Raw genomic sequence first — 57,671 nt, forward strand, 5'->3', positions numbered from 1 at the left:
GGTACTAATAGGTCGAGGGCTTGACCAAAACAGGTTTTATATTAGAGTAGGTCTTTTAAAGTCTTTATGAATCCTCTTCCATCATATTACTTACATTATCTAGTTTTGAAGGTACAAAAAAGTACCTGAAAAAGTTAATAAAATCGTCAGAAGCGAGTAATGCAAGGAAGACGACTGCCGAGGAATGGAGTTTATGAAATATAAATGAGTACCGGAGGACAGGAAGTCTGACGCAGCAGTACGAAGCTTATTACGATTTGAACTTTCTGGTGGTTATTACGAGAAGGTCACACCCGTTCCCATACCGAACACGGCAGTTAAGCTTCTCAGTGCCAATGATACTTGGGTGGAAGCGCCCCGGGAAAGTAGGTCTCTGCCAGATTTATAACGCGGGATGGAGCAGTCCGGTAGCTCGTCGGGCTCATAACCCGAAGGTCGTCAGTTCAAATCTGGCTTCCGCAACCATGAAAGCAGCTTTCAGGAATTTACCTGAAAGCTGCTTTGTTTATTAAACGAAATTAATGATAAATAATCATCTGCGAAAAAAGCAGGCTTCAAGAGTCTTAAGACTTTTGAAACCTGCTTTTTCATTTATTTTCTGTATTTTGCTACTAAGACAAGGAGTTTAAAAGTTTCTATAATTACAAAGACTAAATATATAAGTCAAACCTGGATAATGAATTGAGATATCGGTTTGAGTAGGCGGAAAAAAAGAGTAACCAGTAAAAACGATTATGGAGGTAAGTATATGAGCCTGGTTTTAGGAAAGATTCATTACTGGCTATATAATAAAATTCAGTGGTTTGAAGCCATAGAGGAGGATATTATCCTATGGGCAGGAGAAAACGGACTGCCTGTAAGAGAATGGACTGAAGAAATAAATGACAGATTTGGGCATCCGACATACGGTAAACCCCTGGAGAATGAAATAGACACTTCCAATATTCATGGATGGCTCCAGCAAAAAATTCAGAGTGCCGAGCTTAGGCAGGCTGATCTGATTACCAGAATACTGAACCATGATAAAAGTCACATGGATGAGCTTATCAAAATCTACTCCGACCAGGGGGGGAAAGCAGCCAGTGAATATGGTGTATGTGTTGATTCTGCTGAAGATATATTCCAGGCGCTAAATAATTATCTTCTGGAAGGAATGCCCTGCGACAGGGTAATGGAGGTAGTAAGCAGCAATATAAACGAAGTAGTATGGCAAAGGTCCGCATGCTTGCATAAACCATACTGGGATAGGGTGAGGGGAGATGTAAAATACTTTTATTCTCTGAGAGAAGCATGGATAAGTTCTTTTGTTGAAATGTTGAACCATGATTTCAGGTATAAGAGAAATCAGGATGGGACTTGCAGCATATTTAAGATATGAGGGAGATTGAGTGATGAATTGTATAGAACTTATGGTTGAAGAACACAAGAGCATCAAGAGGATGTTGGCAGTAATCCGCAGATATTGCTACAAAATACTAAAAAATGAGGCTGTTCAATTTGAGGATTTTTACAGGATAATTGATTTTGTCAGGAATTATGCAGATAAACATCATCATGGAAAAGAAGAAAATATGCTGTTCAACAGGATGATGCATGAACTCGGTTCCCCTGCGGAAAAGCTTGTGAGGCATGGAATGCTGGTTGAACATGATCTTGGAAGGCTATATATCCAGGAGCTTGAGCTGGCTGTAAGGAAAGTTATTGATGGTGAAGATGAATCAAGGCTTGATGTGATATCGAACGCAATGTCATATACTTATTTACTGCACAGGCATATCGACAAGGAGGATAATGTGGTTTTTAAATATGCAAGCAACAACTTGTCTTCTGCCGTAATAGAGGAACTTAACCGTGAATGTGAAAAGTTTGAACAGGACAGAACTTCGACTGAAGTATGTCAGAAATACTCTGATATGGTACGTGAGCTGGAAGCTAAAGTTCTGACTAAATGAGCCATTTAGAGTATTTTTCACACATTATATGAAATATCACTGATACTGAGTGAAAGAGCTGTCAAGTAGGATAAAGATTAACTGGCAGCTTTTTTTATTTGCAAATTTGTGAGATTTGTATACATTTATCAAAAAAAAATAGTATACGACTATCTGAAAAAACATTTTACTTACGTATAGTAATATGTGATCATAAATGAAAATTATTTGAAAATAATGAAGGAGGTGTAAATGTTGAGAAAACGAGCGGATATTAGACTTTTATACTTTTAAAAACAAGTTTATGTCTAATTATGTCAATATCAAATCTCATGACCCTGACGCTAATAGTTATACTGTACGCTGATATATATCTTGTAATATAAACAAGCTGTAAGGAAAAGTATAGTTATCACTCAAGAATTAACTTGAAGCTTAGTTGAATAATTTGAATTTCAGTTGGAGTTGTCTCCAGAACTAAATTAATAAATACGTCAAAAATTAAAATGTATTAGTGGGGATATAAATTCGACTACTAATGTAAATATAATACAAAAATTAAAGAAAATGTAAGCTTGGGTTTATATTACTTGTCGTCCAATCAGGCCATATATATGACATAGGAGAGAAATAACAGTATTTACTATAACGTTATAAGCTCAATTAAAGTCTCAATTGGAAGGGTGAGTTGTTTGCTGGATAGTTTGTCACTTACTGTTGTCTTTGCTTCAATGGTTTTTTGTTGCACAACTCTGTATTTTCTAACAAGATTAGTAGTACAGATTTATAAAAAAGAAAGAAGATTCAAAGGGGGCGGATATAAAGGTTTTATAAAATTTTTATTTTCTCTTGTAGTGATCGGGGCTTTCTATTATTGCCTTTACCACATACCCGATATTTTACTATATAAGGAGTCATGGGCTGTCATAGAAAGAACAGGATCAAAAAGTATTATTATATCAACTTTATCTATATTTACAGATGTAACTGTGTTTTTTCTATATTACATACTAAATGAATTCTTCGTGAAAAATGATGAACGTCCATATTTTTTGGTAGTTGTATTAAGTGTAATGAGCGGTCTGGGAAATTCTCTGATAATATTTTTTATAAATGAATCCCTTAATAGGGAAAAAAGTTATGAAACGGGTATATACATGTTTTATATACTGGGCGTTTTGCTTTCTTCATTTGGGGCTCTTACAGTAAGGAAAAAGCTTATTAGCTTAACTACAGGCATTGTATATTCTATGAGGATAAAGCTTATTGACAGAATACTGAAAATGTCACTTGAAAAGATTGAGAAAGTTGGCAGTGAAAAGATATACACGGTGCTAAATACAGATACGGAAGCTGTGAGTTATTTAGCCAATGTTCTCATAGGTGTAGTTACGGCCAGTATTACACTAATATGCTATTGTATTTACCTGGGTTTTTTAAACTTATACGGTCTTATTGCCTCACTTGTTGTTTTCGCTTCTGCTTCAATCGTATTTTTAGCAGTTAGTCGATCTGCAAAAAAAATGTGGGAAAAGGCAAGGGATATACAAAATACTTTTTATAGATTTATAAATGACCTTCTAAACGGATTTAAGGAACTTTATATGCACAAGAACAGGCGAGAAGAGTTTTATATGGATATGATGAAATGTTGTGACAGTTACAGGAAAAATCGTGTTGAAGGAGAGAACAGGTTTACATCAGCTTTTGTTGTGGGAGAAACTGCTTTTCAAATAGCTACCGGTGCTGCACTTTTTATTTTTCCTATGATTTTTGCTGAGTTGAAAGGAAATGTATTAAGGAATTATGTCTTTGTTTTTATTAGTATGGCAGGAGCTGTAAATACGATAGTGCATGGAATTCCAGGCATTATCAATGTGCGTATAAGCTGGAAAAGGATTACTGATATTGTTGGAAGCATTTCTATGGTTGAAGTATTACCTGATGTTAACGCTAATGAAATAGATACAGATAATCTGTTTATCAAACTGGATAATGTAAAATACAGCTATAAAAATGAAAATGGTGAAAAGTTTAGTGTAGGGCCAATAAACATGGAAATAGGCTCCAGAGAGATTGTATTTATTACAGGAGGAAACGGGAGTGGAAAATCTACACTGGCAAAGCTTATTACGGGACTGTATCGTCCAGATGAAGGCAGCATTTTTTTAAACGGGAAAAATGTAGCATCCGGAGAGCTTAGTTCGCTTTTTTCTACAGTTTTCAGCGATTATTACCTTTTTAGTAAACTTTACGGGATTAATACTGACAAGCGGCTGCGGGAAATCAGTGAATACCTTAAGACACTACGTATCGACCAGAAAGTTGATGTTAAGGATGGAGCTTTTACCACCACAGAATTGTCTACCGGACAGAAAAAAAGGCTAGCTCTTCTTGTAAGCTACCTTGAGGACAGGCCATTCTACCTGTTTGACGAGTGGGCGGCGGATCAGGATCCCGAATTCCGGAGTTTTTTCTATAATGTTTTGATGCCTCAGCTGAAAGCTAAGGGTAAATGCGTAATAGCTATAACCCATGATGACCGCTATTTTGGCCTTGCGGACAAGCTTGTAAAAATGGAGACCGGAACTATCGTGGAAAGCTTATGCAGAATTTGAAAAGATGAAAAATTAAAATTGTATTTGGAGGTAGCAATGGAGATGAAGATAAATAATCTGCTTTTGTGTGAAATGATGCCTGAATACTGGAATAAAACAGGCAAGATGCTTCATGATATGTTTATTGAAGAAAACCCGGATGGATGGAATATAGAGAAAGCTGTTGACAAAGCCAATGACATCTATAAGGAATACCGGAAGAATAATTGTATAAAATCCATGCTTTATCTTGAAGCATTGGAATTGCCCCAAATAGTGTGGTTTATATTTTATAATTTCCTTGCAAAGGATTGTGTAATAAAGGATGGTCGCCCGATAAGCCCTGTAGCTGGTGAACAGGATGATAGCTGGATGAATTACTCAAGTTATTCATATATAAATATAAGAGGAACAGGAAAAAAAGTAGAATCCCTTGGAAGCTTCATTGATGCAACCCAGATACTACCTATTCTTCGTGTAGACGCACTGCATGTGGCTCCTTTTTTTGAAAGTATAATGGGAGTAATATATGCACAAAGCTCCTTTGCTATCATAGATGACAGAGTTACACACTTAGAGCTTGAAAAAAGAGGGGTAGGCCGCTATGAACAACTAAAATACTTTATAGATTGCTGTCATCTGCTAAATAAAGCTGCCGGAGTTGACCTGGTGACGCACAGCAGTGCTTTATCAAGGGTAGCGATTTCAAACCCTGAAACTGTAAGGTGGGTAAGGTTTTCTCCTGACTGTAAATCTTTTTATAACGGAGAAACCCTTGATGAACAGTATAGTAAAGAAAAACAGAAGCAAATGGCTGCTCATGTACGTGAACTATGCTCATTTGTGCTTGAAAAGGAAACGGGTAATAGATATGCGACTCTGGAAGACCCTGAAATGGACCTGGAACTCAACAGAGTATTATATTGGAAAGTTTTGTTTGTTTTAAGGTCTAACGGGTACTCTACAATACCGCCGCATACCTGGAATGGTATTGGAGCAGTGGGAATAAAAGGGTATGAATATGAGGGTAATTATCCTATATGGGATTGCCGTGATATAAATCTTGAAGACCAGCAAGAACATATGTATGGAATTCAATCCACATTTATGTTCCATTCTGACATGAAAGCCAACAGACTGCCTTATCAGGTTACCGGAGACGAAAACGACTGGAGGCCAAAACCGAATGATTGCGCAATTGATTACCTGTCGGAGTTTTTTCCCAGAATGCATAAGAACTATGGTTTCGACTTTCTTCGGGTAGATTATGTTGACCATGTATTTGATAATACCTGGACGGAAGATGGAGGGGAAACTCCTATATGTGATGGATTAACCCCATCACAGTTGTTTGAAATTGCCCGGAAGGCCAAAGAAAGTTTTCCGGCTGCCGGAATGCTGGCAGATCACTTTGAGAACGATATTGATTCTTATAGAAAAGCCGGGTTCACCCTTACCATAGGAAGAGAAGTAAAAGAGCTTATGACACCTGAAAATGTACATAAGATGTTCAAATTCAACCGTATGCTGGAAAAACAGAATAGCTATTGGGGGGAGGGTGGTACTGTAACTTACCCGATTGATACCCACGATATTGCAAACCCATTATTTCTAGGTAAGGAGCTTTGTGACAGGGAAGGTGCAGCAGGTATGCAATTGCGTCACTTTTTTTCAAGATTTGCTTCTGTCGGAGCTGCAAACAGGCCTAAATATGAGGTTGTAGGCAATCATGATATGTCATCAGGTATTTATAGAACCGTAAATAACCCGGAGGGTATGGAATGGGGAAATCATAGAGGGGTATTTGATAGCCATCATTTTGTTGAAGATGTTTACTATTCTCTTAAGCAGAGGCTTAGGACTGCCTTGGTAAATAAATTCGGTATTTCCACGGGATTTTGCTGGTGGAGAATAGACAACTCTGCTGAAGAAACTTGTTGGATAGCTATAACATGGATTGGTAAAGAGTACCGGGAAAATATAAATGCAGGGAAAATTCATATAAATATTCCTATGCCCGAATTTTGGATAAATAGTACTAAAACTTTGCTAATATCACCTCTTATAGGAATAAAGCCTCCTTTAAAAAACTGTACAAGTCAAGAATGGAAATTATCACCCGAGAATATAGCATATGAATACAATGACAATGCTTTTAAAATAAGCTGCAGTAGTGGGACTATATGGCTAGTTGAAGTATGTTCAAAAAAAGACTGATTATAGGGGGGAAGTAATGAAATTTAAAAAACTCTTAGAAAATCGGAAGATGCCCCATTATTGGAGCAAGCTGGGATATATTTCGCTGCAAGCTTTTCTGGATTCACCGACCTGCGGCTGGACGCTGGACAAAGCTGTAAGCAAAGCTAATGAGCTGTACGCTGAGTATAAATGCAAAGGCTGTATACAGTCGTTGATATACTTGGAAGCACTCGAGCTTCCCGAAATAGTTGGAATATTATTCTTTAATCTTCTATTTCAGGACGTAAAGTTGAAAGATGGACGTCCAGAAAGCCCTGTAGCTGACGAAGTGTCTGATAATTGGATGAATCACTCGGATTACAGCTTTTTGAATATAAGAGCAACGGGAAAAGAAATAGATACAACAGGGAATTTTATAGATGTGGTGCGTATTCTTCCTCTTTTAAGAGTCAGGGCATTACATGTAGCTCCATTTTTTGAAAGTATACTTGGCATAGTATATGCACAAAACAGCTTTAGTATAGTAAGCGATGAAGTAACGCATATGGAATTTGAAAAAAGAGGAATGAGCCGATATGACCAGGTTCGCTATTTCATTGATTGCTGCCACATTCTGGGAATTTCGGCAGGCGTGGATCTGGTAACACATACATCTGCGTTTTCCAGGGTAGCTATGGACAAGCCCTATTTATTCCGTTGGATAAGGTTTTCGCCTGATAATAATACACTTTATAATAACGAGACTATAGAGCAGCAATATACTAGAGAAAAGCAGGAAGAGATGTCCCGGCATATAAGTGAGCTATGTGGGAGAATTCTTAATGAAGAAGGTCTGGATTCATTTGAAGATACTAATGTACCCATTGAATTAAACAGAAAGGCTTATTTGAATGCATTAAAGCTGCTTAGGAAAAACGGATACTTTACCATGATACCTCAAACATGGAACGGAGCTGGGGCTGCGGCTTTTAAAGGATTTTACCATGAAGGTGGGTACCCGGTTTGGAATTGTTGTGACATAAATGGAAAAGATCAGACGGAGCACTCTTATGGAGCCCATGCAGCTTTTATGTTCCATTATAATATGATGCCGAATCAACTGTCCTTTCAAATAACAGGAAAATTAGGGGATTGTAAAACTGTGCCCAACGATGAAGCAGTAAGCTTTTTATCGGAATTTTTCCCAAGAATGCATCGCACCTATGGATTTGATTTCTTAAGAATAGATTATGTGGACCATATATATAGCAATCTATGGAACGAGAACGGTGAAGAAATACCAATATGTGACAGTTTGACTCCCGCACAGATTTCTGAGATATCCCAAAAAGCAAAAGAATGTTTTCCAGCGGCTGGAGTGCTTGCTGACCATGTCGGAAATGATATTTGGAGATATAGAAAAGCAGGCTTCACAATTATTCTGGGAAGTGAGGTCGGTTTACCTATATCAGCACAGAATCTACAGTGGTCTCTCAAATTTAATCCGACAATGGAGATGCAGAACGGACCATCTGGGGAAGGTGGAACAGTGCTTTACCCGATAGATACCCATGATATGGCAAACCCGTTTTTTAAAGGCAAAGAACTTCCCGAAAGAGAAGGATCGGAGGGAATTCAGCTCCGACATTTCTTTTCAAGGTTTTGCACGGCAGGAGTGGGGAACCGTCCTAAGTATGAAGTTATAGGAAATCACGATGCTTCCTGCGGCATATACCGTGCAAATATAAAGTCGGAGAGTCTCAAATGGGGCAATCACTGGGGACTTTATAGGTCTTACCATTTCATAGAAGACGTATACGAAAGTTTGAAGGAAAGGCTGGAGAGTGCAAGAGTAGCAGTTTATGGGGTTTCAAGAGACTTTTGCTGGTGGAGGATAGACAGTACTAAGGAAAATGTCTGCTGGATAGCTGTAACGTGGATTGGGACAGAATACAAGGCTTCAGATGAGGAAGAGGAAATAACTTTAAGCATTCAGTTGCCTGAATGCTGGAAAAGTGATGCGGTCGTAATAGAACTTAATTCTGTTATGGAACTGCTACCGCCGTGGGAACAAGATAAATCCTATGGAACGGATTTCATATTAAGACACGGGAAACCTTCCTATAGTATAGTTAACAATTCTATAAATCTTGTCTGGACTAAAGGCACTATATGCTTATTGGAAGCATATAAAAAATAAAACATTTAAAAAAGGGGGAAAAAACATGTCAAACAATAGTTTGTATGTAGCAACTTTAAAAAGTACATTTGAACATCTTCCGGATTCATGGGGACTTTCCGGACTGGCGGATTTTCATTACAGTCCTACTATGAAAGATCTTTATATGGAAGATTTTCCGCAGCTGTGGGCAGATATACCTATGCGTGAAAGGTTGTGTACTATAGGGGCGAATGACTATGCAAATAAATGGAATGATGTGGAGTTTGTCAGCATAGAGGAAACAAACCTTGCGTACCTTCTTGAAAAAGTCGATCCCAAACTGGCTGCAGGTGCTGTACTTGACGGAAAAACTGTGGGTATACCCTTGGCCGGAGGAAATCACCAACTCCTTTTCTATAATAAGGACATGGTAGCCGAACAGCCGGGAAGCTTTGAAGTACTGCTTGATACAGCCAGAAAACTAAAAAAAGACTTTAATATGGAGTATCCTATTGTAATTCCTACGGCAGCCTGTTACTTTATACTTCCTATGCTGTACGGGTACGGATCTCCTTTGTGGTCGGAGAGCCTTGCTCCGGGAAGCGGGATAGAGAAGGAATCCCTATTTGAAACTCTGACACTTTTGAAGCAGCTTATATATGAAGAAAAAATCATGCCGGTGAAATGGGAGCAGGTGGAAAGCAGGCAAGCGTTTCAGGAAGGAAAGGCAGCATTCTGTATAGGCGGAGATTGGGATATATCTGAGCATCTAAGTGTGCTGGGCAATAAGCTTGGGATTTCAGAGATACCTAGGCTGAAAAGGGAGTGCCTGTCTACAGGGAACGGTAATTATCTATTTCTATCGAAGTATCTGACACCAGAGGTATATGAAAATGCCGCGAGAGCCTGTGAGATTATATTAGGAAATGAAGTACAGCAGGAGATTGTTACTAAACTCCACCGTTTCCCTGCTATTATTGATACTGAAATGAATAAATCGGACATGGGTGAGATAGACAGAATAAATGCTGCAGTTTTTTCTAAAGCAATAATATTGCCGCCTTTAAAGGAAGTATCACACATGTACCATGTCCTGGCCGATCTTCTTGAGCCTGAAGTACTTATTAAATCCTCTATCCAAGAGCTTACTGAGGATGCTATGAAAAAAATGAAGGATATTGACACTTTCATAGAAATAAAAAAATAAAGGGAGATGTAGAGGCATGACAACATTGAACATTATGGTGTTGGGCGGAACAGGACTGATTTCTACGGGAATTACAAAAGCCTGCATGGAGTTAGGGCATAATGTAATACACTTCAACCGTGGAAATAATGCCAACATATTTGAAGTTGAAACTATAAGAGGAGATAGGAATGACTGCGAAAGCCTGAAAAAAGCTGCTGAAAAAAAGCCGGATGTTGTTATAGATATGCTTTGTTTCAACGCAGCTCAGGCACAGACAGCAATAGACGCATTTGCTGCAAAGACCGGACAGTATATCTACTGTTCTACCTTCTGTGTATATAATCTTATAGAAGCATTAGAACCGATAAAAGAAACTTCGCCTGCCAGTTCACACACCGAATACGGTGCAAATAAATTTGCGGCTGAGATGGAATTTCTGAAGGCTGCACAAAAGGGGTTTTTTGAAACTACTATCTTTCGGCCTTCGCATATTTATGGGGAGGATTTCTTTGTAAACCAGCTTGATTTTGAAGGGGCACGTTTTCTGAAATGTTTGTATAATGGCGCGCCTGTACTGCTTGGTGACAGCGGAATTTCGACATGGCAGGCATGTCACAGGGATGATGCGGGGATAGCCTTTGCTAATGCTGCAGGAAGGGAAAAATGCTTTGGTAAGACATACAACCTCTCATATAGAGAGATAATGTCATGGAGAACTTTCTATGAGAGAGCCGCGAAGGTTCTTGGAAGGGAAGCGGTAATGGTTACACTGCCTGCAGCGGATTTGCTGGAGGATGACAATGGGAGATTTGAATTCTATAGGGATATTACGAGATTCCACTGCGCGCTGGATACAGAGAAGGTATACAATGATATACCTGAATTTCATCAGAGGATACAATTTGAGGATGGGGTAAAAATGGCATGGGAGAGGGTGGAGAAGAAATGTGGAACTGATTTATGCAGATACAATTCGATGAACAGCCTTATCAATAAAGCAACACCTTTGATTCCCAAGCCAAAACCTTACAATGTTTAAATGAAAGCAGGTAGAAATAATGAAAGAAGATTTTAATGAGGTAATAGATAGACTAAACACGAACAGTGTAAAATGGGATCTTGCAGAAAAGATATTTGGTTGTGCAGGAGTCCTTCCCATGTGGGTTGCGGACATGGATTTTTTATCTCCAAGGGAAGTAATAGACGCAATCACACAAAGAGCCAGGCATGGAATATACGGCTATACCGAAAGGCCGGATTCATATTACATGTCTGTGATTAACTGGATGCAGCGGCGGCATGGCTGTAGGCTCGAAAGGGAATGGCTGATTAACTGTCCGGGTGTGGTACCATCTTTGAACTCAGCAGTGAAGGCTTTTACAAAACCTGGTGATAAGGTGATAGTTCAGCCCCCTGTATATTATCCTTTTTTCTCTGCAGTGACTAATCAGGGGTGTGAGATTGTTTACAATAATCTTATTCTGGATAACGGAAGATACATGATGGACTTTGAAGACCTTGAAGAGAAGATGGATAAGAGTGTAAAAGCTTTAATCCTGTGCAGTCCCCACAATCCTGTAGGGCGGGTATGGACGAGGCAAGAGCTTGCCAGACTTGGTGAGATTTGTCTGAGGAACAATGTAGTGATTATATCAGACGAAATTCACTGTGATATATTACTGGACTCTTATAGGCACACGCACATATTTACCTTATCTCAAGAGCTGCAAGCAAATACTGTTACCTGTATCTCCCCAAGCAAGACTTTCAACCTGGCCGGACTATCTACATCTATGGCTATAATTCCTGATAAAAGACTGCGTGAAAAATACAGTGCAGCAATCGCTTCTACAGGCTTTTACCACAACAATATATTTGGGATAACAGCTCTGGAAACAGCTTATAATTACGGTGAAGAATGGCTGGACAAGCTTTTGACATATCTGGGGAAAAATCTAAACACTCTCGAAAAATTCTTTCAGAAAAGGATACCAGGCATAAAAGTAATAAGACCTGAGGGCACTTATCTTGTGTGGCTTGACTGCCGCAGTCTGGATATGGAACAGAAGGCTTTGGTGGACTTAATGGCAAAAAAGGCCGGTGTTGGACTTGAAGACGGCCAGGTATTCGGTCCGGGAGGTGAAGGATTTCTGAGAATAAATATCGCCTGCCCGCACTCCTTGCTTGAAGAAGGATTAACAAGAATTGAAAAAATATTTTATGAATAGAAAGGAAGATGTAAAAATGGTAAATGATAATTTTTTATTCCCTTCAACAGTACTTGTGGAGCCTACCAATATATGCAACATAAACTGTAAGATGTGTGAAGCGCGATGCTCAGTTACAAAAAATATCGAAAAGAAGTTTCTTACACCGGAGCAATTGAATACTATACTGCGTAAACTTGATAAGTACATAATAAATGTTGTGTTCCAAGGTGATTGTGAACCTACTATGAATCCGTATTTGCCTGATTTATGTGCAGTAGCATCAAAGTATACAAAACAGGTAGGTCTGGTTTCAAATGGGACTATGCTAAAAGACAGGTATATCAAAAATTTGGTTGACAGTGGACTTACATGGTTTGCACTATCCATAGACGACCACAGGCCGGAAAAGTATGAGGCTATACGCGTAGGTGCAAGCTTCAAAAGAGTGGTGGAAAACTTGCAAACACTTGTTAAAGTAAGAGAAAACGGAAATGGGAAGTTAAACATAGTAACCCATAAAATAGTATTCCCTGAAGATACCATAGAGGATCTGGAAGAATATATACATACTTTTTATGTTGAAAACAGGGTCAATAAGATCACATTTGCGCCATTAGTTGAAGAGGGCAGTACAATGGTGAAAAACTGGATTGAAATGAGAAACGAACTGGAAAACCGGCTTATAAGGCAAAATATAAATATCAATTTGCGGGACTTTGCAAATTATCCTTACAGAACAATGCATAAATATTGCGGAACAAATCTGTTTTTCATAAACCATGAAGGTAATTTCAACTGTTGTGGGCTTCATACCCGCCTAAATAGAAAATTCGGGAATCTAATAACAGAAGAACTTGAGGACATAGTACAAAGGGAAAATTTTCTGGAATATCATAAGTTCTGGCTGGAAAGGGATTATAATAACAAAATCCCCACAGTATGCAGAAACTGCTATCTTCTTAAAAGCTCATATTTTACATATTGTCTTGACGAAGGCTTGGATGCGGCAGACAGCTTTGAATCAAAGACGTCTGATGTTGCCAGTTGAATAGCTCTGAATCAGGAAGTATTCAGTTAATATTACGTTAGAAAAAGGAGATGATTCAGATGGGATTTCAAAGGTCAAGCGGTATTTTACTTCATCCTACTTCACTTCCAGGTAAATATGGTATAGGGGATTTGGGTAGGGAGGCGTATGAATTTATTGATTTCCTCACTCTCTCAGGGCAAAAACTGTGGCAGGTCCTTCCATTAGTCTCTCCGATCATTGAAGGCAGCCCATATCTTTCCATTTCTGCTTTTGCCATGAACCCGCTTTTGATAAACCCTGATAAACTTATTGAAATTGGATTGCTTTTACCTTCAGACATTAGCAGTATACCTGACTTTGATGAATGCAGGGTTGAGCATAATAAAGTTAGGGAGTATAAAGCACCACTTATATTCAAAGCAATTCAAAACTTAAGGAAAAGCTCTGATAAGTTGCTGGAAAAAAAGTTTGAATGTTTTTGTGAAAGACATGCTGCATGGCTTGATAATTATGCACTGTTTCTGGCGTTAAAGGAACATAATAATTACAAGGAATGGAATGAGTGGAAAGTGCCTGTCGATCCAAAGAATCCGTCTAGTATAGCAGAGTGGAATGAAAAGCTTAAAGAATCAGTATTTTGCCATAAGGCTGCTCAGTTTTTAGTTTATTCCCAGTGGCTTGAGCTCAAGTTTTATGCAAATTTGAATGGAATTAAAATAATTGGGGATTTGCCTATATTTATAGCTTACGGCAGTTCTGACGTATGGGCAAACCCGGAATATTTCAAACTTGACGAAAAGGGCTATCCGCTTGTTGTATCGGGAGCCCCCCCGGATATTTTCTGCTCCGACGGGCAGAAATGGGGAAGTCCGATATACAATTGGGAAGCAATAAAAGAGGACGGCTATAAGTGGTGGGTTGAGAGATCTAGAAACATTCTTGAAGTATCGGATATTTTCAGAATTGATCATTTCAGAGGTTTTGCCCAATACTGGGAAATCCCTGCGAGTGATTCAACTGCCAAAAACGGAAAGTGGGTGCCGGGACCTGGTGAAGAATTGTTTCATGCCATAGAAAAGGAACTTGGCAAACTTCCGATTATTGCAGAAGATCTCGGATACATTACCCGCGATGTCATGGAATTAAGGGAGAAACTTGGCTTTCCTGGCATGAATGTACTCCAGTTTGGTTTTAGTGAGATTACGGAAGATACGAAGCGATTCCTTCCGCATAACCATGAAAGGAATTCTGTGGTATATACAGGAACCCACGACAATGATACAACATGGGGGGCTTACTCCTCATTTCCTGAGAATATTAAAATCAAAGTCAGAAAATATCTTAATACATCAAACGATACCGCCGAGATATGCTGGGACTTCATACGTTCGGCTTTTTCATCAGTAGCGGATATGGCCATAATTCCAATGCAGGATATCTTATGCTTGGGCAATGAAGCAAAAATGAATTATCCGTGGAAAGCTGAGGGGAACTGGGCATGGAGATATAAAAAAGCAATGCTCAATGAGGAAATTGCAAAAAGATTATACGGATTAACCAGGGTATATCATAGATAAATATAAAATTAGATTGAGTTTCATTCAGTATAACGAGTAGAAAAGCTGTTATGTAAAAAACTTACTGACAGCTTTTGTTTTTTCTTCTTAAATAAGAAAAAACGACAAAAAAAACAGTAATTGACATAAAATTATTTTCTGCTTATAATATTTATAAGTAAACATTTATTCCACGTAGCAAAACGATACTATACTTTCCATTATGGGTTATTTTATCGAGGTTTGGTGATATATTCCATTCTATTCTAATCAATTGAAGGACCGGAATCCAAAGAAACCGGTAATCTAATTTACAAAAACTTATAATAATATTAAAACTATCAGGCTATTAAAGCCATATTCCGAGCATATGATTTACTATCGGGAGAACCAGCCATCTCAAGTAAAGATTTCGGATTTTCATCAGAGAAAAAGGCTTTAATAAATGTGAAGATCAATATAAAATTTATGTAAACATATTAAGTTGATGGTTTTCTTTTATGTACATAGATATTTTTGCCTTATCCAAAGTTCCGTTGATATGCTCCAAATCGTTACACAAGCAATTTCAACCAACCAGCATAATGAGTTGCTTTATTATTTTCCGAGTACAAAACATGAAAGGTATGTTCTGAATTATTAATTCTATGAGCTTTAAATACTGTCTCATAAGCTTCTTGACGGGAAGTCTGTCTTTTCTGCCGGAATAACAGTAACTATATAGTCTTTGCATTTTTATGAATTCAACTAAAAGTAGGTCATAAGGGCTCAATAACCCTGAGATAGATGAAAATACAGAAAGGAGAATGAAAAAATGACTGACGAAGTAACACAGGAGATTTTTGAACCGGAAGAGGACACGCAGAAGGGTAAATTTCTGACCTTCTCCCTCGGTAAAGAGTCCTATGGAATTGAAATAAAGTTTGTTACCGAAATTATCGGGATTCAGCCAATCACGGAGGTTCCTGAGCTCCCTGAATACATAAGGGGGATTATTAATCTCAGAGGAAAGATAATTCCTTTAATGGATATCAGACTCAGGTTTAAAAAACCTTTAAGGGAATATGACGATAGAACGTGTATCGTTGTAGTTGATATTAAGGGTGTCTATATAGGCCTGATAGTTGATACTGTGTCTGAAGTACTCTCTATTGCTGATGAAGAAATTGTTCCACCGCCGGACATCAACAAGGTAGTAAATAAATATATTAAGGGAATCGGCAAAGTGGGAAATGAAGTCAAACTTGTTTTGGATTGTGTAAGGCTTCTAAATGAAAACGAAATAGAAGGTCTGGAAAATATAGCATAATACGGGGGAGAGATGAATATGAAATGGTTCTATGATTTAAAAATAGCTGCAAAACTGGTAGCCGGTTTTGTTTTAGTAGCGTTGATAGCAGGCCTGGTAGGGGTAATAGGTGTACTAAATATTAATAAGACCGACAGCAATTATTCTGATTTATATACTAACTTCGGAATAGCCATCGGAGATATCGGAGAGGTGTCAACCTTATATCAGCGTACCCGGGTAAATCTTAGGGATATACTTCTGGAAAATGGCAGCAGTGACAGAAAGCAGTATGTCGACAAAATTAATGAATTTAGTAAAAGCATTGATGAAAGTTTGGCTAAATTTGAAAAAAGCTTGCAGACAGATGAGGCGAAAGAAGAGTTTGCAAGATTAAGAGCATCTTTTGAAAAGTTTAGACCGATTCAAGAGAGGATAATGGAGCATGCGCTTTCAAACCGTGAAGAGCAGGGCCTTGCATTAATGAGGGGAGAAGGTTATGAGATTGCAAATGCTATTAATGATTCTATTCAGAAGCTTTTCGATCTTAAGGTTAAAGGAGGTATTGAAAGATCAGATGAGTATAGTTCACAGACAAATACAACTGTATTTACAATGATTATAGTAATATTTGCAGCTATGATTGTTGCAATAATCCTTGGAATATTTATTTCCAGAATTATAAGCAATCCGGTGAAAAAGCTTGTAGGAGCTGCTGAGAATATCGCTGAGGGTAACTTGGACATAACTGTTAATATAGACTCGAAGGATGAAATAGGAGTATTAGGTGTGGCTTTCAGGAAAATGTCAGTCAATCTGAATGAAGTAATGACTAATATAAATTCTGCTTCAGAACAGGTAGCTTCCGGTTCAAGGCAGGTTTCGGAATCAAGCATAGCACTTTCGCAAGGTGCAACCGAGCAGGCCAGTTCGATAGAGGAACTTACTGCTTCCCTTGAAGAAATATCTTCACAGACCAGGCAGAATGCAGAAAATGCTAATCAAGCAAATTTTCTGGCAGAAAGTGCAAGAACAAATGCCATGCAGGGAAATGGACAGATGAAGGAAATGCTTAAAGCTATGGATGAGATTAATGATGCTTCGGGAAACATCTCCAAGATAATCAAGGTAATAGACGAAATTGCATTCCAAACCAACATTTTAGCCTTAAATGCTGCAGTAGAAGCTGCCAGGGCAGGCCAGCACGGTAAAGGTTTTGCTGTAGTTGCTGAAGAGGTAAGGAATCTTGCTGCCAGAAGCGCAAATGCTGCAAGGGAGACAACTGATATGATAGAGGGGTCTATTAAGAAGGTTGAGGGAGGAACGAAGATAGCCAACGAAACTGCAGCAGCATTAAACAGTATTGTCGAAGGCGTTACAAAGGTAGCAAACCTGGTGAGTGAAATTGCTCTTGCGTCAAATGAACAAGCAACCGGAATAGCCCAGATAAACCAAGGAATAATGCAGGTATCCCAAGTGGTACAGACCAATTCTGCAACCTCTGAAGAAAGCGCAGCAGCCAGTGAAGAGCTTTCAAGCCAGGCGGAGCTTTTGAGAGAACAGGTAAGCAGATTCAAGCTAAGGAAAAACTATTCAACCGCGTTTAAAAGTTTTGGGGATATAAACCCTGAAGTAATAAGGATGCTGGAGAAAATTAAGGATAAGAGCAGAGGCGGCTACAGCCTAAACGGTACGCAATCTGAAGCTGCATCTGCAAAAGCCGCAATAAAAATTGCAGATGATGAATTTGGGAAATACTAAAAAAGGAATATGTATTATCAAAAAGAGAACAGTATGTTCTCTTTTTTGTATCTTAAAATAATTTCTGACCACATATTTGTAATATTTTTATGATACCGTTAATATACATATTTATAGTAAATTATTCAAAAGAATAATTTGACAATATGTCCGAAAGATATTCTGCAAAATACCTTTTGAGGGGAATTATTATGCAGCATGATTTTGGTGGTGTATCCGGATATTACTGGCTCCTTTATGCACTAAGCGGATTGTTGCTGATATACTCGCTGACAATGTGCATCATAAAAAAGCCTGTTTCCCGAAAGCTTACTGTCGGCGTCAGGCGAATATACTATTCTGTATATTTTTTTGGTGTTGTAATCATGTTTGACTATTTAGGAGACGACAGCGTAAAGCTAATAGGGAAAAACAAGCTGGGAATATCTGAGGAACTTTGTTTTTTTCTTATTGCTTTATTTATAGGCTTTATCCTTGATATACTGGTTATTTCTGCAATGTCATTCAAGGAGATTGCGTTTGGGAGTACCAAAATCCAGATTGCGGAAGATGATCTGGTACAGCATGTAAAAAGTCAGGTTGATTTGACAAACGATCTTACTAAAAAGATTATTTCACATTATAATATGATTCAAAATCTGGGTAAATATGTAGATCCTTTGGTTAGCAGGATCAAAGAGGGTACAGTTGATATACTTAAGGAATACCAGGAGTTTTTGGGTGCTTATTTTTCATATCAGAAGGAACATGAGTCGGAATTGGAAGAAAGGCTATATATCGACATTATTGAACTAAATGAAACAGTAATGAAAAACGAGTATAAAACATCCAGTAAGGAGTACAAAAGGCTCAAAGAACAAATAGAGGCCAATCAAACCTACTTTTTACAGAAAGGTAAAACCCAGTATATGTTTATTCCTTACAGAAGCGTTTTACTTGAATATAATACAATTCTAATAGTAATGCATTCAAAAAAATCCATGGTTAAGGTGGAACAGTATATAATAATCAGTTTGCTTCAGCAGCTTGAGGAAAGATTGATTTATCAATTCCAGCAGCAAAACAGGCTGGTAAGGAAGAACAGCAGATACTATTATAAAAAAAAGAAGTAAAATAAGTAGGTGATTTAATGAAAATTATTACTGAAGAACAGATAAGAAGAGTAAAAACAAGATTTTTTAAAGAGGGCGGGATTCAGCCACAGTTTGTGAGTCTCCCTGAAGATTATGAGGATCGGGTTGAAACAACAAATGGTCAAAGTAAAAAAATTCTTGAAAAGATATCTGATGCCATCACCTTAAGGGTGTAAGGCCGGGAAGTATCAGTGCACTGTTATGAGCAGTCACTATGGAGATGATCTATACATAATAAAGATTTAGCGGCAAAAAGTTTTGTATCACCACTGTATAATTCGATACATATTTTATAGTAAGAGAAAAGCTATAGGGTGATTGATATCGGTGTTTGTATAACAAGAAAAGATATTGTCAAAGCAGGTAGGAGACTGGTGGAAGAGGGCGGGCTCAGACCTCAGTGGGTCAAACTTCCGGAAAATGCAGATTTGATAGATGAGACAAATAAAAAAAGCAGCGAAGTAATAAGAGTGCTAAAAGCCATTTAAATATAGCATCATTTTCTCAGGGCTATCAAAATATATATTGAAAATGCTTCCATAGATTTGTATAATGATAAAATATGTATTGGGATAATTACTTTTAGGAGGAAAGCTATGGAGCGTTTTGATAATGTAAGTGTTGTTAAAAAGGCAAATGTCTATTTTGGAGGCAAGGTTACAAGCCGTACCGTAATATTTGCCGATGGGGAAAAAAAGACTTTAGGTATAATGATGCCTGGAGAGTATGAATTTGGAACGGCAGAAAAAGAAATAATGGAAATACTGGCAGGAAAGCTTGAGGTTTTGCTTCCAGGAAGTGAAGCATGGGTTGCGATTGAAGGAGGACAAAGCTTTGAAGTTCCTGCAAACTCAAAATTCAAATTGGTTGTAAATGAACTCACAGATTACTGTTGTTCGTATCTTAAATAAACTTGTCCGGATAAGTGAGAGTTGGCTGAAAAGCCAGCTTTTTTTTGTTTGGGAAAGGTTATTTCTCCGGGGTATTTGTAGTTTATGAAGTGCTTGCTGAAACTTTAGTACGGTAATGCTATGCGTTCTGGTTCAAAATACCGGATTTGTGCTTTTTCAAGCTTTCCCGAAAAAAAAACACCTAAGACCCGAAGAATTTCTACTTACTAATTAATGATATAGGTGCTAAAATTTTAGCATAGAGTTTATCTGTGCTGAAAGGGATGAAAAGGAATGAAAGGTAATCCGGCTAAGAATTTAAGCAGAAGAGAACGCCAGATAATGGACATAGTTTTCAGAAAAAAACATGTAACGGCAGCAGAGGTTCAGGAAGAACTTCCTGATAATCCTAGCTACTCAACTGTTAGGGCATTTTTGAGGATATTGGAGGAAAAAGGGCAGGTAAAGCACAAAACAGATGGCCAAAAATATATTTATTTTGCTTCTACTCCAAGGAAGAAAGCAGTGAAAGACGCAATTGAAGATCTTATTAAGACATTTTTTGATAATTCTGTCGAACATACAGTGGCAGCATTGCTGGATTTAAAAAAATCAAAGCTGACCGGTGAGGAGCTTGACAGAATTTCTGTATTGATAGAGAAAGCCAGAAAGGAAGACGAGGAAAATGAGTGAGGGTAAAGTGCAGCTGTTAAACTGGCTTATCATTTTGGCAGACTCTTCCCTTAAGGGAACTATTATCATTACTGCAGCAATCTTATTAAGCAAGCTTAAAAGAGGTATTTCATCTCAGGCAAAATATCTGCTATCTGCTGTAGCTATAATTTCCTTGCTAATATTACCACTGTCGTACTATTTGAATAATCACTCAAATAGTGAATATGAATCTGTATTAAAGAATATGAAAAAAGTGCCATATACAATAAATATGGATATAGCATCGCCAAGTGAGGATAATGGGCAGACAGCTTCAGAAGCATCCTTGGGTTCCGGTAAAACAACAGAGAAGTATGATGCCGGGCTAAAAAACAAGATTTTTTTATCTGTCTTTTATCTGTGGTTTTGTGTATTGCTTGTCCTTTTATTCAGGATTGCAGTTGGAATGCTGGGGGCACATAAAATAATAAGAGAATCAGAAATGCTGGTTGATGAAAACTTGCTGGCAATTGTTAATGAAGTCAAACTTATATTAGGTGTGAAACAAAACATAAAGATTTACTTATCCGAAAATGACTATATGCCTATTACTTTTGGGATAATGAAACCGGTAATTCTTCTTCCGCGGAATGCACTTGATTGGGAATCAGGATTATGCAGGAGCGTTCTGATGCATGAGATAGTTCATATAAAACGCAGGGATAACTTATTAAAGCTTGCTGCAAGACTGGTAAGCACGCTGTATTGGTTTAATCCCATTATGTGGGTGGCGCTCAAACGTTTCTATATCGACATGGAAAAAGCCTGTGATGCCTGTGTAATGCAACTTGGAGTAAAATCTACGGATTATGCCGGACATTTACTGAGTATAGCAGGCGGATATTCAGTTCCAAAGTTTTTTCCAGAGCCTTCAAGTGCTATGGGGAGTATTTCCATAACGGAATCCAGGATATTGACCATTCTAAATAAAGGTGAAAGATATATTGGAAGCAGCAAAAAGAAATTTTTCCTGTTAGCCTCAGTATTCTTATGTCTTGCAATAGTATTGTCCAGTGTCCAGATTGTATCTGCGAAATTTTCCAGAGAATCTGAAACTCTGAACATAATAACGGACAAAAAAGGGTTTGTTTCAGTTCAGAGCTCTGACTTAAAAATCAACATAAAAAATTCATTGAAAGAACAAATACCTACACTGCTACCTGTAGGCGGTAAAAACGTAGAAATACAAAATACCTTTGGCGGGAGTATCGGGAATGATAAATATAAAAATACAGGCATTGATATCGAAAAGGGCAATGAATGCATGCCCATCATTGCTTCAGCAGATGGGTATGTAAAAGAGATCGGAATGGACGGTACGGATGGAAACTACATAAAGCTAGAGCATAGTAACGGATTGCATACGGTTTATGAGAATTTCATAGAAACACAGGTCAGAACAGGTGATTATGTGCAAAAAGGTGTAATCATCGCCTATACAGGAAATATAGAAAAGGTTCACTTTGAAGTATGGTATAGCGATATGCCTTTGGATCCATTGCCGTTTTTGAAGATGGGGTATTAAGAGTTGAAGTATCAAAATGTATAGCGTGAGGTGAAATATGCTGGGGCTTCTTTTAGACATTGGGAATGGTGTTTTGGTTAATATGCTGCAGGTGCTGGCAGGCTGTGTGTTGAGTGTATTAATCTACAAAATAATAACAAAAAAGAAAATAAAAGCAAAAAATCCGGTTGCTGTTGATTTTCTGATGATCACTCTGCTTTCGGCATGTGGAATGCTTTTCCCTTTGGGTATATACGGTATTGTTCCGGTTTTTGCTGTAATGGTTCTGTCAGGAATCAATACTTATTTTACTGTTCCGCTTGTTATATCAAATTTATTATTCAACATGCTTGATCCTGTTTTAGAAAAAACCTTTGTTTGGAGGGCCTCCGGAGGCAGGATACTTCTTGCATTTGTTGCCGGAGTTCTTGCAGGTATGATAATCAGGATGCTGGATTCAAGAAATGTGAATATCATCAACCACAGGATGATGAGCAGATTAATTCCCCGTGAACAGGGTCGGACTCTCAAGTTGGGGGCTATACCTGATGTTATAGGCATAATAGGACCATTTGTTATTATAGGTGCTGTTTTGAACGGTATTTTCCACAGGTATATGTATAACGACGTTATGAATGCTTTTTATGCCAGCAGTATAGGTACAGAAATTACAGAAGTTCTTTTGAAGAATAATGCAACTATAAGCTCTACCTTTAGCCTGTCCCTTGGGATAGCAAACGTATTCATGAACTTTGCAGAAATGTCAGCTTTGTTTATACTTTTTAAGCCGCGTGGCATTTTTATATTCATTGCATATTATTCGGTTATTGCGCTTATTTGTGCCGCATCAATTTTTGTTTTTTAGCTTAGATACAAAAATAAACTGGAGGGTCAAAATGAAAAACATTAAGAAAATTATTGTCTATGGTATTATTGCAGTTTTGTGTATTGCAGCCATTGCAGGATATGCAGGACAAAAGTGGCTGAAGGGTCTTGGAGGCGGCAGCGCGGTTGTTTCTGAGGCTGGGCCAGGTGGAGATAAGAAGAAAATGTCTGATATAAGAGATCTAAATAACAATATACTTCCACAAATAGTTTGGGACCGGATGCAGAAAAACAATGTTATATCCGATAAAAACCCTGTTATAGGAGCAGGAGTGGGCAAGGACTTTTCTGCGACTACCAGAGAAGCCGTCAAAAATGCGGATGCTCTGGAAAAGCTCATAAAGAAGGGTAGTACTGTTTTAATCAAACCCAATATGATAAAAAGTGCTGCACCGGAGCAAGGTGTAGAGACTGATTACCGCGTAGTACAGGAAATTGCAAATATAGCAAGGGAGTTAGGGGCATCCCGTGTAGTTGTTGCGGATGGTTCACCATGGGGCAGGAGCTTTGATGATACAAATATGTATACGAAATTAACAGGTGTAGAACTTATTGATTTCAATGACTGCAGAGAAGAGGACTGTTATAAGTTCACACCGGAAAAAAGCTTGACCGGCGGTGAATTCTATATGCCCAAAATATATATGGAGGCTGATGTGGTAATAAGTGCGGCAAAGCTGAAGACACATTTTGAGGCAGTTGTAACCCTTAGTCTGAAAAATATATTTGGTGTTCCTCCTGTTCAACTTACAGGAGCAGGTCAGGGAAGGGACTATCTGCATAATATGGGCATTTCCAACTCTATAGTAGATCTTAACAAAATCAGAAAGCCTGATTTTGTAATTATAGACGGCATAATAGGAGGTGAAGGGAACATGCCTTTCAGTGGCACACCGGTGGATTCCGGAGTTGTATTTGCCGGGACTGACCCTGTTGCTGCTGATACTGTAGCACTGAATTTCATGGGCTTTACATTGGATGAAATAGAGCATGTCAGATTGGCCGGACAGGAAGGCCTGGGTATAAATGATCTGAGTAAAATCAAGCTTGTAGGGCTGGACTTAAATAAATCACAGATGTTCTTCAGAAGGTCCGAATCATATTAATTATTCTGATAAGCGGTTTGGATCTATTGAGTGTATTTAGTATCATATAGTGTTTAATGAGTAATATTACAGGAAATACAAGGGTAGGTGGGTACATGTTGGAGCTGGTAGCAGAAATAGGGCAGGTGTTAATCTCAAATACGGTTCAATTGGTTATGGGCTGTATTTTATCGATAATTATTAGTTATTGTTTCAGGAGCAGGCAGAATAATGAAAATACTGGCTTGCTGAGAGTTTTTCTGTATATAGCAGCAAGCTCGACGGTAGGAATCGTATTACCTCTAAATATGTATGGACTGGTTATTCCTTGTATCACGCTGCTTGCTTTGGGACAAAGATCTTATTCCGTATTTCCCATGCTGGTATCGAATGCTTTGTTTAATATGCTTGTGCCATATTCAGATGTAAGTTTTGTATGGAGAAACGGAACAAAACGGGTTATTCTCGCTTTTGCTGCGGGAGTTTTGATAGGGTTGGCCCTAAAAACTCTGAGTGTAAAGGAAATGACGCTTTTCAGAAAGCTAAACGGTTTGGGTAGTGATAAGGAATACTCAGGGATATCTGGGATATCCGGTTTTATTGTTGACAGCATCAGTATGGTCGGGATATACCTTATCATAGGTGTCATCATAGATACCCTATTCCGTAAATATGCATTTTTCAGTATTCTGGGTTTTATCTTCAATAATCCTAAAACTGCCTTCATTCCACGCTTGCTTGCAGGTTATGATATTGTAAATCCGTATTTCCTGCTTGCGAAGAATATTGTTATTGTATTAATGGATTTTATCAAGATGTCAGCATTGCTGGTTATTCTAAAACCTAAGGGGTTACTGGCTTATTACGGTTATTATATTGCTATAGCCGGACTTTTGTCAGTATCTGCATTTATATAATAAGAGGAGGAACAAAATGGGGAAATTAAAGAATGTTATTATTTTTGGTGTTATTATTTTGTTAGGTATTGCTGCAGTTGCAGGGTATTTCATAAAGAATAGCACAGGTAAAAGCACAAACGCTGAGACTGCAAAGGAAGTAACAATCGATGCAACCAAAGCTGCAACTACAAGTACCGGTACAAAAGTAAGTGATGAACCAAAAGCGCCTGTAATGCTTAATGTCAGTGAAAGTATAGTCGCAAAAGGTGAATCGGAGAGAGAAAAACATGTCAAGGAACTGCTGAATAAAGCTATGGAGAATCCTGATCCCAACCCTGTAGTAGGAATAGGGAGAGGGGAAGATCATGCAAAGGTCACCGACATGGCAATAGAAAATGCCGGTGGACTGAAGGGAATTGTCAAAAAAGGCGATGTGGTATTGATAAAACCAAACATATGCTACAATTCAACGCCTGATTCATCAATAATAACCGACTACAGGGTAGTTCAGCAAATTGCAGATAAAGCAAAAGAGATGGGTGCATCAAGAGTTATAGTTGCTGAAGGGAGTTTTTCCGGAAATGCTTTTGACGTGCTGGAGAATAAATACAGCACTTTAAAGGGAGTAGAGTTTCTGAACTTCAATGATTTTGATACTAAGGACTGTTATGAGCTTCAACCGTTAAAGAGTCTGGTAGGAAAAGGACTGTTCATACCTAAGGCTTATATGGATGCTGATGTGGTTATTAATGTAGCTAAGATGAAAACCCACTTTTTACCTGAGGCGGTAGTGTCATTGAGTATTAAGAATTGTATAGGAATACCTCCTGAGAGAATTTATACCGGAGCAGGCTCAAAAGATGGGCTTCACATGCTGGGAATAATGGAAACAATAATCGATCTGAACAGAATAAGAAAGCCTGACTTATCTATAATCGAAGGTATTATCGGGGGCGAAGGCGAAGGTCCTATGTACAATACACCGGTTAACTCCAATATAATTTTGGCAGGAAAAGATCTGGCGGCTCTCGATACTGTAGGATTGACCTTTATGGGCTTCAAGCTTGATGAAGTACCTCATGTCAAGCGTGCAGGAGAAGAGAAGCTTGGTATTACCGATATAAAGAAAATAAAGGTTGTCGGAGCTGATTTGAATTCTATTAAAATGGACTTCCAGAGTTCCTTTAAGCTGCTTAGAGAATAAATTGGGAATTCTTAGGAATATTGTTTTGACAGGGGACTGAAATGAATTTACCGAACCAGTTTATAATACTGTTTAATATCATAGTGCAGCAATTTAAACTCATATTTCCATATTGGATTGCCGGTGTTTTTACTGGTTCGTTGCTTTCTGTATTTGCAGCAGCAAGAATTACCAGCCTGGCAGTGAAGATCAGCGGAAACAGGTTCAGACTGACAGGTTTGATATTTGCCGCCTGTTTGGGAGTTGCATCGCCTATTTGCATGTATGGGACTGTACCTATTATTGCTTCTCTCGGGAGGAAGAATGTACCTCAGTATTTCCTTGCTGCATTTATGGTCAGTTCCATACTTCTGAATCCCAACCTGCTTATACTGAGCTTTGCCCTGGGACCGGGAATTGCGGTGTTGAGATTGTCTGTGAGTATAGCAGCCGGGGTTCTGGCAGGAATACTCGTTTATGCTTTGTACAAAAACGATAGTTTATTTAGCTTTGAAGGTTTTGAAGATAGAAAAAAGTGCAGCAGTCAATCATCTATGACCAAGACATTTTTCAGTGACTTATATAGAGGGATAGATAAGACTGCTCCGTATTTTCTTGCAGGTATTATACTCACTGCATTGTTTGACAGGTATTTTCCAAAGGATATCATCATCAGGATGTTTGACAGCAATAAAGGGCTTGGAGTGCTTCTGGCAGCTTCACTCGGCGTTCCCATATATGTTTGCGGGGGTGGTACAATACCCCTCATAAGGGCTTGTTTGCAAGCAGGTATGAGCATTGGGTCCGCTGCGGCATTTATGATTACGGGGCCTGCTACAAAGTTGACCAACCTGGGTGCTGTAAAAATTATACTCGGAAAGAAGAATTTTGCCGTGTATATTTTATATAACATTATTTTTGCCATAATTGTTGGACTAGGTACCGATTTTATTTTAGGATTGATAAAAAAATGAGTAGTGTGGTGGTAAGTACCCATGTTTCAAATTATTACAGATGCAAGCTATCTGGTTATAGGAATACTGGCTCAGGTTTTGATAGGATGTATTCTCGGAATACTGCTGTATGCTCCTCTTAGGAGGCTCTTTGACAAGGGGCTTGAAAAAAGGAACAGAAGGGATAAAATACTACATGCTTTAATTGCTTCTATTTCAGGTGTTTTACTCCCTCTCGGATCCTACGGAATTATTCCAGTGGTTTTGTCTGCTTCAGCTGCCGGTGTTGGGGTAAGGTTAATTGTTTCGTTTTATATTTCAAATTCCTTGTTTAATACATTGGTGCCGTATTTTGAAAATACCTTTACATGGGGATTGGGAATAAAAAGGGCGATAATTGCTCTGTTGGCAGGTGTTTTATCTTCTTATGTCATAGGTGCTATAAAATTGACCGGCAGCAGGCTGCTTCGGCTTGAGATACCTGAGAATCTGCTTGGACAGGAGAATGGAATTAAGAGATTTGCATTTACTGGAAACAGGATTCTTTTAAGTATTGGTGCATATGTAATTATAGGCGCTGTTGCCGAAAGTTTTTTTTATGCGTATGCTTTGGGAGATATCAGGACATGGTTTTATTCAGCGTCTGCAGGACTTGAGTTTGCCAGGTTTCTGACTAAGTATGATGTAGGGAATCATATTTTTCTTATAGCAATATACGTTTTCAACAGTCTCATGAGTCCGCTGAAGTTATCTTCATTACTCGCTTTGTGGAATATACGCGGAGTTATTCTATACTATTTATTCAGTTTTTTTATTTGTGGAGCATTGACGATTTCACTGTTTCTGTAGGATGGAGGTTTAGTGATGAAGACTTTTAAAGCTTTTTTGATATATGGAATTTTACTGGTTTTGCTGGTGGTGGGGATATCAGCCGGATTTTTCTTAAAGAATAATGAGAAAAGTGTGGAAACTGTAAATGCATTGTCCAATACTGTTGCGGATGTGGTTCAGACAGCAGACACCAGTAGGATACAATCTGATAATCCGATGGTTGGTATAGCGCAAGGGACGGACTATGACAAAGTAACAAGGGAGGCTGTTAAGAACTCGGGCCGGCTGAAAGAGATTGTAAAGAAAGGCGATGTAGTTCTGATAAAGCCAAATCTTGGAGCAGCTGTACCAAGTGGTACAGGCAATATTACCGATTACAGGATAGTACAGGCTGTCGCAGATATTGTTAAAGAGTATGGTGCTTCCAGGGTAATAGTAGCGGAGACTTCTTACATGGGAAATGTATTCAATGTCACAGGATATGACCAATTGACAGGGGTAGAACTGGTCGATATGAATGAATTCGGTGAAAAGGATTGTTATAAGCTCAAAGCTGAGAATAGCCTTACAGGAAAAGAATTTTACATTCCAAAGATTTATATGGATGCTGATGTTGTGATCAGTGCAGCAGTTCTAAAGACTTATTCGCTTGTGGGAGGAACTCTTAGCCTTAAAAACTCAATAGGAGTACCCCCGAACAACCTTTATGGTACCATGGGAGGTAAGCTGGCTTTCCATGGAATGGGTATAGATAATGTGATTGTTGACCTGAACAAAATAAGAAAGCCTGACTTTGCAGTAATAGACGGTATTATCGGAGGAGAAGGCTCAGGACCTGTAAATAACGACCCTGTAAACTCTAATACCGTACTTGCAGGCTCAGATCTGGTGGCTGTAGATGCAGTAGCACTTGAATTTATGGGTTTGACTCTGGGTGAGGCAGATCATATAAGGCTTGCTGCAGAGAATGGCTTGGGTGAATGTGATCTGAAGAAGATCACTGTAAAGGGCGCTGTTTTGGACACTATAAAAATGAAATTCAAACACTGATTTAAAGAGAGGCCGTATGACTCTTCTTTATGAAATCTCCTATATTTTTTATCTTGTAGTATATCAGTTCAGGCTTATAGCTCCATATTGGTTTGCAGGAGTTATCGCAGGAGCGGTAATCTCTACCTATGCAGGTGACTTTATAGGTAAACTTGTTTTGAGTCTGAAGGGGAAAGAAAAATTCAGTCCTGTTGCTGCAGGAAGTGCTGCTTTCCTCGGAGTGGTATCGCCGCTGTGCATGTATGGTACCGTACCACTCATAGCATACTTAGGTAAAAACGGTGCTCCTCAATATTTACTTGCAACATTTATGGTGAGTTCTATTTTATTGAATCCAAATTTGTTGCTTTTGAGCTTTTCATTGGGAGTACCTATTGCTATATTGAGGCTGATATCTAGTATTATGGCAGGTATGCTGGCAGGGCTGCTGGTGAAAGTATTATTCGACCGAAAGCAGTTATTTAGTTTTGAATGCTTTGAAGAAAAAAAGAAATGCAGTAGTGAAGAGAAGTCCTACAAGAAGTTTATAAGCAAATTAAACAAAAGTATTTTAGTAACCGCTCCATATTTTCTTGTAGGAATCATACTAACAGCTCTATTCGACAAGTATTTTCCTAAAAGCATATTCGTCAGCCTGTTCAGCGGTAATAAAGGTCTGGGTGTATTATTGTCTGCATCTTTAGGGGTACCTATATACCTTTGCGGAGGAGGTACAGTACCTCTTGTCAAAGCTTGGATGAATGCCGGTATGAGTCCGGGTTCCGCTATAGCGTTTATGATATCGGGACCGGCAACCAAGCTGACTAATCTCGGTGCGGTAAAAATCATCCTGGGGGCGCGGAATTTTACATTTTATCTGGCATATTGCATTATTTTTGCGGTAGTTACAGGCATCATTATCGATGCTTTTTATGGAATAATCCAATAAGATTATATGGAGAGATAACTATGAAGAAGTTTTTTTCTTTGATTATTGTTCTCATTTTTACCCTTTCAGTATATAGCCAGTCTGACGCATGCACGATTTTTACCAAGCAGCAAAATGGAAGAGTCCTGGTGGGAAACAATGAGGACTGGATGTACTCTATACCTTCTACATTTTGGATAGCTGCACCTGAAAATGATACATACGGAAGGATATGCTTTGCGAATTCTACCTATGTTCAGGGTGGTATGAATGAAAAGGGCCTGTTTTATGATGGTGCTACATGCCCTGCTTCAGAGATACCTCATTTTAAAGGAAAGCCGGAATTGGGAATGGATCTTGGGGAAATAATCATTTCAAAATGTGCAAATGTCCGGGAAGCTGTAGAAATGATAAAAAAGTATAACATCACCAGAAGCTTCACCGATCATATTATGTTTACCGATCAATCAGGGGATTCTGTGGTGATAGAATGGATGAACAATGATCTGAAGATAATCCCCAAAAAAGGAACATATCAACTTATAACCAACTTCTGGCTTACCGACCCAGAGCTTGGAGGATATCCATGCACCAGGTATGATAAAGCCAAAACAATGCTCGAAGATAAAGATGAGATTAATGTCGATGTGTTTGCCGGAATTTTAAAAGCCGTATTAGCGGATTGGGGAGATATGGGTACGAAATATTCAAATGTATATGATCTGAAAAAAAGAGAGGTATTTATTTATAATAAGGGGGATTTCAGCAAATACGTCAGATATAATTTGCCGGATGAACTCAAAAAGCTTAAAAAAGGAAAAAAGGTAAATTACAAACTGGACAAAGTTTTCAGAGACAATACCGATGTACTGCTGTCGCCTGTTGAAAATGAAAGACAGAATATTCAGGTCGGACATACCGGGACACAGATTGTAAATGATGAGAAAGATTCAGTCTTAAAATCTAAGGGAGTGCCTGTAAAAAAGAATGGAGTGTTTATACTATACTTCTTAATAGCAATCATAGCAATATTGTTGCCAATAGTCGTTATTACCGTATTAAGAAAAATGAAAAATAAAGACTTAATATAAATGGGAGGTGTAATAAATGAGTACTGTGTCTATAGTGAGATGCGATGACTATGAAGTAGAAAAAGTAAAGTCTGCCATAAAGGAATCTATAGATAAAATAGGAGGAATGTCTGCTTTTGTCAAGCCTGGTGAAACAGTTCTCTTGAAGGTGAATCTGCTTATTAAAAGAAAACCGGAAAAGGTTACCACAACTCATCCTTCCTTTGCACAGGCTTTGGCAGAGCTTGTTATCGAAGCAGGCGGCAAGCCAGTAATCGGAGATAGCCCTGGTGGATATCACTTCTATAATAAAGGGTCTCTGGAATCGGTATATGAAACCTGCGGTATGAAAGATGCAGCTAAGAAAAGCGGTGCGGAGTTGAATTATAACACAGATGTGATAGATGTACCTTATCCTGATGGAGTGGTAATGAAGAGTATCAAAACTATAAAGCCTGTCATCGAGGTAGATAAGATAATAAATATACCCAAAATCAAGACTCATATGATGACAGTCTATAGCGGAGCTGTAAAAAATATGTTCGGAATAATTCCCGGGAGCTACAAAGCAGAGTATCACCTGAGATTTGATGATACAGGTGACTTTGCCAATCTGCTTATTGACATATGCAGTTTTTCCAAGCCTGTATTGACTGTAATGGATGCGGTGCTGGGTATGGAGGGATATGGTCCAACCAATGGACATCCAAAGAAAGTTGGTCTGGTACTAGCCAGTAGTGACCCTTTTGCACTTGATGTAACAGCTACTGACATAATCGGTATTGAACCGGGGCAGGTACCTACAATCAGAAAGTCTGTGGAACGGAATTTGTGTACCGGCAATATTGGAGATATTGAGGTAGTCGGAGAGGAAATGAATAAAATCAGGGTTTTGGATTTTAAGAAGCCTACGGTAAAGGTTGCATTTAACTTTTACAATATCCTGCTCCCTAAGTTTATAGTAAAGCGCCTGAATAGAATTATCAAACCCACACCGCGGTTTAATATGCAGAAATGCAAGGGTTGCGGGATGTGTGCAAAAAGCTGTCCTCCCAAGACTATAGAGATGGTTGGCGGAAAGCCGGTAGTAAAACTTGATAAATGCATAAGGTGTTTCTGTTGTCATGAGTTGTGCAATTATGATGCTGTAGATATCAAAAGGCCCTGGTTTATAAGGATGGTACTGAGGTAGTGTATAATTTGCCTTATGCTCTAAATTTTCCAATATAATCAACAGGAATACCTTGGGATATACCAGGAAAAATGCGCCGGATATAAAAGTTAACTTGCAAGATTGATTAAGTTATGTTAGGTATTCTGTGTTTATGTGATATAATCTTAAGAAGGTAAATAGTAAAAGCAAAGATGTGAAAAGGTGGATAAAATGGATATTAGAGAAAAACTGAACAACTTAAAAGCAGATATAGAAAAAATGGGAAGCCTTGCTGTGGCGTTTTCTGGAGGGGTAGACAGTACATTTCTCCTGAAGGTTGCCCATGATGTATTAGGGGATAAGGCAATAGCTGTAACAGCGCGGTCTTCTACATACCCTGAAAGAGAATACAGGGAAGCAGTTGATTTTGCCGGCAAAATAGGAGTAAAGCAAATAGTAATAGTTTCAGAAGAACTTGATATTGAAGGTTTTTCTTCAAACCCTGTAAACAGGTGCTATTTTTGCAAAAAAGAATTGTTTACAAAAGTTATTGATGTGGCAAAAGATAATGGGATCAGATATGTTGCAGACGGATCAAATATTGATGATCTCGGGGATTATAGGCCGGGAATGACTGCAACAAAGGAATTGAATGTAGTAAGCCCGCTAAAGCAGGCAGGAATGACTAAAGACGATATAAGAGCATTATCAAAAGAAATGGGATTACCTACCTGGGATAAGCAGGCTTTTGCATGTCTTTCATCAAGATTTCCGTATGGGCAGGAGATTACCCATGAGAAACTTGAAATGGTGGATAAGGCTGAGCAATTTCTGATGGATCTCGGTTTCAGGCAGCTGCGGGTCCGCCATCACGGCGATGTTGCGCGTATTGAAGTTTCTGCTGCCGAAAGGCCAAAATTCTTTGATGAAGAATTAATGGACAGGGTATATGAAAATTTAAAAAAAATCGGATTCAAATATGTTTCGTTGGATTTGAAAGGGTACCGTACAGGAAGTATGAATGAGGTACTAAACCTGAACAAGTGAATTTGAATTAATAAACTGTGTTAAAAGAAACAATTTCTTTCAGGCCTGCTCTCAATAGCATCTGAAAGAAATAATATTAAGTTGCTCCTTAAAAAGGGGCAGAGGCAGGTAAACATATATGAAGGTCGGAATAGTAGGCGCGGGCAGACTTGGCTTTGCCCTGGCAATAGCTTTAGACAAAAAGGGCTTTGATATAACCGGAGTATATAGTAAAAGTGATGAATCTGCGAAGCTCCTTTGCGATAAACTGAATACTTCGCTTCCTAATGATCTGGCATATACAGTCAGAAATTCTGATACAGTGTTTATTACGGTACCTGATGGACAGATTATCAGTGTTGCAGACGCAATATGTATGGAAAATGAAACAGGCGGTATTGCGGGAAAAACCTTTTTCCACTGCAGCGGCGCGTTGAGTTCCGATGAACTTACTGCAATAAGTAAACTTGGTGCTTATACGGCATCATTCCATCCCATACAGACCTTTGCCGACAGGGAAAACTCCTGGACCGGTCTGGACAGAATCTTTTTCGGATTTGAAGGCTGTAATGAGGCGAAGTTAATGGCAGAGACAATTGTCCTGGCGTTTAGTAGTGATATGCTGGTGATAAATAAGGAAAATAAACCTTTATACCATGCTGCTGCCTGCATAATGTCAAATTATATGGTTACTCTTTCATATATAGCAGGAAGGTTGTTTGAAAGCATTGGTATAAATGCTGAAGCAGGGGTCAGAGCATTTAGTCCCTTATTGAAGAAAACTGTTGACAACATTAGCCTGTTGGGCAGTTTTGATGCCTTGACCGGTCCAATATCCAGAGGGGATTATAATGTAGTGGATAAACACATTGCACAAATGGAAACCGAGAATCAAAAAATGATTCCGGTATATAAATTGCTTGGCAGAATAACTGTAGAGGCGGCACTACAAAAAGGAAGTATCGGTGAAGAGGCTTCTCAAAGGCTGCTTAAGCTATTGGAGTAAGGTTTGTAAATTAGTATAGTAAGGTGCTAAAACGTAGTCAGTAGGGAGAAAAGCTTGAAATAAAAAATGAGGTAAGATTTCCGGAGGTGTTGTTATGGATTCCGAAAGTTTAAAAAAATTGCTTGAAAATGTTAAAAATGGCAGCATAAATATAGATGATGCTTTAACAGAGCTAAAAAAGCTTCCTTTTGAAGACCTGGGGTTTGCTAAAGTTGATCATCACCGCAAGATCAGGAATGGTTTTCCCGAGGTTATTTACTGCCAGGGAAAGACAGTAGAGCAGATAAAGGGTATAGTCAGAAAGCTTATGGAAAAAAATAATAACATAATGGGCACAAGAGCCAGCAGAGAAGTATATGAGGGTATAAAAGAGGTTACGGATGATGCAGTATATTATGAAGCAGCAAGAATAGTTGTAGTTAAGAGAAGGGATTCTGAGTTGACTCAGAAAGTCATAGCTGTGGTATCAGCAGGAACGTCGGATATACCTGTTGCGGAAGAGGCAGCCATAACAGCAGAGGTTATGGGGAACAGAGTTGACAGAGTGTATGACGTAGGTGTAGCGGGTATACACAGGCTGTTTGCCAATGCTGATATACTTCTGAAAGCCAATGTATTAATAGTAGTGGCAGGAATGGAAGGGGCTCTTGCAAGTGTCGTAGGTGGAATGGTGGATAAACCTGTTATAGCGGTTCCCACAAGTATCGGTTACGGAGCAAACTTCGGCGGGCTTTCTGCGTTGTTGACGATGCTTAACAGTTGTGCAAGCGGGATAGGTGTTGTAAATATTGATAATGGATTTGGTGCAGGATACCTGGCCAGTATGATAAATAAATTATAGTGAGAGGTTTTTATGAAAGTTTTATACTTTGACTGTTTTTCTGGAATCAGCGGGGATATGACACTTGGTGCCTTAATTGACCTTGGAGTTGACAAGGAATTGTTTAAAAGTGAGCTGGACAAGCTAAATCTTAGCGGATATGATATCGTTATCGGTAATAAATCCAAGAATGGAATAATAGGTACAGATGTAGATGTAATAATAAATGAGGAATATGAGAAACTTCAAGAGAGACTGAAAAGACATGAGGAGCACCAGCATTTGCACAAACACGGGCATCCGCATGAGCATTCTCATGAACACGGACATCATCACAAGCACGGACATAGTGAAGATAGTCACCAACATTCACACTCTGCAAGAAATCTGAAAAGTATAGAAACCATGATAGACTGGAGCGATTTAAATCAAAATGTAAAAGATTTCAGTAAGAGGGTCTTCAGGGAAATTGCAAAAGCTGAAGCTAAAGTACATAACAAAGATATAAATGAGGTCCATTTTCATGAAGTGGGCGCTATAGATTCCATAGTAGATATAGTGGGAGCAGCAATCTGCCTGGATTTGCTTGGGATACAGAGAGTGCATTCTTCACCTCTCCATGACGGGCATGGCTTTATTGAATGCCAGCATGGAATCATTCCTGTGCCTGTTCCTGCCGTAATGGAAATGCTTAAAAACAGCGATATTCCGCTTGTTTCGGAAGATGTTAATACAGAATTGGTTACACCTACGGGAATGGGTATTATCAAATGTTTGTCATCCGGCTTTGGCAACATGCCTGCAATGACTGTTGAAAAAGTCGGTTACGGTATGGGAAAACGTGAAACAGGTAGATTTAATGCATTAAGAGTTGTAATGGGAACTCTGGTTGAGAATAAAGGTTCTTCTGATGAAATAACTCTTCTGGAAACAAACATAGATGATATGACTCCGGAAGCTTTGGGCTATACTGCCGAAGCACTTCTGGAAGCCGGTGCTCTGGATGTGTTTATTACTCCGGTTTATATGAAAAAGAGCAGACCGGCAAGCATACTGTCCGTACTCGTAAACGAAGAAAAAGAAGAGAAGTTTGTGGATATTATTTTAAGAGAGACCTCCACCCTAGGCATAAGAAAAAGCTCTGTCAAAAGGTACTGCATGGACAGAGAAATGATCGAGGTAGAAACCCAGTATGGAAAAGCCAGGGTCAAAATAGCTTCCGGATATGGAATCAGAAAAGCAGCACCTGAATATGAGGATTGTAAGGAAATTGCAAAACGTACGGGATTACCGTTAAGAGAAGTATATGAACTGGTGATGGAGAAGGCAGGAAAGCATGTTATATAACAAGTTTTCGGAATATTTAAGAAAAAGGTATGGCACAAAAGTTTACAAGCTGCCTGTCAATATCCCTGTTACTTGCCCCAACAGGGATGGCAGATTGAGCAGAAAAGGATGTGTTTTCTGCGGAGAAGAGGGGGCGGGTTTTGAAAACCTGCCAAATACATTGAGCGTAAAGGCACAATTGGAGCAGAATTCTCAATATATTGGCAAGAATTATAGTGCCGGAAAATTTATTGCATACTTTCAGAATTATTCAAATACTTACCTTCCACTGGGTTTGTTCCGGGAATATATTGAACAAGCCTGTATGGAAGGTATTGTTGCCATTTATATATCAACAAGACCTGACTGTGTAAATAACAGCTATCTGGAATTCTTAAAGGATATCAGGGAGAGAAAAAGCATAGACATAGTAATTGAACTGGGTCTGCAAACTGTAAACTATCACACTCTGAAGATGCTGAACAGGGGACATCTGCTGGCAGAATATATTGATGCTGCAATAAGAATAAACTCATATGGTATTGACTCTTGTGCGCACTATATACTGGACATACCGATGGATTCTGCGGATGATGTGATAGAGGGAGCCAGAATAATTTCTGCATTGGGAGTAAGGCAGGTAAAATGCCACTCTTTATACTACTTGAAAGGGACAGAACTGGGAGATATGTACTCCAGGGGTGAGATAACCCCTCTTTCTGCGGAGGATTTCATTGAAAGGGCAATATCGTTTCTGGAATATCTTAATCCTGATATAGTTATTCAAAGGCTTATCGGACGCGCCCCGGAAGAGAGAAGCCTGTTCTGCAACTGGGGAACAAGCTGGTGGAAACTGAGGGATATGATAGAGGAAAAAATGATAAACGAGGGACGCTATCAGGGGCGGAAATATAACTATCTAAACGGTAAACAGTGTATTTGTAATTAGCTTAGACTGATTCTACCTATACACCTTTGAGATTTCTTAGAAACCTGTCCTGTTCATCCTTAAGATTCTGAAGATGTCTTTTTACAACATTTTTTGCGTTTAAATTTGGATAAAGTGATCTTAGTCCGTACTCGATATTGTGCTTACCATTTATTTTCCATATGACCTGTGCTATCAGGAAAATCAAAGAGTTATCTATATACAAGTCAAGCTCAAGCTCATTTTCAAGCTCAAACTTTGCTTTGGTACAGATCATCATACCATCGGAACTCATATTTCTTATAGTAGCGGTTTCTTTTTTTGAATATCCTTTTAGCCTTACATCAGCGTATAGAGATACGGGATATCTTTCTGATTTTCTTTTTTCAGCCATTTGTTCGATATTATCTACCTTAAGCTTGATTGCTGCCTGTTTCGTATTTACTTCATGGAGAGTACAGCTGATATTGTATACTTCTCCTCCGGTTTCAAAGGTCAGGACAATTGGATCACCTTCAAACAGATTGAATATTACAAATTCTTTTGTCAGCTTGATTGTTATTATGTTTTCTTCAGCTTCAAATACTACACTTTTAAATGGTGATGAACCTGAGTAATGACGTATCGATACTATTTCTCCTGCCTTAATCTTCATAAGGGAGTCTCCTTGTATATGTTGTTATCCGCAGACTGACCAGCACAACAGATTAGTTTAATTATACACTTAATTGACCAGGATTTAAAACAGAATTATTATCAGGCTAGGTTATCCCTTCCGCTGTCATATCTTCAGAATGAAAAATTCGGGTAAAAACATTTTGCAATATGTAATAAATTCTTATATAATATATCATTATCAGCAAAAATCCGAACATTTTTTTAAAAATCCGGTTTTTTGTTAGGAAAAATACGTAGCAAGGAGTTGTTATTTTGAAACACGAACTAATACTTGTCATCGATTTTGGAGCTCAATACAATCAGTTGATTGCAAGGAGGGTAAGGGAAGCAAACGTTTATTGTGAAGTAATACCCTATACTACTTCTTTAGATAAAATCAAAGCAATGAATCCTAAGGGAATCATTTTCACAGGCGGACAGGCATCAGTCCTTGACCCTAATGCACCATTCTGTGATAAGGGCGTTTATGACCTTGGTGTACCCATTCTCGGCATATGCTACGGGATGCAGCTTATGAGCGTCATGCTCGGTGGAAATGTAGAGAGAGCAAATCAGAGAGAATATGGTAAAGTGGATATAAAACTGAGTACTGAAAGCAAACTGATGAATGGTGTTGAATGTGATACTACATGCTGGATGAGTCATACATATCATGTAAACAGGCTACCTGAAGGATTTAAGGCTGTTGCGAACTCAGGCAATTGTCCTATTGCTGCAATGGAAAATGAAAACAGGAAATTTTACGGAGTTCAGTTCCATCCTGAGGTTGAGCATACACCAAGGGGGAAGGATTTGCTCAGAAACTTCCTTTACAATATTTGTGAATGCTCTGGCGACTGGAAGATGTCTTCTTTCGCTGAGGAGTCAATAAAGGCAATAAAAGAAAAGGTTGGGGATAAAAAAGTGCTCTGTGCCCTTTCTGGTGGTGTGGATTCATCTGTAGCCGCGGTAATGATTCACAAGGCTATAGGAAAACAACTGACCTGTATTTTTGTCGATCACGGTTTGTTGAGAAAGTATGAAGGGGACCAGGTAGAACAGGTATTCAAGGAACAGTTTGACATAAATATGATTAGAGTAAATGCAGAAGACAGATTTCTTTCAAGGCTTGCCGGGGTAAGTGATCCTGAAACTAAAAGAAAGATAATCGGCGAAGAATTTATAAGAGTTTTTGAGGATGAAGCTAAAAAGATCGGAAAAGTTGACTTCCTGGTACAGGGAACGATATATCCGGATGTGATTGAAAGCGGCGCAGGAAATGCAGCGGTAATCAAGAGTCACCATAACGTAGGGGGATTGCCAGATCATGTGGATTTCAAAGAGATTATCGAACCGCTTCGCAATCTGTTTAAAGATGAAGTGAGAAAAGTAGGTGAAGAACTCGGCATACCTGAAGAGCTAGTATGGAGACAGCCGTTTCCCGGCCCTGGATTGGCAATAAGGATAATAGGAGAGATTACAAAAGACAAGCTGGAGATTTTGAGGGATTCGGATCATGTATTCAGAGAAGAGATTGCAAATGCAGGTCTTGCAAGAAAGATAAATCAATACTTTACTGTTCTGACCGGTATGAGAAGTGTAGGGGTAATGGGCGATGAACGTACTTATGATTATACTCTGGCTCTAAGGGCTGTTACTACTACAGACTTTATGACGGCAGACTGGGCAAGGATTCCTTATGATATCCTTGAAAAAATTTCCAACAGAATAGTTAATGAAGTAAAACATATAAATAGGATTGTGTATGACGTGACCAGCAAACCACCTGCAACGATAGAGTGGGAGTAAAACAGTTGACAGTTTCTTAGATGGAGTGACTTAGATGCAGCCGGCGGATATAGCAGTAATAAAACAAATAATAATACTGACACTACTGGGTTTGACAGGTTTTGCAGCAGGTAGGACAAAGTATCTGCCGGACAATTCCGGTGTTATCCTTTCAAGAGTTGTGATAAAACTTACAGCACCACTTTTGATAATAACAAAAATGTCCGAGTATTCTTTTGGAAGCGATACTCTGAAAAACGGATTCTGGATACTTGCTTCCGGGGTTTTCTTTATACTTATTGCCGGGCTGCTGGGGTGGGGAGCCAGTCATGTTCTGAATCTGCAAAGTACTTCTTCGAATGTATATAAGATGCTTTCCATGTTTGGAAATGTAATATTTATGGCTTATCCGCTTCTAAGCGCGATATATCCTGAAAAGGGCATAGTATATGCAATATTTTTTAATATTGCTAATGATCTTGTCTTGTGGACACTGGGGATATTTCTCGTAAACAGGCATGTTGCTAAAAGCTGGAAGGACAATATTAAACACCTGATAAACGGGAATACAATAGCGTTCGGTATTGGCGTGCTTTTTATAGTCATCAATTTGCAGGATCTGATTCAGAAACACAGTATGGCAAAGCGCGTATATTCAATACTTTTTGATACATTCAGCCCCCTCGGGCATACTACTATTTACCTTTCAATGCTGTTTATAGGATTGATACTTTCGGAAATAAAAATAGGTAATATATCGGATATAGTAAAAAGGTACCCTTTGTTCGTATTAGCGGCACTGAAGCTTCTGGTCGTTCCTTTTATAGCTATGGCTGTGCTTTATGCGGCAGGGGATATTCTAAGTCCCATGGTAAAGTCAATTATTGTCCTGCAGCTGGCAATGCCATGTGGTACGATTGTATCCGCTCTTGCTTCACAGTATAATTCTGATTACAGATTTGCAACAGAGGGTGTGTTTGTTACAACAATTCTGTCTATAGTCACTCTTCCATTAGTGGCACATCTGACTCAAATATTCGGCTAAATGCCGGATAATTTTATTATTAATAGTCATAAATTCATAAAAAGTAGCAATAAAATATAAAAAACACGAATATTAATATTGTATAAATAAATAATGTTCGTGTTTTTTGCTATCTTTCATTGACAAACCATGATAGAATTTGATACTATATTTTATGTAAAAAGGCAGGATGGAATTAAAGAAAAAATGTATCCCAATAATCGAAAAGTCACAGAATAATTACAGCAATGTATGAAGTAAGGTAGCGTTTACTTTTATGGCTTGACCGGGAAGGGAAACCTGACCGTTTATAGAAAAAACTGAGTCGTTATGCTAAGAATAAAGGCAAAGTTTTTTGTACATAACAAGCAAAACCAAATAATTTTCAGGAGGGGTAAGTTTTTTATGGACAAATTTTTCAAGCTCAAAGAACACGGCACCAATGTCAAAACAGAAGTTGTTGCAGGTTTGACCACATTTGTCACCATGGCGTACATAATTTTTGTTAACCCATCTATACTTTCAGCTACCGGTATGAATGCGGGAGCCGTAACAGTAGCAACAATTCTCGCAGCTGCACTGGCAACCTTTATTATGGGATTCATTGCAAATGTTCCTTATGCCTTGGCTCCAGGTATGGGTCTTAATGCATTTTTTGCATTTGCAGTATGTCTCGGGCCACTGAAGATGCCATGGCAGCAGGCTTTGGCAATAGTATTTATTTGTGGTATCATCAATATAATAATAACTGTAACGAGAATAAGGAAATCAATAATACTGGCAATACCTGAGTCACTCCAATATGCCATAAGCGGCGGCATAGGTCTTTTTATCGCATATATTGGTTTTATGGACGGCTTTTTGCTTCAGTTTACACCGCAAGGTAAGGCTGATGCTATAGGGAATTTCGAAAAGGTAGTTCCTGCGCTTGTTAACTTTTCAAGGCCGGAATCTGTATTAACACTTATAGGTCTTGGTATTATAGTTGTATTAATGCTTCTTAAAGTAAAAGGATCAATTCTGATAGGAGTTGTAGCAACAACATTGATAGGAATCCCTATGGGTGTTACAGATGTTTCTGTTTTTGAATCCTTTAAATTTGCAGTGCCTGATTTGTCGCCTACACTGTTAAAGCTTGATTTTGCCGGATTATTTGGTGATGCATCGCGCCTTCCTACCATATTGACTCTCATACTTGCATTCAGTCTTGCCGATACATTCGATACTATAGGAACATTCCTTGGAACAGGTAGAAAAACCGGAATATTCGACAATAAGGATGAAGAGTCTCTCAATAAGGGAAAAGGCTTCTCCTCAAAACTTGATAAAGCTTTATTTGCAGATGCAACAGCAACTTCAGTAGGTGCTCTTCTAGGAACAAGTAATACTACAACCTATATCGAAAGTGCTTCAGGTATATCTGCAGGAGGTAGGACAGGTTTGACTTCCGTCGTTACAGGTATTGCGTTCCTGTTAATGCTGTTTATATCGCCTTTCGCTGTTATAGTTCCATGGTCTGCAACTGCTCCGGCATTAATTGTTGTGGGTATATTAATGATGGAATCCATAGCAAAGGTAAAATGGGATGACTTTGAAGATGCTGCTTCAGCTTTCTTCACAGCTGTAATTATGCCGTTTACATATAGTATTGCAAACGGTGTTGCTGCCGGATTCTTATTCTATGTAATAGTTAAGATTGTTAAAGGAAAAGCAAAAGAAGTTCATCCGATAATGTATATAGTAACTGCATTGTTTATCCTAAATTTTGTGATAAATGCACTGTAGTCTGAAAACGATTAATACTGAAGTCCGACTGAAAAGCCGGGCTTCAGATTTTTAAGCCCTAATTTCATATTTCTTAAGGATTATCGGCGATGTCAGGGTTTAAAAATCTGAAGCCATTTGCCAAGCACTAAATTTATAAATTCGAGTTTCACAATATATTTAAAAATTCAGGAGGAGTTGGAGTTATGGATAAAAAAACTAAAAGCCCACAAAAAGCAAAGGAAAATCCTAAAATGCAAAATAACACAAAGACAATACAGGGGGCAGCAGAAAAAGAATCTGCTCTGAAAGTTGCGATAATTATGGGAAGCGATTCCGATTTCCCAACGCTGAAGAGCGGTATAAAATTACTAAAGGAATTTGGTGTCGAAGTTGAGGTCATGGTTTGTTCTGCTCACAGAACGCCCGAAAAGGCTGCTGAATTTGCTAAAAATGCGGAAAAGAACGGAATAGGAGTTATAATAGCTGCAGCTGGAAAAGCAGCACACCTTCCGGGAGTTCTTGCTGCATTTACTCCACTGCCTGTTATAGGAATTCCGGTCAAATCTTCTACAATGGATGGACTTGACTCACTGCTATCTATAGTGCAGATGCCAAGTGGTATTCCGGTAGCTACTGTTGCGATTGACGGCGCAGACAATGCTGCACTGTTGGCAGTTCAGATATTGTCAACTGCAAACGCCGGTTTAAGAACTAAAATGAAAGAGTATAAGAATAAACTGGCTAAAAAAGTTGAGGAAAAAAATAAAGACCTGCAGGAAAAATTGAAGGAAATCTAGTTTGTGACAACCAAGCGGAGGATGATATGAGATTAGATAAATTAAGGGAAGAGTGTGGAGTATTCGGTATTTATAACAGTGATCACCATGATGTTGCAAGGCTTACTTATTACGGGCTATACGCCTTACAGCACAGGGGTCAGGAAAGTACTGGTATTGCTGTAAGTGATAAGGGTACTATATTATACCATAAGGATATGGGTCTTGTTCCTGAGGTGTTTAACGATGTAGTCATTAATCACCTGAAGGGACAGGTATCCATAGGTCATGTCCGGTATTCAACTACAGGGGCAAGTCACAGGGAAAATGCCCAACCGATAGTAATTAATTATAGAAACGGACAAATGGCTCTTGCTCACAACGGGAATCTGGTAAATGCCGCAGAACTGAGGGAAAAACTCGAGGAAAACGGTGCTATATTTCAAACAACAAATGATTCTGAAGTAATACTTAATCTTATTTCAAGATATAGAATTGCCAGTCAGAATATAGAAGAGGCTTTGCAGAAGGTAATGAAGGAATTGAGAGGTTCATACTCACTTCTCCTCTTAACTCCGAAAAGATTAATAGGAATTAGGGATCCATTGGGGATAAGACCTCTTTGCATAGGCTTGCTGGATAATTCTTATATTTTAGCTTCCGAAACATGTGCTTTGGATGCCATAGGCGCGGAATACGTAAGAGACGTAAACCCCGGTGAAATCGTGCTTATCGGAGAAAACGGGCTGGAATCAATTCAAACAGAAGTTGCTGATAAGAGCAGTCTTTGTATTTTCGAATTTATTTATTTTGCAAGGCCGGACAGCTATCTGGATGGAATAAGTGTTCACCAGGCAAGAGTAGAAGCCGGTAAGAGACTGGCTAAGGAACATCCTGTAGAAGCTGATCTTGTTATAGGAGCACCTGATTCAGGGTTGACGGCGGCTATGGGATTTTCTGAGGAATCAGGCATACCCTATGGGCAGGGACTTCTAAAAAACAGGTATGTTGGAAGGACATTTATCCAACCTGACCAGAATCAAAGAGAAATGGGTGTAAGAATTAAGTTCAATGCTATGAGAAATGCTATTGAAGGAAAAAGAGTAGTAATGATAGACGATTCTATAGTAAGAGGTACTACTACAAAGCGCATAGTACAGATGTTGAAGAACGCAGGAGCAAAAGAGGTTCACATGAGAGTAAGTTCACCCCCGATGAAATTCCCGTGTTATTTTGGTGTGGATATTCCGTCTAAAAAGCAACTGGTAGCATCTACACACTCAATTGAAGAGATCAGGGAAATGGTTGGTGCAGACAGTCTTGGATATTTGAGTCTGGAGGGACTGCTAAAAACTCCGGTAGATGCGAAATGCGGATTCTGTAGTGCATGCTTTAACGGGGAATATCCTATGGAAGTACCGATGGAAGGTGACAAGTTTTCCTGTAGCGGGAAAAAGATAATCGAAGGCTAAAAAATACTTAAGTAAATTTAAACATTATTTATAAATAACGACTCGGATACTCGGGAAGGGTTAATGCCATTTCCCGATTATCTGTTGTCAATTTGTTTGGAGGTATTTATGACTACATATAAAGATGCAGGTGTTGATGTAGAGGCGGGGTATGAAGCTGTCAAGCTGATGGGTAATCATGTGAGGAAAACATTCAGACCTGAAGTAGTTACTGATATAGGCGGTTTCGGAGGATTGTTTGCACTCAATAAGGATAAGTATGAAGAGCCTATACTGGTTTCAGGTACGGATGGTGTGGGGACAAAACTTAAAATAGCGTTTCTGAGAGATAAGCATGATACGGTAGGAATAGATTGTGTAGCAATGTGTGTGAATGACATAGTCTGTTCGGGTGCTGAACCGCTTTTCTTCCTGGATTATATTGCCTGCGGAAAGAATAAGCCGGAAAAAATTGCGGATATAGTAAAAGGAATTGCCGACGGATGCGTTATGTCGGGCTGCTCGCTCATAGGCGGCGAGACTGCTGAAATGCCCGGTTTTTACCCTGAAGATGAATATGATGTTGCGGGATTTGCAGTAGGTATTGTAGACAAAAAAAAGGTTATAAACGGAAAGCGTATAGTTGAAGGAGATAAGCTCATAGGGCTCGCATCATCCGGGTTACACAGCAATGGCTATTCACTGGTAAGAAAACTCCTGAATCCCAATAAAGAAAAGATGAATGAGTATGTAGAATCACTTGGAACTACACTGGGAGAGGAACTGCTCAGACCAACGAAGCTATATGTGAAAACTATCCTTGATTTGAAGGATAAATATGAGATTAAAGGTATTTCAAATATTACAGGCGGTGGATTTATTGAAAATATTCCAAGGATGATACCCGAGGGTTTGAGAATAAAGATAAATAAAGGAACCTGGCCTGTACTTCCGATATTCGAGTTGCTTCAGAGACTTGGTGAAATAAAGGAAAGAGATATATATAACACCTTTAACATGGGAATTGGTATGGTGCTTGCTGTTAACAGCAGTATTGCCGATGATGTGGTGAAGTATCTGAACAAGGAAACAGAACAGGCTTACCTTATAGGTGAAGTGACCAAAGGTGAAGCAGGGGTGGATATATGCTGAAAATCGGGGTCCTTGTATCAGGAGGCGGAACTAATCTACAGGCAATAATAGATAAGATGAAAAGCGGGTATCTCACTGGATGTTCCATTGTTACTGTGGTAGCCAGCAAGCCTGGTGCTTTTGCATTAGAGAGAGCTGCCAGATATGATATTCCCGGTATATGCATTGCCAGGAAAAGCTTTGCTTCCATAGATGAGTATGATGCAGCTCTGGTACAGCACTTTAAGGATTGCAATGTAGATTTGGTTGTTATGGCAGGTTTTTTGTCCATACTGGGTGAGAAATTCATAAAGTCTTATGAAAACAGGATAATAAATGTACATCCGGCTCTTATACCGTCATTTTGCGGTAAGGGCTACTATGGACTTGTCCCTCATCAGAAAGCCATTGAATATGGTGTGAAAGTTACAGGTGCAACGGTACATTTTGTTGAACTGGAAGCAGATGCAGGACCGATTATACTTCAAAAAGCTGTGGCAATAAACGGGGACGATACACCTGAAACATTGCAGAAAAGGGTAATGGAAGAAGCGGAGTGGGAAATCCTTCCTCAAGCAATTAAATTATTTGTTGAGAACAAGCTGGTTATTGAAGGTCGTAAAGTAAGAATTTTATCTTAATTTTTATATCAGGTAGAATGGGAGGTTGTATTATGATAAAAAGAGCATTGATAAGTGTATCAGACAAAACCGGAATAATTGAAATGGCGACAGAATTGTCAAAATACGGTGTAGAGATAATTTCTACAGGAGGTACTGCAAAAGCATTATCTGAGGCAGGAATTAAAGTTGTAAACATATCCGATGTCACAGGATTTCCGGAATGCCTGGACGGTAGGGTGAAAACACTGCATCCGAATGTGCACGGTGGCCTTCTGGCTATCAGAGACAATGAAGAGCATATGAAACAAATTAAAGAATTAGGTATTGAACCAATAGATATTGTTATAATAAATTTGTATCCTTTCAAACAAACTATACTTAAAGGACATGTTGAGCTTGAAGAGGCAATTGAAAATATTGATATAGGCGGTCCGACAATGCTGCGTGCTGCGGCAAAGAACTATCAGGATGTAGTTGTTATTGTTGATCCTGCAGATTATGAGATGGTTCTGGATGAACTGAAGGCAGATAAGGATATATCCGTTAAAACCAAATTCAAGCTTGCTTATAAGGTGTTTGAGCACACAAGCCATTATGACACATTAATAGCAAAATACTTAAGAGACAAACTGGGTGAGGAATTCTTCCCCGAAACCTTATCGCTCACTTTTGAAAAGGTGCAGGAAATGAGATATGGCGAAAATCCGCACCAAAAGGCTGTATTCTATAAGGAAGTGGGAGCAAATATAGGATGTATAACTTCTGCAAAACAGCTTCATGGTAAGGAATTGTCTTATAACAATATAAACGATACAAATGGTGCGCTTGAACTTTTAAAAGAGTTTGACGAACCTACAGTTATAGCAGTAAAGCATGCAAACCCTTGTGGCTTGGCCAGTGCGGCAGACATTTACCAGGCATACCTGAAAACATATGAGGCTGATCCCGTATCAATATTTGGAGGAATAATCGCTGCAAACAGGGAAATAGATGCAAAAACTGCTGAAGAAATCAATAAAATATTTATAGAAATAGTGATAGCTCCATCCTTCTCCGAGGAAGCAACAAGGATTTTGACACAGAAAAAGAATATCAGGCTTCTTCAGTTGGATAATATATCGGCAAAGCTCCCGGCGGGAACATATGATATGAAAAAGGTAGCAGGCGGACTTTTAGTTCAAAACTATAATAATGAGCTTGTAAATACTGATGATATAAAATGTGTGACTGATGTAAAGCCTACTGCAGAGGAAATGGAAGATCTTATTTTTGCAATGAAGGTAGTAAAACACACTAAATCTAACGGTATAGCAATAGCTAAAAATAAGCAGTCTTTGGGTGTTGGTCCCGGGCAGACAAACAGGATAATGGCAACAAAGATAGCTATAGAATATGGTGGAGAAAGGACAAAAGGAGCGGTACTGGCCTCTGATGCATATTTCCCATTCGAAGATTGTGTAGAAGCGGCGTCAGCAGCAGGTATAAAGGCTATTATTCAACCCGGTGGTTCCATGAACGATCAGAAATCGATAGATGCGTGCAATAAATATGGAATATCCATGGTACTCACTGGAATGAGACACTTCAAACACTAAGAAGAAAATCTGGCCCTGATTCCGAATTCATATTCCTGTTTTGGACAAAGGAATAGAAAACCCTATACCGGTCCCGTTATAGGGTTTATGCTGAGGGTTGGTATGGAGGAAGATTATGAAAATACTTGTCGTTGGTAGTGGTGGACGTGAACATGCAATAATCTGGAAGATAGCGAAAAGCCCAATGGTTGAAAAAATATATTGTGCACCTGGGAATGGCGGAATTTCGGGGTTAGCGGAATGTATTCCTTTAAACACGCTTGATATAGAAGGGGTAGTTGAATTTTCCAAAAAAAATCAGATAGACATGGTTGTTGTTGCACCGGATGATCCTTTAGTTGCCGGAATGGTTGATGCTCTTGAGGAGGCGGGTGTAAGAGCTTTCGGTCCAAGAAAAAATGCAGCTATACTTGAGGGCAGTAAATCTTTTTCGAAAGATCTGATGAAAAAATACAATATTCCTACTGCCAGATATGAGATTTTTGATAATAGCGAGCATGCTATAGAGTATTTGCGGCATCAAAAATACCCAATAGTTGTAAAGGCTGACGGACTTGCCCTGGGTAAGGGAGTAATTATAGCACAGGGTTTCGACCAAGCTCATGAAGCAGTAAACAACATCATGGAGGATAAAATATTCGGTACGGCAGGAAATAAGGTTGTAATAGAGGAATTCCTTGTTGGGCCTGAGGTTTCCGTACTGGCATTTACTGATGGTAAAACCGTTGTTCCCATGGTAAGTTCACAGGATCATAAAAGGGCGTTGGATAATGATCAGGGGCTAAATACTGGGGGGATGGGGACATTCTCACCAAGCAGGATTTACACTCCGGAAATAGCGGAATATTGCATGAAAGAACTATACTTACCTACTATTGAAGCAATGAATAAAGAAAACAGAAAATTCAAAGGGGTGTTATACTTCGGGTTGATTTTAACTCAGGATGGTCCGAAGGTTCTGGAATACAATGCACGGTTTGGCGATCCCGAAACTCAGGTTGTACTACCGCGACTAAAAAATGATCTGGTAGAAATTTTTAATGCAGTCATAGATGAAAATCTTGAGTCAGTAGATATCCAGTGGGAGAATAATGCTTCTGTTTGCGTAATAATGGCTTCTGGAGGATACCCGCAGAAATATAAAACCGGATATGGAATAAGTGGAATAGAAGAAGCCGAAAAGGATTCTGACATAGTTGTGTTTCATGCAGGTACAAAATATGAAAATGGCAAGTATCTTACTGCAGGTGGGCGTGTATTGGGAGTCACGGCATTGGCAGGCACTCTGAATGAAGCTATTGACAAAGCGTACTCGGGAGTAAGGAAAATAAACTTCAAGGATGTTCACTACAGAAAAGATATAGGAACAAAGTAGAAATCAGAAGAGGTTGCATATTGAAATGCAATCTCTTTTAAGTTTAAATATAATTTTATATGCAGGAAATAATTAATATTTGTAGAAATATTAATTTATACATAAAATGTTTCTCACAACACCCCGGCTACTAAAAATAAACTCTGCAGCAAATAATTTTTTGAGTTCTGAAACTGCATAAACCAAACAAAATACTGATAAACCGGAGATGATGATATGGGGAAAAGGATGATATGCCTGGACATAGGCGGTACTAAAGTACTGGGAGCAGTATTTGACGAGAATAATAATATTCTATACAGGATTAAGAAGAAAACAAAAGCTGATAAAGGATATGAAAAGGTAGAAGAAACCATAATAAAAGTAGTAGAAGAATTAATAAAAGAGGCTGGTATGAATATCAGCGATATATCTGCATTGGGAGCCGGTGCACCTGGTGTTATTAATGAAGATACTGGCGAGATTATCTATGCTCCCAATATTCCATGGAAAAATTATAATATAAAAAAGATTATTGAAGATAAATTTGGTGTTCCTTTCGCTATTGCCAACGATGTAAATGCGGGAACTCTTGGTGAATGGAAGTATGGTGCCGGCGTAGGTAAAAAGAATATAGTGGGTTTATTCGTTGGTACAGGTGTAGGCGGAGGACTGGTTATAAACAATAGACTATATACAGGCTCAAAGCATGCAGCTGCTGAAATAGGACATATGGTATTGAATACGGAAGGACCATACTGCAACTGTGGACAGAGAGGATGTTTAGAGGCTTACAGCAGTAAAATAGCAATGATGCGCGAAATAAGGATACAGATTGCAAGAGGGAGTAAGACAATACTTAAGGATTTGCTTGGTGAAGAGACCGCAGTGCTAAAAAGCAAAATTCTGAAAAAAGCTATAGATGCTAAAGATGAACTGGCTGTAGAAGTTCTTGACAGAGCTGTATACTACATGGCTGCGGCATCAGGTTCTCTGGTGAATATATTTAACCCCGACATGATTATTTTGGGCGGCGGGGTTATAGAAGCTCTAGGAGAATATATACTGCCCATATTCAAAGGATATGTAAAAAGGTTTGCTTGGCCTCAGGCATTTGAGGGCATGGAGATTGTTCAATCAAAGCTGGGTGATGATGCGGTAATGTACGGTGCACTGGCTATGGTGAACAGATTGGACAGGTAGAAATAATAACTGATAGAAAAGTTATTTATGATGTAAGTTAAAAAAATAATTGATAAGGGCTAAAAATTGGAAAATTATCATATGAGCGGTGAAATAATGAAGGAAAATAATTGTGGTTTAAGAGTAGGGATTTGTGGGGGGACTTTTGATCCAATTCACAATGGACATTTAGTGGTTGCAGAATATATAAGGCAAGAATTTGACCTTGACAGGGTTATGTTTATTCCCTCAGGTAACCCACCACACAAAGACAATACCAAAGTAACAGATGCGGAATTGCGTTTTGCTATGGTGCAGGATGCAATACAAGGAAACCCTTTTTTTGAGGTTTCTAGGATTGAGATTGATAGAAAAGGGTATACGTATACAGTTGATACACTAAAGGCATTAAGGGAAATACATGGTAGCTCTTATCATTTGTTTTTCATAGTAGGTGCAGATGTAGTACCGGATTTGTTATCCTGGAAAAACTATACGGAAGTTTTTGCCCTGTGTGAATTCATAGCTGTACTAAGGCCTGGATACAGCTACTCAAGCTTTTCGGATGAAATCAGAAAATTAGGGGAAAAATATGGAGCTGTTATTCATACCCTTGAGGCACCACTTGTTGATATCTCCTCTACTGGTGTAAGAGAGAGGGTAAGAAGCGGCAAATCAATTAAGTATCTAGTACCTGATCCGGTTGAAAAATTTATTGCAGGCAAACAAATATATCGTGATGGAAGCAGCTATGTCTGACAGGTGGTAGAGCTGGCATCAACATATCTTTAAAATAGGGTGAAAAGGTAAATTATGACTATCAATGAAATGAAAAGTAAGCTTCAGGTTGAATTAAGGCCAAATAGGTTCAGCCATTCGGTAAATGTAATGAATACAGCCATAGATTTGGCAAAAAAGTATAATGTCAACACTGAAAAAGCCGCAATTGCAGGATTGCTTCACGATTGTGCCAGGGATATAAGAGGGGAAAAGGTATTTAAGCTGTGTAGCGAATATGGTATTGAAGTGAATTACATAACAAAAAAGCAACCGGAGCTTTTACATGGGCCTTTAGGTTCCAGGCTGGCCACTGTTGAGTACGGAGTTGAGGATGCTGATATAATCAGTGCAATAGATAGCCATACTACGGGCTGCAAAGATATGAGCCTGCTTTCTAAAATAGTTTTTCTTGCGGATTTTATTGAGCCTGCAAGAAACTTCCCTGGGGTAGATGAGGTAAGAAGGCTTGCTTTTGAAGATATAGATGCAGGTATGGTGTCAGCCTTTGACAGAACCATCACATATGTTATTGAAAGGGGAGCGTTAATACATCCGGAAACTGTAGAGGCAAGAAATTTTATTGTTTACAGTTTGAGTAGACACGAGAGTAACAAATAGAAAAAAGTTTTCTACTGCAAAACCGGTTTGAAATTTATTCTGAATAGTGGTATAATTCCTCTTAGCCTAAGCTTGTTTGGGTAGTTATTTTTTACATCAGTCTTAGAGAGGATGACTAGCTTTGAGTTCAATGAGAAGTTTAGATAAAATAGTGGAAATCTTGGAAAGCAAAAAGGCAAAGGATATAAGTGTAATCAGTATTAAAGAAATCTCAATACTAGCAGATTATTTTGTTATCTGCAGCGGTACTTCTTCTACTCATATAAAAGCTCTTGCAGATGAGCTTGAAGAAAAAATGAAGGAAGACGGATACAGCTTTTTTCACAAAGAAGGCTATAACAGTGCCAGATGGATTCTTCTAGATTATGGCGAGGTAGTTGTGCATATATTCCATGATGAGGACAGGAGTTTTTACAATCTTGAAAGACTTTGGTCCGATGGTGTAGTAATGTATAAGTGATTGATGATAGCTGTAAGGCCCAATCTCATGTGGCGCTGGTGTTGCGTTATATGAGATTTTGCTTTATTTACCGAATAGAAAATCAACTGGCACAACAGGTTAAGCTAAAAGTGTTTTATATTAGAGGAGTTTTTTATGAAATATCAAATTGATGCAATAGTATTTGACTTTGATGGTGTTATTGTTGATTCAGGGGCCGATATTGCAAATGCAGTTTGTCATACTCTTAGAGCTTTCGGCAAGCCCTTACTTACCCGGGGTGAAATCATTTCATATGTAGGGCGTGGAGCAGAACAGCTTATAAGGAGCTGCTTTAAGAATTGTAATGAAGATATGGTTAAAGAGGCTTTACCGGTTTTTAAACGTTATTATCTGGATAACTGCATTGTTGATACTAAATTATATGATAATGTTAAAGCAACATTAGAATTCTTTAAAGATAAAAAAATGGCTGTATTTACAAACAAGCCAGAGGACTTAACTCATAAAATATTGGTGAATCTTGGCATTTCAGTGTACTTTAAAGTAGTTATCGGACCGGAGTCGGTAGGAAGAATGAAACCGGATCCTGAAGGGCTGCTGAGGATTATCGATGTTTTTGGTGTACAGCCCGGCAGAACTATTATGGTTGGGGATACATATACGGATGTGGAAGTAGGAAAAAGGGCTGGGACGCGCACCTGCGGCGTGACATATGGTCTTGGTGATACCGGTAGGCTGGAAAGGATAGGTCCGGATGTGCTGACAGATGATATAGGGAAGCTTCCTGAATTCATAGAGTAAAAGCTAGAGGAAGGGAGTTGTTTCCCTTCCTCTAGTTTTTATACGTATCTTTTTATTTTCTTAGTGGTAGTCTTAATAAACTCGTTTTCGCGTATCGAAAAGTCTCTTATCCTTTTATATATCGGCATATTTTTATTGATATTTTTTATTTCCTCCTTGATAACTCTTAAAATATCCTCCTTTGAAATATCAGGGAGTTTGAGTTTCTCTTTTATAGTGGCGAAATCAGGTACAATTTGTGCATTTACCGTTGTGTCACCCGTATTGCCGTCATATTCTCCCCAAACGAGGGATTCCAGGACATACGAGCTTTTATTAATATAAGACTCAATTTCTTCAGGAAAAATATTCTTCCCGTTTTTTGTGACAATAACATTCTTCTTTCTCCCCGTAATATAGTAAAAGCCTGATTTGTCCGAATACCCAAGATCTCCTGTGCAGAACCATTCACCCTTCAGAACCTTATCGGTGGCATCTTGATTCTCGAAATATCCAATCATAACATTATCGCCTTTTACCATAAGCTCACCAACCCCGTTTTCATCCGGAGCATCTATCTTAACTTCAACACCGGGCAAGGGAAGACCTACAGAAGAATCTTTATACGCATAATCCCTGTTGCCAATGACTAATGGAGAACATTCGGTAAGTCCATATCCCTGAAGAACGGGTATCCCCATAGATCTGAAGCATTTGGAAACGCCGGGGTCGATAGCCGCAGCACCTGTAAGGACAAGTCTAATCCTACCTCCAAGTGTATCATGTATTTGTTTGAACAGTTTTCTTCTTAAGTCTATCCTAAGTAGTCTCAAAAGCCATGTACTAATAAAAATAGCCAGTTTCAACTTAAGCTTCAGTACCCTTTTTTTCGATACCTGATCCCAGATTTTTTTATGCATGCTTTCCAATATCAGTGGAACTGTAAGCAGAACAGTTGGTTTAATTTCTCTGAGATTTTTTGCAATATGCTTTAAACCTTCATTAAAGCTGATAGTTGCTCCGCTGTATATGAGCGCCAAAAAACCCAGACTGCACTCATATGTATGGTGAATAGGAAGTATTGATAGTGAAGAGTCGTTGCTATCTATATATACAGTAGAAAGTACTGCAATAATATCAAAGCATATGTTTTTATGTGACAACATAACGCCTTTTGCGTAATCTGTGGTGCCTGACGTGAATAATAGCATATTCATGGCGTCACTATCTATTTTTGCATCAATAAACGATTTGTTACCTGAATCTATTAGAATTTTGCCTCTTTCTACAAGTTGGTTGAAGGATTTAAAACTGTCAGCTGATACGTTAGTCTGTGACGGTATACCTGCATGAATAGCCGAAGCAGATACAGGCTCATCCTGGTGTATTCCTGTAGTATCCATACAGATGAAGTGCTTGAGGTATGGCGTAGAGCGAGAAATTCTGCACATTTCATTATGGAATTTCTCTGAATAGATTACAGCTTCTGCTTTAGACTTAATCAGAAGATTTTCTATTTCTGAGCCCGGCAGCTCTTTGTCGAGTGGGACTACTACACCTGTTCCGTTAACTATGGACAAGTAGGATACACACCACTCATAGCGGTTTTCACCGATTAAAGCTATGTGCATACCTTTTAAGCCTAAAGCTGTCAGTGCAGTTCCCAATGCATCAACATCATTTTTAAACTCAGTATAGCTTACTGCTTTATAGATATCCTCTTTATTTTTAATGAAGAAGGCATTGGTATCTCCAAAAAGGCTCTGACTTTGTTGAAGCATGTCTTTTAAGTCATTTATAGGCCTGACCGCATAATTCCCACGTTTTACCATTTATCAAACACCCCTTAAGGAAAAAAGAATAAAGAGTAAACTTAGCTCACTTGGCTAAGATGTAATTTGTTTATTCAAATTTCCGTGAATATGCTCTAAGTCGTTGTATAAGAAATATGGCCTACCACCACAACGAGTTAACTTATTTTTTCTACATAACGTTTAATTTTCTTGGTTGTAGTTTTTTCAAATTCATTTTCCCTTATTGAGAAATCCCGGATGCGTTTGTAAAGTGGCATTATTCTGTTGGCTGATTTTATCTCCAGACTGATTATTTTTAATATATCTTCATATGAAGGATTTTCAAGCTTTAACTTTTCTTTGATTGATTCGATATATGGAACTATCTGTGCATTTACATAGGTTTCGCCTGACTCTTCATCATACCTGCCCCAAACCAGTGATTCCTGTATATAAGGACTTTTGTTGAGATAAGCTTCAACTTCCTCAGGAAAAATATTTTTTCCGTTTTTAGTCACAATGACATTTTTCTTTCTTCCTGTTATATAGAAAAATCCTGAATCATCCATATGTCCAAGGTCTCCAGTGAAAAACCAACCGTCTTTTAGTACCTTTTCTGTGGCAAGTTTGTTCTCGAAGTACCCCAACATTACATTATTCCCTTTGACGGCAAGTTCACCTATTCCATCGCTGTTTATATCAACAAGCTTAACCTCCACACCCGGTAAAGGCTGCCCTATGGAAGAATTTCTAAAGGCTTTTTCTCTGTTAACTGTTACTATTGGTGCACATTCGGTAAGTCCATAGCCCTGAAGCAAATTGATACCCATGGCTCTGAATCCCGCCAGGACTTTGGGGTCTATTGCGGCGGCACCTGATATTATCAACCTGACTCTTCCCCCGATATTATCATGAACTTGCTTAAAGAGTTTCTTACGTATATCTATACCTAAAAAATTATAAAGAATATTGCTTATAAACAAGGCAACTTTAAGCTTAGCCTTCATTCCTTTTTTCTTTGATGCTTGTTCCCAGATCTTCTTATACATGTTTTCAAGTATCAGAGGCACTAGAAAAAGAATGGTAGGGCTTGTCTCTTTGAGATTTTTTGCTATATGCTTCAATCCTTCGTTGAATGATACTGTACATCCGTTATAAATCATGACCAGAAAACCTGCGGTACATTCATAAGTATGGTGTATAGGCAAGATTGACAGAGAAGAATCGCTGCTGCAAATAAATAATGACTCACAGACTGCCATAATATCTGCACATATATTCTTGTGAGAAAGCATAACGCCTTTGGCAAGATCTGTAGTACCCGATGTGAAAAGCAGAATACTCAACTTCTCAGAGTCTATTTCTGCATCAATAAAACACCTGTCTCCCGATAAAAGCAATTCCTTGCCCTTGCTTATCAATTTGCTGTATGAAAGGAATTTACCATCAGTATTCTCAAATAAATCCTTTTGGTGATTATTTTTTGATTCTTTATAATCCATCCTGATAAAATACTTAATAGATGGGAGAGTTGCAGCTATCATTTTCATCTCCTTATCAAGCTTGTTTGAGAAAATAACTGCTGAAGCTTCGGATCTTATTAAAAGATTTTCTATTTCTGTTAAAGGTAGTTCCTTATCAAGAGGGACAATGACACCTACGCCATTAACTGTTGAAAGATAGGTTACACACCATTCATATCTGTTTTCGCCTATAACAGCAATGTACTTCCCCTTTAGCCCCAGGCTTGTCAAAGCTGTACCCAGAGCATCAATATCGCTGCTGAACTGGGAGTACTTGACTCCGGTATAGTTGTTGTCATCAATTTTCAAAAGGAAAGCGTTATTATCTGGGTACAGACTCACACTTTGCTCAACCATATCCTTAAGGTTTTTTATGGGCCTAACATTATAAAGGGGGTCAAATATCATAAAAATATCACTCCTTCGTGATGTTCATACTCATGAAAAGCTTAATTTTGAATCCGCAAGAAGCATCACAATTTATTATATATTAGTTTTGTCTGATATTAAAGTACTGTTTTCTGTCGATGCATGATGCGGCTATATGAGTAGTTTCCGAGAGATAGCAGCTTTTGCATACAGTATATACACTAAGGGAAGAACCGGTATTACAGATTTAGCTGATATCCGGGCATGCTGACAGCTTGTATATTCATTATACTATATAATATTTATGAATGGGCTAAAATTTGCCAAAAAATATATTTTATATAAAAAAATGCACGAGCAGTCAGTGAGCTGCTTGTGCAATATGATCATATAGTACTTTTCCTTCATCAGCTCCTATATCTTCGCAGCCTTGAAGCTCTTGATATCTTCTTCAGAACAATTCTCAGTATTATGAATGATACTAGTGTGATTACAATTCCGATGATTATTCTTTTAAGCAGCGGGCTGCTTATAAAAGCTTTAACATCATCCCGTACCTCTGCTTTGAAACTTTTCTCTACATTTCTGGACGCAATGATGTTAATTTTTCCGAGGGGTATGCCCTGTCGTTTGTACTCTATATATCCCATTATGTCACCTTTTTTTACAGGTGCTTTAACATCAGTCATGGTGAATTTTACGTTTTCTTCAATGTTATGCAGGTTTTCATCATTGGGCAGTAAGGCAGAAAGAC

Annotated in this window: 51 protein-coding genes, 1 tRNA gene and 1 rRNA gene (1 of these 53 running past the window's edge); 49 read left to right on the forward strand and 4 right to left on the reverse strand. The window is 38.7% G+C overall.

What is annotated here, in order from left to right; genetic code table 11:
• The first annotated feature begins 265 nt into the window (after window positions 1–265).
• The 35 genes from rrf to N3I35_13340 all read left to right on the forward strand — a co-directional run bounded on the left by rrf (window position 266) and on the right by N3I35_13340 (window position 37,285).
• A 5S ribosomal RNA gene (gene rrf / locus N3I35_13170) occupies window positions 266–382 on the forward strand.
• Window positions 383–388: 6 nt separating this feature from the next.
• Window positions 389–465: transfer RNA gene (locus N3I35_13175), tRNA-Met, on the forward strand.
• Between the two features lie 283 nt (window positions 466–748).
• Window positions 749–1,378 (forward strand): hypothetical protein, encoded by a 630-nt coding sequence (locus tag N3I35_13180; GenBank protein MCX8131035.1) that lies wholly within the window; start codon window positions 749–751, stop codon window positions 1,376–1,378.
• A 13-nt stretch (window positions 1,379–1,391) separates the two neighbouring features.
• A complete protein-coding gene (locus N3I35_13185) occupies window positions 1,392–1,952 on the forward strand; it encodes a hemerythrin domain-containing protein (protein ID MCX8131036.1) in 561 nt (186 codons plus the stop codon).
• Window positions 1,953–2,623: 671 nt separating this feature from the next.
• A complete protein-coding gene (locus N3I35_13190; GenBank protein ID MCX8131037.1) occupies window positions 2,624–4,549 on the forward strand; it encodes a cyclic peptide export ABC transporter in 1,926 nt (641 codons plus the stop codon).
• A 36-nt stretch (window positions 4,550–4,585) separates the two neighbouring features.
• The gene (locus tag N3I35_13195) at window positions 4,586–6,745 is read left to right on the forward strand and encodes a hypothetical protein (protein ID MCX8131038.1); all 2,160 of its coding nucleotides are present in this window, start codon (window positions 4,586–4,588) and stop codon (window positions 6,743–6,745) included.
• A 16-nt stretch (window positions 6,746–6,761) separates the two neighbouring features.
• The gene (locus N3I35_13200; protein ID MCX8131039.1) at window positions 6,762–8,906 is read left to right on the forward strand and encodes a hypothetical protein; all 2,145 of its coding nucleotides are present in this window, start codon (window positions 6,762–6,764) and stop codon (window positions 8,904–8,906) included.
• A gap of 25 nt (window positions 8,907–8,931) precedes the next feature.
• The gene (locus N3I35_13205) at window positions 8,932–10,074 is read left to right on the forward strand and encodes an extracellular solute-binding protein (GenBank protein ID MCX8131040.1); all 1,143 of its coding nucleotides are present in this window, start codon (window positions 8,932–8,934) and stop codon (window positions 10,072–10,074) included.
• Window positions 10,075–10,090: 16 nt separating this feature from the next.
• The gene (locus N3I35_13210; GenBank protein ID MCX8131041.1) at window positions 10,091–11,095 is read left to right on the forward strand and encodes an NAD-dependent epimerase/dehydratase family protein; all 1,005 of its coding nucleotides are present in this window, start codon (window positions 10,091–10,093) and stop codon (window positions 11,093–11,095) included.
• A 19-nt stretch (window positions 11,096–11,114) separates the two neighbouring features.
• Window positions 11,115–12,284, forward strand: a complete 1,170-nt coding sequence (locus N3I35_13215; protein ID MCX8131042.1) for a PatB family C-S lyase — start codon at window positions 11,115–11,117, stop codon at window positions 12,282–12,284.
• Complete coding sequence (locus N3I35_13220; GenBank protein ID MCX8131043.1) at window positions 12,262–13,314, forward strand: radical SAM protein; 1,053 nt, start codon at window positions 12,262–12,264, stop codon at window positions 13,312–13,314. The genes N3I35_13215 and N3I35_13220 overlap by 23 nt, the downstream gene beginning before the upstream one ends.
• Before the next feature lie 59 nt (window positions 13,315–13,373).
• Entirely contained in the window at window positions 13,374–14,873 is a 1,500-nt protein-coding gene (gene malQ / locus N3I35_13225) for a 4-alpha-glucanotransferase (GenBank protein MCX8131044.1), read from the forward strand.
• Between the two features lie 793 nt (window positions 14,874–15,666).
• The gene (locus N3I35_13230; GenBank protein MCX8131045.1) at window positions 15,667–16,161 is read left to right on the forward strand and encodes a chemotaxis protein CheW; all 495 of its coding nucleotides are present in this window, start codon (window positions 15,667–15,669) and stop codon (window positions 16,159–16,161) included.
• Between the two features lie 18 nt (window positions 16,162–16,179).
• Window positions 16,180–17,901: a methyl-accepting chemotaxis protein gene (locus N3I35_13235; GenBank protein MCX8131046.1), complete on the forward strand. Its 1,722-nt coding sequence runs from the start codon at window positions 16,180–16,182 to the stop codon at window positions 17,899–17,901.
• Window positions 17,902–18,092: 191 nt separating this feature from the next.
• Window positions 18,093–19,013, forward strand: a complete 921-nt coding sequence (locus N3I35_13240; GenBank protein MCX8131047.1) for a hypothetical protein — start codon at window positions 18,093–18,095, stop codon at window positions 19,011–19,013.
• 17 nt (window positions 19,014–19,030) lie between these two features.
• Window positions 19,031–19,210 carry a hypothetical protein gene (locus N3I35_13245; GenBank protein ID MCX8131048.1) on the forward strand — a complete coding sequence of 60 codons (180 nt, stop codon included), beginning with the start codon at window positions 19,031–19,033 and terminating at the stop codon, window positions 19,208–19,210.
• 138 nt (window positions 19,211–19,348) lie between these two features.
• Window positions 19,349–19,522, forward strand: a complete 174-nt coding sequence (locus N3I35_13250; protein ID MCX8131049.1) for a hypothetical protein — start codon at window positions 19,349–19,351, stop codon at window positions 19,520–19,522.
• 108 nt (window positions 19,523–19,630) lie between these two features.
• Window positions 19,631–19,945, forward strand: a complete 315-nt coding sequence (locus tag N3I35_13255; protein ID MCX8131050.1) for a pyrimidine/purine nucleoside phosphorylase — start codon at window positions 19,631–19,633, stop codon at window positions 19,943–19,945.
• Between the two features lie 273 nt (window positions 19,946–20,218).
• Window positions 20,219–20,617, forward strand: a complete 399-nt coding sequence (locus N3I35_13260; protein MCX8131051.1) for a BlaI/MecI/CopY family transcriptional regulator — start codon at window positions 20,219–20,221, stop codon at window positions 20,615–20,617.
• The gene (locus N3I35_13265) at window positions 20,610–22,163 is read left to right on the forward strand and encodes a M23/M56 family metallopeptidase (GenBank protein MCX8131052.1); all 1,554 of its coding nucleotides are present in this window, start codon (window positions 20,610–20,612) and stop codon (window positions 22,161–22,163) included. The genes N3I35_13260 and N3I35_13265 overlap by 8 nt, the downstream gene beginning before the upstream one ends.
• 37 nt (window positions 22,164–22,200) lie before the next feature.
• Window positions 22,201–23,007 carry a hypothetical protein gene (locus N3I35_13270; GenBank protein ID MCX8131053.1) on the forward strand — a complete coding sequence of 269 codons (807 nt, stop codon included), beginning with the start codon at window positions 22,201–22,203 and terminating at the stop codon, window positions 23,005–23,007.
• 31 nt (window positions 23,008–23,038) lie between these two features.
• On the forward strand, window positions 23,039–24,133 hold the full coding sequence (locus tag N3I35_13275; GenBank protein MCX8131054.1) for a DUF362 domain-containing protein: 1,095 nt from the start codon (window positions 23,039–23,041) through the stop codon (window positions 24,131–24,133).
• A 95-nt stretch (window positions 24,134–24,228) separates the two neighbouring features.
• Complete coding sequence (locus N3I35_13280) at window positions 24,229–25,029, forward strand: hypothetical protein (protein MCX8131055.1); 801 nt, start codon at window positions 24,229–24,231, stop codon at window positions 25,027–25,029.
• A 16-nt stretch (window positions 25,030–25,045) separates the two neighbouring features.
• Complete coding sequence (locus N3I35_13285) at window positions 25,046–26,215, forward strand: DUF362 domain-containing protein (GenBank protein MCX8131056.1); 1,170 nt, start codon at window positions 25,046–25,048, stop codon at window positions 26,213–26,215.
• 41 nt (window positions 26,216–26,256) lie between these two features.
• The gene (locus tag N3I35_13290; GenBank protein MCX8131057.1) at window positions 26,257–27,168 is read left to right on the forward strand and encodes a permease; all 912 of its coding nucleotides are present in this window, start codon (window positions 26,257–26,259) and stop codon (window positions 27,166–27,168) included.
• A 21-nt stretch (window positions 27,169–27,189) separates the two neighbouring features.
• Window positions 27,190–27,996: a permease gene (locus tag N3I35_13295; protein ID MCX8131058.1), complete on the forward strand. Its 807-nt coding sequence runs from the start codon at window positions 27,190–27,192 to the stop codon at window positions 27,994–27,996.
• A gap of 15 nt (window positions 27,997–28,011) precedes the next feature.
• A complete protein-coding gene (locus tag N3I35_13300; protein MCX8131059.1) occupies window positions 28,012–29,028 on the forward strand; it encodes a DUF362 domain-containing protein in 1,017 nt (338 codons plus the stop codon).
• A gap of 16 nt (window positions 29,029–29,044) precedes the next feature.
• The gene (locus N3I35_13305) at window positions 29,045–29,956 is read left to right on the forward strand and encodes a permease (protein MCX8131060.1); all 912 of its coding nucleotides are present in this window, start codon (window positions 29,045–29,047) and stop codon (window positions 29,954–29,956) included.
• A 20-nt stretch (window positions 29,957–29,976) separates the two neighbouring features.
• On the forward strand, window positions 29,977–31,026 hold the full coding sequence (locus N3I35_13310) for a linear amide C-N hydrolase (protein MCX8131061.1): 1,050 nt from the start codon (window positions 29,977–29,979) through the stop codon (window positions 31,024–31,026).
• A gap of 16 nt (window positions 31,027–31,042) precedes the next feature.
• Window positions 31,043–32,197: a DUF362 domain-containing protein gene (locus N3I35_13315; protein MCX8131062.1), complete on the forward strand. Its 1,155-nt coding sequence runs from the start codon at window positions 31,043–31,045 to the stop codon at window positions 32,195–32,197.
• A 192-nt stretch (window positions 32,198–32,389) separates the two neighbouring features.
• Entirely contained in the window at window positions 32,390–33,205 is an 816-nt protein-coding gene (gene larE, locus N3I35_13320) for an ATP-dependent sacrificial sulfur transferase LarE (GenBank protein ID MCX8131063.1), read from the forward strand.
• Window positions 33,206–33,323: 118 nt separating this feature from the next.
• Window positions 33,324–34,190, forward strand: a complete 867-nt coding sequence (locus N3I35_13325; GenBank protein MCX8131064.1) for a DUF2520 domain-containing protein — start codon at window positions 33,324–33,326, stop codon at window positions 34,188–34,190.
• A gap of 94 nt (window positions 34,191–34,284) precedes the next feature.
• Window positions 34,285–35,031 carry a nickel pincer cofactor biosynthesis protein LarB gene (gene larB, locus N3I35_13330; GenBank protein ID MCX8131065.1) on the forward strand — a complete coding sequence of 249 codons (747 nt, stop codon included), beginning with the start codon at window positions 34,285–34,287 and terminating at the stop codon, window positions 35,029–35,031.
• A gap of 12 nt (window positions 35,032–35,043) precedes the next feature.
• Window positions 35,044–36,357 carry a nickel pincer cofactor biosynthesis protein LarC gene (larC, locus tag N3I35_13335; GenBank protein ID MCX8131066.1) on the forward strand — a complete coding sequence of 438 codons (1,314 nt, stop codon included), beginning with the start codon at window positions 35,044–35,046 and terminating at the stop codon, window positions 36,355–36,357.
• Entirely contained in the window at window positions 36,347–37,285 is a 939-nt protein-coding gene (locus tag N3I35_13340; protein MCX8131067.1) for a TIGR01212 family radical SAM protein, read from the forward strand. Before larC ends, N3I35_13340 begins: the two co-directional genes overlap by 11 nt.
• 16 nt (window positions 37,286–37,301) lie before the next feature.
• On the opposite strand, the gene N3I35_13345 is transcribed toward N3I35_13340, so the two are convergent.
• Window positions 37,302–37,919 carry a PilZ domain-containing protein gene (locus N3I35_13345; GenBank protein MCX8131068.1) on the reverse strand — a complete coding sequence of 206 codons (618 nt, stop codon included), beginning with the start codon at window positions 37,917–37,919 and terminating at the stop codon, window positions 37,302–37,304.
• Window positions 37,920–38,194: 275 nt separating this feature from the next.
• On the opposite strand from N3I35_13345, the gene guaA reads away from it, so the two are divergent.
• From guaA to N3I35_13415, 14 genes are all read left to right on the forward strand, one after another.
• On the forward strand, window positions 38,195–39,730 hold the full coding sequence (gene guaA, locus N3I35_13350) for a glutamine-hydrolyzing GMP synthase (protein ID MCX8131069.1): 1,536 nt from the start codon (window positions 38,195–38,197) through the stop codon (window positions 39,728–39,730).
• 34 nt (window positions 39,731–39,764) lie between these two features.
• The gene (locus N3I35_13355; protein ID MCX8131070.1) at window positions 39,765–40,754 is read left to right on the forward strand and encodes an AEC family transporter; all 990 of its coding nucleotides are present in this window, start codon (window positions 39,765–39,767) and stop codon (window positions 40,752–40,754) included.
• 384 nt (window positions 40,755–41,138) lie between these two features.
• Window positions 41,139–42,518, forward strand: a complete 1,380-nt coding sequence (locus N3I35_13360; GenBank protein ID MCX8131071.1) for an NCS2 family permease — start codon at window positions 41,139–41,141, stop codon at window positions 42,516–42,518.
• A 233-nt stretch (window positions 42,519–42,751) separates the two neighbouring features.
• Window positions 42,752–43,297, forward strand: coding sequence for a 5-(carboxyamino)imidazole ribonucleotide mutase (gene purE, locus N3I35_13365; GenBank protein MCX8131072.1), 546 nt, complete (start codon window positions 42,752–42,754; stop codon window positions 43,295–43,297).
• Between the two features lie 26 nt (window positions 43,298–43,323).
• Window positions 43,324–44,748 (forward strand): amidophosphoribosyltransferase, encoded by a 1,425-nt coding sequence (gene purF, locus N3I35_13370; protein MCX8131073.1) that lies wholly within the window; start codon window positions 43,324–43,326, stop codon window positions 44,746–44,748.
• Window positions 44,749–44,856: 108 nt separating this feature from the next.
• Window positions 44,857–45,879: a phosphoribosylformylglycinamidine cyclo-ligase gene (gene purM / locus N3I35_13375; protein MCX8131074.1), complete on the forward strand. Its 1,023-nt coding sequence runs from the start codon at window positions 44,857–44,859 to the stop codon at window positions 45,877–45,879.
• Window positions 45,873–46,499 carry a phosphoribosylglycinamide formyltransferase gene (gene purN, locus N3I35_13380; GenBank protein ID MCX8131075.1) on the forward strand — a complete coding sequence of 209 codons (627 nt, stop codon included), beginning with the start codon at window positions 45,873–45,875 and terminating at the stop codon, window positions 46,497–46,499. The genes purM and purN overlap by 7 nt, the downstream gene beginning before the upstream one ends.
• Window positions 46,500–46,531: 32 nt before the next feature.
• Window positions 46,532–48,076 (forward strand): bifunctional phosphoribosylaminoimidazolecarboxamide formyltransferase/IMP cyclohydrolase, encoded by a 1,545-nt coding sequence (gene purH, locus N3I35_13385; GenBank protein ID MCX8131076.1) that lies wholly within the window; start codon window positions 46,532–46,534, stop codon window positions 48,074–48,076.
• A gap of 115 nt (window positions 48,077–48,191) precedes the next feature.
• Complete coding sequence (gene purD / locus N3I35_13390; GenBank protein ID MCX8131077.1) at window positions 48,192–49,451, forward strand: phosphoribosylamine--glycine ligase; 1,260 nt, start codon at window positions 48,192–48,194, stop codon at window positions 49,449–49,451.
• 216 nt (window positions 49,452–49,667) lie between these two features.
• On the forward strand, window positions 49,668–50,633 hold the full coding sequence (locus N3I35_13395; GenBank protein MCX8131078.1) for an ROK family protein: 966 nt from the start codon (window positions 49,668–49,670) through the stop codon (window positions 50,631–50,633).
• A gap of 81 nt (window positions 50,634–50,714) precedes the next feature.
• Window positions 50,715–51,371 carry a nicotinate-nucleotide adenylyltransferase gene (nadD, locus tag N3I35_13400; protein MCX8131079.1) on the forward strand — a complete coding sequence of 219 codons (657 nt, stop codon included), beginning with the start codon at window positions 50,715–50,717 and terminating at the stop codon, window positions 51,369–51,371.
• Between the two features lie 54 nt (window positions 51,372–51,425).
• The gene (yqeK, locus tag N3I35_13405) at window positions 51,426–52,010 is read left to right on the forward strand and encodes a bis(5'-nucleosyl)-tetraphosphatase (symmetrical) YqeK (protein ID MCX8131080.1); all 585 of its coding nucleotides are present in this window, start codon (window positions 51,426–51,428) and stop codon (window positions 52,008–52,010) included.
• Window positions 52,011–52,140: 130 nt separating this feature from the next.
• Window positions 52,141–52,470 (forward strand): ribosome silencing factor, encoded by a 330-nt coding sequence (gene rsfS, locus N3I35_13410; protein ID MCX8131081.1) that lies wholly within the window; start codon window positions 52,141–52,143, stop codon window positions 52,468–52,470.
• Window positions 52,471–52,605: 135 nt separating this feature from the next.
• Window positions 52,606–53,253: an HAD-IA family hydrolase gene (locus N3I35_13415; protein ID MCX8131082.1), complete on the forward strand. Its 648-nt coding sequence runs from the start codon at window positions 52,606–52,608 to the stop codon at window positions 53,251–53,253.
• A gap of 38 nt (window positions 53,254–53,291) precedes the next feature.
• Here N3I35_13415 and N3I35_13420 read toward each other — a convergent pair whose 3' ends face one another.
• The 3 genes from N3I35_13420 to N3I35_13430 form a co-directional block, all read right to left on the reverse strand.
• Window positions 53,292–55,064 (reverse strand): AMP-binding protein, encoded by a 1,773-nt coding sequence (locus tag N3I35_13420; protein ID MCX8131083.1) that lies wholly within the window; start codon window positions 55,062–55,064, stop codon window positions 53,292–53,294.
• Between the two features lie 137 nt (window positions 55,065–55,201).
• Window positions 55,202–56,956, reverse strand: a complete 1,755-nt coding sequence (locus tag N3I35_13425) for an AMP-binding protein (GenBank protein MCX8131084.1) — start codon at window positions 56,954–56,956, stop codon at window positions 55,202–55,204.
• A 368-nt stretch (window positions 56,957–57,324) separates the two neighbouring features.
• Window positions 57,325–57,671, reverse strand: partial view of a D-alanyl-D-alanine carboxypeptidase gene (locus N3I35_13430; protein ID MCX8131085.1) — the 3' portion only. 937 nt of this gene lie beyond the right edge of the window; 347 of the gene's 1,284 nt are visible here — the last part of the coding sequence; its start codon lies beyond the right edge, outside the window; the stop codon is at window positions 57,325–57,327.

It is taken from the genome of Clostridia bacterium (assembly GCA_026414765.1).
GTDB lineage: Bacteria > Bacillota > Clostridia > Acetivibrionales > DSM-27016 > SKW86.

Bases quoted from the DNA above. Each gene is read 5' to 3' on its own strand.
- N3I35_13180 (MCX8131035.1), top strand. From the start codon at position 749: ATGAGCCTGGTTTTAGGAAAGATTCATTACTGGCTATATAATAAAATT.
- N3I35_13185 (MCX8131036.1), top strand. From the start codon at position 1,392: ATGAATTGTATAGAACTTATGGTTGAAGAACACAAGAGCATCAAGAGG.
- N3I35_13195 (MCX8131038.1), top strand. From the start codon at position 4,586: ATGGAGATGAAGATAAATAATCTGCTTTTGTGTGAAATGATGCCTGAA.
- N3I35_13200 (MCX8131039.1), top strand. From the start codon at position 6,762: ATGAAATTTAAAAAACTCTTAGAAAATCGGAAGATGCCCCATTATTGG.
- N3I35_13205 (MCX8131040.1), top strand. From the start codon at position 8,932: ATGTCAAACAATAGTTTGTATGTAGCAACTTTAAAAAGTACATTTGAA.
- N3I35_13210 (MCX8131041.1), top strand. From the start codon at position 10,091: ATGACAACATTGAACATTATGGTGTTGGGCGGAACAGGACTGATTTCT.
- N3I35_13215 (MCX8131042.1), top strand. From the start codon at position 11,115: ATGAAAGAAGATTTTAATGAGGTAATAGATAGACTAAACACGAACAGT.
- malQ (MCX8131044.1), top strand. From the start codon at position 13,374: ATGGGATTTCAAAGGTCAAGCGGTATTTTACTTCATCCTACTTCACTT.
- N3I35_13230 (MCX8131045.1), top strand. From the start codon at position 15,667: ATGACTGACGAAGTAACACAGGAGATTTTTGAACCGGAAGAGGACACG.
- N3I35_13235 (MCX8131046.1), top strand. From the start codon at position 16,180: ATGAAATGGTTCTATGATTTAAAAATAGCTGCAAAACTGGTAGCCGGT.
- N3I35_13240 (MCX8131047.1), top strand. From the start codon at position 18,093: ATGCAGCATGATTTTGGTGGTGTATCCGGATATTACTGGCTCCTTTAT.
- N3I35_13245 (MCX8131048.1), top strand. From the start codon at position 19,031: ATGAAAATTATTACTGAAGAACAGATAAGAAGAGTAAAAACAAGATTT.
- N3I35_13255 (MCX8131050.1), top strand. From the start codon at position 19,631: ATGGAGCGTTTTGATAATGTAAGTGTTGTTAAAAAGGCAAATGTCTAT.
- N3I35_13260 (MCX8131051.1), top strand. From the start codon at position 20,219: ATGAAAGGTAATCCGGCTAAGAATTTAAGCAGAAGAGAACGCCAGATA.
- N3I35_13265 (MCX8131052.1), top strand. From the start codon at position 20,610: ATGAGTGAGGGTAAAGTGCAGCTGTTAAACTGGCTTATCATTTTGGCA.
- N3I35_13270 (MCX8131053.1), top strand. From the start codon at position 22,201: ATGCTGGGGCTTCTTTTAGACATTGGGAATGGTGTTTTGGTTAATATG.
- N3I35_13275 (MCX8131054.1), top strand. From the start codon at position 23,039: ATGAAAAACATTAAGAAAATTATTGTCTATGGTATTATTGCAGTTTTG.
- N3I35_13280 (MCX8131055.1), top strand. From the start codon at position 24,229: ATGTTGGAGCTGGTAGCAGAAATAGGGCAGGTGTTAATCTCAAATACG.
- N3I35_13285 (MCX8131056.1), top strand. From the start codon at position 25,046: ATGGGGAAATTAAAGAATGTTATTATTTTTGGTGTTATTATTTTGTTA.
- N3I35_13290 (MCX8131057.1), top strand. From the start codon at position 26,257: ATGAATTTACCGAACCAGTTTATAATACTGTTTAATATCATAGTGCAG.
- N3I35_13295 (MCX8131058.1), top strand. From the start codon at position 27,190: ATGTTTCAAATTATTACAGATGCAAGCTATCTGGTTATAGGAATACTG.
- N3I35_13300 (MCX8131059.1), top strand. From the start codon at position 28,012: ATGAAGACTTTTAAAGCTTTTTTGATATATGGAATTTTACTGGTTTTG.
- N3I35_13305 (MCX8131060.1), top strand. From the start codon at position 29,045: ATGACTCTTCTTTATGAAATCTCCTATATTTTTTATCTTGTAGTATAT.
- N3I35_13310 (MCX8131061.1), top strand. From the start codon at position 29,977: ATGAAGAAGTTTTTTTCTTTGATTATTGTTCTCATTTTTACCCTTTCA.
- N3I35_13315 (MCX8131062.1), top strand. From the start codon at position 31,043: ATGAGTACTGTGTCTATAGTGAGATGCGATGACTATGAAGTAGAAAAA.
- larE (MCX8131063.1), top strand. From the start codon at position 32,390: ATGGATATTAGAGAAAAACTGAACAACTTAAAAGCAGATATAGAAAAA.
- N3I35_13325 (MCX8131064.1), top strand. From the start codon at position 33,324: ATGAAGGTCGGAATAGTAGGCGCGGGCAGACTTGGCTTTGCCCTGGCA.
- larB (MCX8131065.1), top strand. From the start codon at position 34,285: ATGGATTCCGAAAGTTTAAAAAAATTGCTTGAAAATGTTAAAAATGGC.
- larC (MCX8131066.1), top strand. From the start codon at position 35,044: ATGAAAGTTTTATACTTTGACTGTTTTTCTGGAATCAGCGGGGATATG.
- N3I35_13340 (MCX8131067.1), top strand. From the start codon at position 36,347: ATGTTATATAACAAGTTTTCGGAATATTTAAGAAAAAGGTATGGCACA.
- N3I35_13345 (MCX8131068.1), bottom strand. From the start codon at position 37,919: ATGAAGATTAAGGCAGGAGAAATAGTATCGATACGTCATTACTCAGGT.
- N3I35_13355 (MCX8131070.1), top strand. From the start codon at position 39,765: ATGCAGCCGGCGGATATAGCAGTAATAAAACAAATAATAATACTGACA.
- N3I35_13360 (MCX8131071.1), top strand. From the start codon at position 41,139: ATGGACAAATTTTTCAAGCTCAAAGAACACGGCACCAATGTCAAAACA.
- purE (MCX8131072.1), top strand. From the start codon at position 42,752: ATGCAAAATAACACAAAGACAATACAGGGGGCAGCAGAAAAAGAATCT.
- purF (MCX8131073.1), top strand. From the start codon at position 43,324: ATGAGATTAGATAAATTAAGGGAAGAGTGTGGAGTATTCGGTATTTAT.
- purM (MCX8131074.1), top strand. From the start codon at position 44,857: ATGACTACATATAAAGATGCAGGTGTTGATGTAGAGGCGGGGTATGAA.
- purN (MCX8131075.1), top strand. From the start codon at position 45,873: ATGCTGAAAATCGGGGTCCTTGTATCAGGAGGCGGAACTAATCTACAG.
- purH (MCX8131076.1), top strand. From the start codon at position 46,532: ATGATAAAAAGAGCATTGATAAGTGTATCAGACAAAACCGGAATAATT.
- purD (MCX8131077.1), top strand. From the start codon at position 48,192: ATGAAAATACTTGTCGTTGGTAGTGGTGGACGTGAACATGCAATAATC.
- N3I35_13395 (MCX8131078.1), top strand. From the start codon at position 49,668: ATGGGGAAAAGGATGATATGCCTGGACATAGGCGGTACTAAAGTACTG.
- nadD (MCX8131079.1), top strand. From the start codon at position 50,715: ATGAGCGGTGAAATAATGAAGGAAAATAATTGTGGTTTAAGAGTAGGG.
- yqeK (MCX8131080.1), top strand. From the start codon at position 51,426: ATGACTATCAATGAAATGAAAAGTAAGCTTCAGGTTGAATTAAGGCCA.
- rsfS (MCX8131081.1), top strand. From the start codon at position 52,141: ATGAGAAGTTTAGATAAAATAGTGGAAATCTTGGAAAGCAAAAAGGCA.
- N3I35_13415 (MCX8131082.1), top strand. From the start codon at position 52,606: ATGAAATATCAAATTGATGCAATAGTATTTGACTTTGATGGTGTTATT.
- N3I35_13420 (MCX8131083.1), bottom strand. From the start codon at position 55,064: ATGGTAAAACGTGGGAATTATGCGGTCAGGCCTATAAATGACTTAAAA.
- N3I35_13425 (MCX8131084.1), bottom strand. From the start codon at position 56,956: ATGATATTTGACCCCCTTTATAATGTTAGGCCCATAAAAAACCTTAAG.